Origin of the sequence: Lactobacillus sp. B4015, from assembly GCF_026536055.1 — a bacterium.
GTDB lineage: Bacteria > Bacillota > Bacilli > Lactobacillales > Lactobacillaceae > Lactobacillus > Lactobacillus panisapium.
In genome coordinates, this window is sequence record NZ_JAFNOY010000009.1 from 57,672 (window position 1) to 106,200 (window position 48,529).

Sequence of the window (48,529 nt, forward strand, 5' to 3'; positions counted from 1 at the left end):
GTTGGTTTTTGCCAAACGATGGTTACGGTGCAGGGTATGGTCAAACGGATACTTTAAAGGGAAATATTGCGAACTTGCATGACTTTATTAAATACGCTAATTCCAAGGGAATTCAGGTCGGTTTATGGACTCAACAAAACCTTTCTCCCGCAGATCCGGCTAACCCTAAGCCAGATGACCGTGATTTTGAGCAAGAAATTGCTGCTGGAGTGACCGCTCTTAAGACGGACGTAGCTTGGGTCGGCAATGGCTATTCCTTTGGTCTTAACGGTACGCAAACAGCCGCCAAAATGATCAAAAAAATTAAAGGCGACAGCTTGCGCCCATTTATTGTGACAGTTGATGGCTGGGCTGGCACCCAGAACACAGCCGCAGTTTGGACTGGTGATGAAACCGGTGGAGAATGGGAATATATTCGCTTCCAAATTCCAACCTATATCGGTGAGGGTCTGTCTGGGCAACCTAATGCAGCTTCAGATATGGACGGTATATTTGGTGGTAAAAATGCAATCATTAACACTAGAGACTATCAATGGAAAGCTTTTACACCAATTCAATTAAATATGGATGGCTGGGGCAGCAATCCGAAGAATCCGTTTGCATTTGATGATGCCACCACAGCAATTAATCGCGCTTATCTAAAGCAAAAATCAATGTTAATGCCTTACATTTATAGTATTGCGTCTGAAGCGACTTTTGCTGGAAAGCCAATGGTACGGGCGATGTTCCTTGATTATCCTACCGAACCTGCCGCATACACTGATTTGGTTAAGTACCAGTATTTGTGGGGAGACAATTTCTTAATTGCCCCAATTTATCAAAATACTGCTAGTGATCAAGCCGGAAATGATATTCGCAATGGAATTTATTTACCAGACAAGAACCAGGTTTGGATTGACTACTACACCGGTAAGCAATATCAAGGAGGTCAGGTTATTAATAATTTTGCCGCTCCAATCTGGAAACTTCCAGTCTTTGTTAAAGCAGGTGCAATTATACCGGTTGCCCCAGCGACTAATACCCCGCAAGAATATCAGTCACTAAAGAATCAGCGCCAGTTTGAAATTTATCCTAGTGGACATAGCAGTTTTACTGTGTACGAAGATGACGGCATTTCGGCCCAATATCAATCTGGTCAGCACGCCGAAACTACCATTACCAGCAACTTACAAAATACTACTTTAACTATTAATGTTGCTAAGACGAAGGGACAATATGCTGGCTTTGAACCAAATAGGACGACTGAATTTGCTGTGAAAACCACGCAAGAGCCAGCAACAATTAAGGTGAAAGCTGGCAATAAGAATATTTCTTTACGACAGGCACATGATCTGGCTGACTTTAATAAATCTAATAACGTTTATTTCCTTGATCAGAATTACAGCACTAACTCATACCTAGATAAGATGGCTGGTGCAGTGAAGCAAACTTTCTTAAGAATTAAGTTGGCTGCAACTGATGTAACTCGCAATTCACTTACAGTTTCAATTACCGGGTTTAACAAAGATACTGCTATTGTTAACCAGTTACCGGCTGAGAATGCAAATATTGCTCAACCAACTGCTTTAAAGCAAGACAATGAGGGAACAACTGAAAATGCAATCACAGTTACTTGGAATCCTGTAGTAGACAGTACAAGTTACAATTTAAAGGTAGATGGAGTTTTACATACCAATATTAAAGAAACCAAATTTACCTTACCAAATATTAGGCCAGAGTCTGCACACACATTCCAGGTTCAGGCGGTTACACCTAACGGAGCTTCCAAATGGAGCACTATTCAAACCTTCTCAGCGAAAGAAAGTATTTTGAAAAACACCGTAAAAATAACGTCAGTTAAGACTAGTTCCAACATTAAAGACACCAATATTTGGGAAGACGATCAGCCGGTTGAAAATCTTTTTGACCATGACTTAAGCACAATTGCACATTCTAATTGGTTCTCTGATGGCAACAAACAGGCGGCTACGCCAATGACGATAACCGCACAATTAGCTGAGCCGACAGATCTTGATCGTTTTGTTTATCTTCCGCGTAATGATGGTGGAACTAATGGGATTATTACGACAATTAAGATTGAAGTAAGTTTAGACGGAACTAATTGGCAAGAGGTTGGTAGTGCTTCGAATTGGGCAAAAGATAGTTCAACTAAGGAAATTAAGTTTGCGCCGGGAACCAAAGCAGCTTGGATAAGATTTATTATTCCAACTGGAGGTTCAGTTAATGAGTTTGTTTCGGGAACCGAATTCTTAATCTATAAAAAAGCCTAAAATAAATGGTTAAATGTGGAAAAATAGTTTTTACCTTTAATTTTCTAATAAAGGCTGTTAGGGAGCTGTAAACTTTTTCAAAATTGATCTCAAAGCTGAAAAGTTTTTCGTAAATCCGACCGCTTCTTTAAATGCGCTTACAATGAGTATATAATAACCGTGTGCGATTAAAGAGAATGTTAAAGGAGATTTATAATGAGATCAATATCTTCCGCAGTTGCAAAACATCTGGAAAATTTGTCAACTAAAGATGGCGTAATTAGTGCGTTAGCAATCGATCAGCGTGGTTCTTTAAAGAAAATGCTGGCTGATGCTGCTAATAAACCTGCTGATGAAACAACAATTGTTGATTTTAAAAAGGCAGTTTCAAGTGAATTGACACCTTATGCCTCGTCAATTTTGACAGATCCAGAGTATGGCTTACCAGCAACTAAAGTCCGAGACAAGAATTGTGGTTTGCTTCTTTCTTACGAAAAGACTGGTTATGATACTACTGAGCCTGGCAGAATGCCAGATCTGATTGCTAACCAATCTGGGTTGCGCATTAAGAATGAAGGCGGGGATGCGATTAAGTTTTTGCTTTACTATGATCCGGATGAAGGCCAAGAAATCAATGATAAGAAGAAGGCCTTTGTAGAGCGGGTTGGCGCTGAAGCAAAAGCTAACGAATTACCATTTTTCCTTGAGCTATTGACTTATGATAGCAAGATTGAAGATACAAAAAGTGCAGAATTTGCCAAAGTTAAAGCTAATAAGGTTTTACAAGCGATGAAAGAATTCTCCGCACCGCAATATGAAGTTACCGTTTTGAAGGTGGAAATTCCATTTAATATCAAGTTTGTAGAAGGCTTTAATGGAAATAATGAGGTGGTTTACACACAAGAACAAGCTAAAGACTTGCTTAAACAGCAATCTGATATTACTGACCTGCCATTTATATTCCTATCTGCTGGCGTAACGAGTGAAGAATTTATTGCTGAAATCAAAATGGCCGAAGAAGCTGGAGCTGACTTTAACGGAGTCTTATGTGGACGTGCAACTTGGAAGCCTGCTATTAAGCCTTTTGCAAGTGAAAGTGAAGCAGCTGGGCGCAAATGGTTATCAACTAAAGGTAAAGAAAACATTGAAAACTTAAACCAAGCGCTCAAAGGAGCAAAATCTTGGCGTGATAAATTGACGGTTCAATAATCGCGAATAAGTTAATAAGACTATTACAAAGCACGATTCAGTGATTAATAACGGAATCGTGCTTTTGTCTGCGCTTATTTAATTATGACAAGAATTTACTTATAAAACTCAATAAGCTGGCTGACTAGTAGAAAAACTAGCAGCCTTTTTTAGTTGGTCTTGAAAAAGTTGGTTCTGACTGAATATGCATCGCAAAAAATTCTCGTCATAATCTGCAATGGCAGGCGTGAGCGTACTTCATATTCGGGAAAGTAATTTGTTTTTGACTTGTAGCCAATGAAAGAAAGCGTTGAGAAAGCTAAAATGCTGCCAGCTGGGTTAGTAGTAAAAGTTAAAATAGGAATATCATTTTTTCGCAATGTTTTGGCTGCCTTGACCAATTCTTTTGTTTCGCCATTCAGCGTAATAAAAATAGCAAGAGCATCATGGTTTAATTTATTAGCAATTGTCATAATGATATTAGGATCGGAATGGAACTCACAGTATTTGCCAGTTAGCTGCAATTTAACCATCATTTCATGTGCAATCGATTCTGAAAGTCCCCGAGCAAATAAATAAACGATCTTAGCTTGTTTAGTCATGGAGATGCTATCTTCAATCGTACTGTAATTAAGGTTGTGCAGAGTATTATTCATTTCAATCTCGTTTTTAGTAATAACGCTCCTAATCTTGTCATCTGCATCATTCAAAACCGTAAAAGTAGAATTGGATTTACTTTTTAGTTTTAGTGCTTCGCGATAAGAAGTATAGCCACTGTAACCCATCTTTTGCATTGTGCGAACAATTGTGGCAGTAGAAACATTAGCAAATTGGCTTAACTTAACGATTGACATTTTAGCAATTTTATCCGGATTATTTTCGACAATATTCCAAAGATGCAATTCAGCGGAACTTAGTTCTTTTGTCGGCATGATTATACCTCTTTTGTAAATAGTTTTCTGTTATTTTTAGTAAACGCTATCATTTATGAAAATCGTTACACTTTATTCTCTTTATAATAGTACAAAAGGCAAGGAAAAGGAGAAAAAGCATTGATTTATACAATAACTTTAAATCCAGCAATCGATTTAGTAATTGTGACGAAAAAATTAGAACCAAAAGTTGTTAATCGAACGGAAAGTTTTGAATTGCAGCCTAATGGCAAAGGCGTCAATGTATCATTTATTTTAAAAAAGCTTGGCATTAAAAGTGTTGCGACCGGTATTGGTGGCGGGTTCACGCTTGACTACGTTACTAATGGATTGGCGGCAAAGGGAATCAAAACTAAATTTTTGAAGGTGAATGGTTTAACTAGAGTGAATGTTTTCACTAATGTCATTGACCAGAATACTGAATATAAAGAGGTTAATCCTGGACCAGAAATTAGCACAGAAGTGCAGCAGCAATTTTTGGCTTATTTTGAGGAAACACTTACTGAAGAAGATTTAGTGGTAATTTCTGGTAGCTTTGCCCAGGGGATCGAACCAAGTTATTTGGTGCAAATTGCCCGGATTGTCGCTGCCAAAAAAGCGAAGCTGGTAATTGATAGTAGCTATTTGGCGGTGATTGATACCCTACCGTACCATCCGTTTTTACTTAAGCCTAACGAAACCGAACTGGCCAGTTTTTACCATTATCAAGGTGAAATGACTAGTGCCAAAACGGTTGAATTAGCGCAGAAATTGGTGCAGGCGGGCTGTCAAAATGTCCTAGTTTCGCTTGGTGCAAGAGGAGCAGCACTAATTAATGAAAAAGAAGTTTTATTTGCCAATGCTCCTAAAATCAAAGTGGTCAATTCAGCGTGTGCTGGTGACACGATGTTGGGTACTTTTCTTGCCTTCATAGAAAAAGGTCAGTCAATTAGTGAAGCACTAAAAGTAGCAGTAGCTGCTGGCAGTGATACGGCAAGCAGAACGGGCTTGACGGATTTTAAATTAGATAAATTATTGCCGCAAATTACGGTTAAAGAAGGGATGAAATAAAATGGCTAAATATGATTTAGTGGGTGCGACTGGGTGTGCAACCGGCGTTGCCCATACTTTTATGGCACAAGAGGCTTTGGAAAAAGCCGCCCAAAAATTAGGCTATACAATTAAAATTGAGACTCACGGACAAACTGGGGTCGAAAATCGCTTGACTAGTGACGAAATTGGAGCAGCACAAGCAGTAATTGTCGCTTCAGATATTGATGTTGGTACAGAGAGATTTGCAGGTAAAAAACTAGTAGTTGTCCCAGTTGCCAAGGGATTAAAAGAGCCAGAAGAATTAATTAACAAGGCTCTGAATGCACCAGTTTATCGCCAAGATAAAAAACTGCAGTCAACGGAAACTGTGGCAAATAATCAAACTATTGGTAATAAGCTTTATACTTCATTAATGAATGGGGTATCCCACATGTTGCCGTTTGTAGTTGCTGGTGGGGTATTGATTGCCATCTCCTTTTTTTGGGGAATAAACTCGGCTGATCCGAAAAATAGTGAATACAACCAATTTGCTGCAATGTTAAATACAGTTGGTAGCACGACGATGAACCTAATGGCGCCAGTTTTAGGAGCTTATATTGCAGAGGCATTAGCTCAAAGGACTGGCTTTGTAGTCGGACTAGCGGCTGGTTTTATAACTTTTAACGGCGGTGGTGGCTTTTTAGGCGCAATTGTTGGTGGTTATCTGGCTGTTATCGTTGTCTGGCTTCTGCAGAAATTATTTCAGCCTTTACCAGATGATAAATTTAGGGGACTAAAATCAATTTTTCTATTTCCAGTCTTAGGCGTATTAATTACCGGTGCAATTATGTACTGGTTAAATACACCGATAAAAGCAATTAATCTGGGATTGATGTCATGGCTAAAAGGCTTTGAAAATACTAGTCCAGTATTACTTGGAATTATCGTCGGGATGATGTGTGCTGCTGACTTTGGTGGTCCGATTAATAAGGCTGCTTATGTAACGGGCACGGTTTTACTAGCCCAAGGCAATTATTACTTTATGGCTGGCGTTTCTGCCGCATGTATTGCACCACCACTAGCTACGGGATTTGCTGTTTTAATGAATCCAAAAGCATATACTAAGAGTGAAAAAACGGCGGGCTATGTCAACTTCTTATTAGGCTCGACACATATCACAGAAGGAGCAATTCCGTTTGCTGCCAAACACCCATTATGGAACATTCCTGCTTTTATGGTTGGTTCAGCTGTTGCATCAGTTTTAACTTACCTGACACGGATCACAGTTCCTGCTCCCCATGGTGGTTTCATTGTTTTACCATTGGTCAATAAGCCATTTTTATGGGTACTTTGGATTGTCATTGGAGCGATAATTTCTGGTGCATTACTGGCTTTAATTGCCGGCAGATTTGCTAAAAAAGAAGCTGTAGTTCCAAGTAATGAAAGTTCAACCATTACGGAAACTGCTCAAGATAATCCCGAAGACCATGATCCAAGTAAAATTTTGGCATTAAATAATATTCAAGTTGATGTTGATGTAAAAGATCGTGATGATGCCCTTAAGTATTTAGCTGATTTTGCAGTACAAAATAACTTGGCAACCGATGCCGCTAAGGTTTTGGCCAGTTACAAACAGCGAGAACAAGAGGGCAGCACGGGAATGACTGAAGGTTTTGCAATTCCGCATGCTCAATCAGCAGCAATTAATAAATCGGCGATGATAATCTTGAAATTGAAGAAACCAATTGATTGGCAGTCGCTAGATGGACAGAAAATCGATACTGTAATTTCATTCTTAATTCCAGAAGTAGATAGTAACTCACATTTAAAATATCTTTCCAATACGGCAAAATTATTAACTCATGAGGATTTCATTGCTAGTCTAAAAAAGGCTAATACACCGGAAGAAATCTATCACTTATTTAAAAATGAATAGCATATAAAAAAGGCAAGGCTTCGAAGAGACCTTGCCTTTTATTTAAAACGATAGTTGGCAATATAGTTTAAGTATTTTTGGCGTTTTGACAATTTAGCAAACGTGATGCCGCCAAAATGAAGCCAATGACGCCTCTTCATTCCAAGTTGCTTTAAAGTATGATTGATGAATACTCGTTTAATGGCGTTGCCACAGAAGAATTGAAGATAAAATTTGGGCGAGGTGGAAGTTGTTAGAACATAGGTATGCTTTATGTTGGTCAGTTCACCATGAATGCCAAGAGAAGAAACGGTATGTGAAAGACCAGCTCCTTCCTTCATCACCTTGTCGATAAAGCCTTTAAGCATTCCTGGTATGCTGTTCCACCAAAGAGGTGTAATAAAAATAATACTAGATGAATTTTGTAACATGGTTAAATACTTTGTTACTAATGGATCATGTGTTTCGCCTTCATGGTATAACCGTAATTCTTCCTTATCGTAGACCGGATTAAAATGTTCAGCATAAAGGTCAATTATCTGGAAATGTTGCTTTTGCTTGTTTAAGTTAGTTTTTACCATGCTCAAAATGGCGTGATTAAAGCTTTTTTCATAAGGGTGACAATAGACTATTAACGTGCTCAAGTTAGTTCGCCCCTTTCATTATTTCTGTTAAAGTTTTGCGTACTAGGTCGGGTTGATAAGTAGTAACTTTATTTTTAATTAAAAAGGTATATCCCTGGATAAATGACCAAATTTGAATAAAAAAATCTTGATTATTCATATTAGAGTTAGTGTTAATTTGATCAATTAATTGTAGTAATTTATGTAAAAAAGGATAAGTAAGATCTTTTTGCTTTAGAGCAATAATAGATTGGTCATTAAAAAACAGAAATTCCATCTTATTTGGGTGTTTTTGCATTTGATTGACAAAATAATCAGCAATTTGTAACAGCTGTTCAGTAGGTGAACTGCTGTTAAAGTCAATTGCTTCAATAAACTCCTGTGATAATTCTTGGGCTACTGCTTTAAATAAATCGTCTTTATCTTTAAAGTGTTTATAAAAGGCTCCTGTCGTTAGATTAAGCGCAGCCGTAAGTTTACGCAAAGACAAATTTTGATAGCCATTCTTATCAATTACTTGTATAGCCCGTAAAATTAATTGGTCTTTAGTATGTTTCATAGCAATTTTCTCCTAATAACAGTGTTACCTTTTAACTTATGATAACACTGTTACCCAATTCGAACGAATAAAATTGTTAATGCTAAAAAATTCAGCATTGAAGATACTGAAGATGCTATTGCTGATTACTTTAATCCTTTTTGCATGGTTGGCGTTCTGAACCGTGATCAGCACATGACACACATTTCAGACAATATTTGGGTAAAGAAAAAAGCTTCTTTATATGAGAAGCTTTACTGCATCAAATTAAGAGAACTTAATCTGCAATTTTTTTAGCATTTGCTAATGCCTTCATGATTGATGGGTTCTTTAAGTGACAATCCTTAATCATTTGAATGTCTTTTTCGTCTAATTCAACAGTATATTTACTCATAATTAGTTTCCTTTCTCCAAAATATAATTTAACTATAGCATTTTGGATCAAGGAATGAAAAGCCGGACTAGAAGTTTTTCATTTTTGTTGCAAATTACTAATTCGTCTAGACCATTTGCTTGGTACAAACGGACGTTCTTGTATTTAGCAAAGTTAGTGTAATTAGTTGCTATGATAGGGAATTATTAAATGCTGTTTGTTGTAATAAATATGTTACAAATATGACAAGCAATTTTTACTAAGTAACTTTTTCTTAAAAATCGAGTGATCACTTTGTTATGGTTCTGAAATTTTTACGCTGTAGTATGTATACAGTCAAATTGATTAGTAAGGACTTTACTTGTTAGTTTGATATAGAAAAAAAGATAGGGTTTTTTTATTAAGGAGAGATATTTTTTGAAGGTAAAATCTATCTTAGCTAAAACGGCGGCAGTAGCAGCTGTATCCATTACTGGTGTAGTTGCAATGAACAGTGAAAATCAGGAAACTGTTCACGCTGCAACAGTAGAAAATGATGCAGAAGTCGTGACTGTTAACTATGTTGATGGTAACTCAATCCGCGTTTGGAACAGCTATAAGACTCCTGAAGCTACTGGGCAAATTTTACCAAGTAATTCTTCATGGAAAGTTATTAAAACTGCTTATGATAAAAATGGTCACAAGTGGTATGACTTGGGTAAGAATCAATGGGTAAAAGCTGAGTATGTTAACAAAGGTTATTACCCAGAAAACGCTTCTAACCAAGAAGCAGTAGTTGCTGATAACAGTGCTGCAAATACAGCTAGCACAAATGTTTCTTACAATGCTACTACTCAAAATTATGCTGGTGGTTCTGATTCTGAATCTTCTGCTAAGGCATGGATTGCAAATCGTGAATCAGGCGGCTCATACAGTGCTCAAAACGGCCAATACATTGGTAAATACCAACTTTCAGCTTCATACCTTAACGGTGACTACTCTGCTGCAAACCAAGAACGTGTTGCCAACAGTTACGTTGCTAACCGGTATGGTTCATGGTCAGCTGCTAAGGCCTTTTGGCAAGCAAATGGCTGGTACTAATCGCCTGAAATAGATAATAAATATAAATAACAACTTAATAAGTAAAAAGGGTCTAGTCAATTCGACTAGGCCCTTTTTTGGTAGTTAATTTTAATGATCAATGGCGTAAGTGAACTTGTCACTGCGCAAAACTTGTTGCGAAATGTGCATTGGCAAGTTGTGGTTATCATACACAAAGTCTTTAATTTGCATTAAGGCTGTTTTTTCGTCTACGTTTAATAAGAAAGATTCTTCTCTAGTAGCAAAAGTAATTTTAAAAGTTTTTTTGCCTGTGCTTGGAGATACCATGAAGTTCTTTTTCAATAGTTGGTATAACGGCGAATCAAGATCAGCCTTTTCAATCCCGGCAAATTTAGGTGGTAGCCAAATCCACTCAACGCAGAAAGGCACCTCATCAATGTATCTTAACCGTTTAATTTCAATTAATTGCTCATCGTCTTGTAGTTGTAAAAAACTTCTTTGCTCAGGTTGACCTGGGACTTCCTGAACGCTAATTAGCCGAGTAGACATCGTCTTTCCGGCTTTTTTTACGCTATCAGTGAGACTAGAAAAATGATGATTCTGTGTTTTGACCTCGTTACCCTGATCTGAAACATAAGTTCCTTTTCCCGGTAATTTAATCAAAATATTTTGATCAGACAATAGTTTTAAAGCCTTACGCACAGTAGTCCTGCTTAATTTGAATTCCTCTTGCAAAGTCATTTCTGAGGGGATGGCGTGACCTTCTCGATACTTTTTGTCATCAATGCGTTTTTTGATAATATCCGCTAAATGAATATAAAGGGGCGTATGTCCTTCTTCTTTTTCTAACATAAATCTGCCTATACCTTAATTAGTTTATTAATATTATAGCAAAAGATGTTTACTTAAGCACAGGTGTTAGTTTTTATTTGTTAAAAATAAATACATGTATTATATTTTTGGCCTTTACTTTTTAAATAAAGCGCTTTATTATGATAATTAAAAGATACAGGTATCATTTGAAGGGAGGAAAAGATGAAAATAGAAGAAGAAGTGAAAAAGGTAGTCAAGCAAGCGATAGCAAAGATAGCAAAGCACGGCAAGATTAAACAAATTTTGTGGGTAGGAGCTGGTGGCTCATTTGGTGGCTTTTATGCAGCTAATTATTTTTTGCAACAAGAAGCAAAAAACATTTTTACCGCAATGTATACCAGTGGTGAATTTATTTATGCAGCCCCGAAAAATCTGGACCAAAACACCTTAGTAGTTTTGTGTTCAATGAGAGGTACTAAGGAAACAATTGCTGCTTCCCAAATTGCACAAAATGCGGGCGCAACCACAATCTCCTTATATGTTGAAAAATCAGCACTATTAGACTACTCTGACTACCAAATTAAGTATGAGAGTTTGGCACTTGATGAAAGTAGGATTGAACGAGTTAATAGCAGTATTGGTCTATGTATTGCTATGAATGTATTAAATGAAATTGAAGGCTATGATAATTATGCAGCTGCGATGGCGGCTTTTGCCGATTTAGATCCAATTTACCGCAGGGCGGTCGAATACACGACTCCTTTAGCCAAAAAATGGGCAGAATTAAATAAAAAGCAAAGGACAATCTACGTTATTGCTAGCGGGCCCGCCTATGGAGCTGCTTATATCTTCTCGATTTGTAATTTAGAAGAAATGCTGCAGTTGAATTCACCCACCATTCACAGCTACGAGTACTTCAACGGACCATTTGAAGTGACCGATAAGAGAAAATCAATTTTTCAATTGCTCGCTACTGGAAAAACGCGTCCAGAGGATGAACGTGCTTTAAGATTTGAACAAAGATTTGCTGGGGAGAAATTATACGTATTAGATGGTAAAGAAATTGGCCTAGATGATCTCCCAGAAGAGATTGCCCCATATTTTAACCATTCAATTTTTTCTTCTATCTTAAATAACGTTTATATGAGGGAACTATCATATACAACACATGAAAGTTATCTGACTCGGCGCTATATGTGGAAAGAAGAGTATAAGTAATGCTGCTAATTGCTGTAGCCCTTAACAAGAGCGCAGCTTTTGGCAGAATACCCTTAAGATTGATCAATAATTAAAAATCTCATTAAAAAGCAATGACACCGCTTTAAAATGATAATAATGCAAAAATAATTTAATTATTTTCAAAGAAAAGCTTTACAGAATTTAGGCATTATAATATTATTTAGATATACGTGTTAATACATCATACTTTTAGAAAAGACGTTTTAGAATATTTGATTTTTGATTAGGGGTGAAAAGAAGTGAAAATAATTTTAGTTAGTCACGGCAAACTTGCAAAAGGCATGAAGGATACAGTTGAGATGATTGCTGGTAAGCAAGACAATCTTGAGGCGTATGAAGCTTATGGCAGTGGTTCCGATGACGAAGGTTTTATTACCGAAGTCAAGCAATCTGTTGCTGCAAGTAAAGAGGACAAAGTTATTGTTGTGACGGATGTATTGGGTGGATCTGTTAATAATGAAATGATCCAGTTATTAAAAGATCACCATAACTTAACGCTTTTGACTGGCATGAATTTACCTCTGATTATTACTTTAGTTACCACAGTGAATGCGCAGGATAGTGAAGATGCTATTTTGGAGGCAATTGCCGAAGGACAGAAGGGAGTTTTATCAGTTAATAAGTTAATGAGCGAAGATGATGATGAAGGAGATTTATTATGATAAAGGTAATTAGGGTTGATCACCGTTTATTGCATGGACAGGTAATATTTTCGTGGACCAAGTTTGCAAATATTGAGCGTGTAATCGTAATTGACACAGCCACTGCTAAAGATGATTTTAAGAAAATGTCGTTAAAGTTAGCTAAACCAGAAGATGTTCGCTTAAACGTTTTTAGTGTCGATGCTGCAATTGCTAAAATCGATCAAATCAAGGCCTTGAAAGATAACATTATGTTGATCTTTGAAAATGTCACTGAATTGAGTAAATTTATTGATCAATTCGGACCAGTTGAAGAAATTAACTATGGCTTAATTCCAGCAAAGCCTGATGCCAAGCGCTTTAGCAATGCTGTTTACTTGACGCCTGAAGAGGTTAAATTATCAAAAAAGATGTGTGATCAAGGAATAAAGATTTCAATGCAACAGGTTCCTTCATCTAATAAAGAGCTTCTAAATAATGTTATTTAGAAAGAAAGGCTAGAAAAATGTTTTGGAAAGCATTAATCGTCGGACTAATTGGTGTTTTTGCCATGTTCGACTCAAGACTTCTTGGACGTGAAAATTTTGAACAACCATTAATTGTCAGTACCCTAGTGGGCTTGGCATTAGGAGATCCTGCCAAAGGACTAATGGTTGGTGCCACACTGCAATTAGTATCAATGGGGATTGTGGCAGTTGGTGCTGCTACACCACCCGATATGGTTCTGGGCTCAGTTGTAGCCTCAGCTTTTGCGATTTTATCGCATACAAGCGCTCAAGCGGCATTAACTGTGGCTTTGCCAGTTGCGGTTTTAGGTCAATTGGTTGCTATTGTCGTCAGAATGCTGTTTTCTTCATTTAACTCGTTAGTTGAAAAAGCAATTGATGATGGCAAATTTAGAAAGGCTCGTAGTTACCATATCGTCTATGGTCCAATTATTTATGGCTTGCTTTATTTTGTTCCAATCTTTTTTGCAATCTTCTTGGGAACAGATGCAGTTACCGCATTGGTAAAAATGATTCCTGCTTGGTTGACAAACGGCTTGACCTTAGCAAGTAAAATTTTGCCAGCATACGGATTTGCATTACTAATGTCAACCATGATTGATAAGAAAAACGCTGTTTACTTATTCTTAGGATTCTTTATTGCGGCATACGGCAAGATGTCGGTAATCAGTGTTGCCATTTTTGCAGTAATTTTAGTAATTATCCTGAATAAGTTTATGAATAATAACGGTAATAACGATTCTGGCTCTTCTGCCAAAGATGACAGCCTAGATGATTTGGAAGAATTATAGGAGTAAAAATTATGGCTGAACAAAAACACACAAATAAGCAATTACGTCATAAATTTTGGCAATTCTTCTGGCGGTCATGGGCTATTCAAACTTCGTGGAACTATGAGCGGCAGATGAACATGGGTTTTATGTATGGCATGGCGCCAACAATTGATGAGATTTACGGTGAAAAACCAGACAGCCCAGAAAAATTACAAAAGAAGAAAGAGGCCTATCACCGGCATATGGCTTTCTTTAACTGTACTCCGCAGTTAACCTCATTTGTTTTAGGTTTATCTTCGGCGATGGAAGAAGAATATGCAGAAAATCCTGATACCTTTGATCCAGAGTCAATTAATAGTGTAAAGACTTCATTGATGGGGCCATTGTCAGGAATTGGTGATTCCTTTTTCCAAGGGACAGTGAAGATTATTGCCTTTGGGTTAGGAATTAACTTGGCTCAACAAGGCAATATCTTTGGTCCAATCCTGGCGATGATAATTTCCATCATTCCGTCCGCTGCTGTTACCTATTGGGGCGGCAAATGGGGCTATCTGCAAGGAAAGAAGAATATCCAAAAGCTGATTAGCAACGGAACGATTAACCGCATTATGTCATTGATGAATGTGGTTGGTTTGATGGTAATTGGGGCCATGATTGCCACAATGATTGGGATTACGACGCCAATTAAATTTGGTAAGACTTTTGTTTTACAAACGACGTTGGATTCGATTTTCCCACAGATGCTGTCCTTGGCCTTTACCTTTGGCATGTTTTACCTTATCAAGAAAAAGGTTAATACCGCTTGGATTATGGTGATCTGTATTGTCGGCGGTATCTTGCTGAGTGTATTAGGAATTTTTAACTAAATATTGGTAACCAGTTATTTAAAATTTGATTTTATTGATAGGAGAAAAAATTATTATGGATTTTGAAAAAGTTAAGGCAATTGTTAGTGATATCAAGTCAAAGCAACCTAACATTGACCGGGTTTTGTTTGTTGGCTGTGGTGCTTCAATGGCTGATTTGTATCCAGGCTACTACTTTATTTCTCATGAAAGCACTAAGTTGTTGTCTGCGATTTATACTGCCAATGAATTTAACTATGATACGCCAAAGGGTGTTGGTGAAAATACCATTGTCATTACAGCATCACTTGGTGGTACTACACCGGAATCAGTTGCTGCTACTAAGAAGGCCAGAGAGCTTGGTACCCATGTCGTAACTTTATCAATGGCAGAAGATTCACCTATTATTAAGGAAACTGAATATAAGGTAGTTCACGGTTTCCACGAAAACTATGCTGCTAAAACTGAAAAGATGACCTATTGCTTGGCTTTGGCAGTCGAGATTGTGCAAGAATTTGAAGGATATGAATTCTACGATGAAGCTTTGGACGCATTCAAAGGGATGCCAGATTTGATTGAAAATGCAGTTAAGTCAGTTGGACCAATGGCAAAAGAATTTGGTGAAAAATACCGGGACGAAAAAACAATTTATGTTTTGAGTAGCGGTGCTTCACTTGGTGTAGCATACTCAACCGCTTCGTTCTTATTCATGGAAATGCAGTGGATTGCTGCCCCAACAGTTCATACTGGTGAATATTTCCACGGACCATTTGAACTTACAGAAAAAGACGCACCATACTTGTTGTTCATGAATGATGGCAAAACTCGTCATTTAGACGCCCGCGCATTGACCTTCTTGCAAAGATTTGATGCACAAATCACTAATATTGATGCCAAAGATTATGGCTTAAATGAAGTGGCTAGTGAGAATGTGATTGACTACTTCAACCCAATGATTCATACCGGCGTAATGCGTGTCTTTGCTGAAGAATTAGCTAAGGCAAGAAAGCATCCATTAACTAAGCGTCGCTATATGTGGAAGTTGACTTATTAATTAAGTTAATTGAGCAATTTTAAGTGATTAGAAAAGGATCCTATGAAAAGTAGAATCCTTTTTTATTACAAATTTTATTTTAACTGATATAGTAAAATGACTTTAACTAGTAGGACAAATTTTGATTATCGGCGATTAAAAGCATACCGCCTTCTAATTTTGCTGGAACAAGCTGTTAAAATGAAAGAATGGCTTGTTAGTTTAATAGCTGAATTGTTAGTTTCTATGCTATTAAGGCTAATATGAAAGCTATTTGCGCATAAAGTTGTAGCGTACTTTAATCTGATTTTGTTTTATACTGTTCATAATAAAAAGAAACAATTTAACTGGATAGATAGAAAAGTTTTTGGATAACTAATGCCGTTGGGGCAAAGTAAAGAACGATATAGGTAGTGGTGACTTTTGAAAGAGACAGGTTCGTTATATTCTCAGGTAATGGAGAAAATCAGACAAAAAATTATTACTGGTGAATACCCCGTTAACAGTAAACTGCCAAATGAGTTTGAGCTAAGTGAACAATTTGCAGTTAGCCGGGTTACTTTGCGTAAAGCAATTAAGGGACTAGCTGAAGACGGCTTAGTCGAAAAAATTCAGGGAGTTGGGACGTTTGTCCGCAAACCGCAAAAAGTAAAAAGAATTATTAGTTCACCGGCAGCTGAAAGTTTTTCTCAGATTGCCAAAAAAGAGGGTTTTAAGGCAAGCGTTGAGGTAATCAAGGTTAAGGAAGTAGAAACGCCACCTAAATTACGCAAAATTCTGGAAACTAAGCATTCGTTGTTTATTGAAAGAGTTCACTCTGTCAATGACGAACCAATTATGTTGGAATGCAATTATTTCCCATTACCACGTTTTGCTGGGTTAGCAAAAGAAGACCTAAGTCAGTCTTTGTACCAAATTTTGCAAGATAACTACCAAATTGCCAAGTTGAATTCTCGCGACTTGATTATTAGTGTTGCACTAGCTAGTTTAAGCGAAGCCAAATTTTTAAAGAAATCGATTGGCTTCCCGCTACTTCTTTTGCAAGTCTGTATTGAAGATGAGCATAATAATGTTGTTCATGCTGGGGAACAGTATATTATCTCCGACAGATATGAATTTCACGTATAATTAGTTTGTTAATCGACCAATATGGTTAAAGGGTGTATTGTAAGTAATGATTAAATTCCAATAAATGCTTCTGGCACTACACCTAATTTATTTGCTTTAACGGTTGAATTGTCTAATTTTGTTATTTTGAGTGGAAAAATTAATTGGCATTAAATTCTAAATAGATTTAGAATGACATATAAAGCCATCAGAGCCAATCAGTAAATACTCTTGAGGGAAGATAAATGAAAAAAAGCAAATTAGCTATTGCCATTATTAATGTTATTTTTTTGACAACTATTCCTGCACTTGTACTGCATGAACCTACACCAGTTTCCGCTGCTACAGTTAAAGGTTTTGTCAAAACAAAGAAAAATAAAAAAGTCCGGCTTTATAAGCTTTCTGGAAAGCATTCCAATTATTATGCCAGTCCTAAGTATCAATACCCATATAGCAGTAAAAAGAAGATTGGTAAAAAGAAGCTAACAGCTTATAAGATAGGTAATAATTCACATTGGCTTTTAGCTAAGGATGCTAAAGTTATTAAAACGATTAAGCCAAATGTCAATGTTCAAGCTACAATGAAATTGCCAGCGGGTTATACCAGAGCTGAATTGCTTCAGGCTTATCAAGGGAATCCGTCTAAGGAGTTTATTGATGCCTCAATGAGCGGGATGGATACTAATGATTTTAGTCGGATTAAAAACGGTGAAACCAAGGCCGATGATCAAACTATCGTTGATTTAAGTCAGCTTACGCCGGAACAAACCGATACTTTAACGACCTTTTCTCTGCGTCTGATCAATCAGGCTCGCAATGACTTGGGATTAGATCCTTGGCGCGATAGTATTGGTGCGCGCAAATTGGCTCAAGATATTGCGACTGAATATGCGGTAAATAAGAAGACCATTCGCGATAGTCATTATGTCCCAGGCATCGTTCGTGCATGTAAAGCTAACGGCCTAAATTTAAATGATAATTACGTTGAAGACATGGCCGGCTTTTATAATCAAAATAATACGATGACAATGACTGAACTTAAAAAGAGTGTCTATTTTGGCTTAAAGCAAATGATGTTCGGCTATACTGGCAGTGGCGAGCAAGGACGAAAGCAGCGCAGTAATTACCAGGAATGGGAACATGCCGGCGACTTGTTTAATACGCAAGGCTCGCTTCACGATGGCGATTATAATTACTATGGTTTCAGTATCTCGCATACTGATGACATTTGTTCAATGCATTTTATTAGCGTACCGACTTATATTGCTAAGAATAAAAAGTATAATACTGGTTTTAAACCTTAAATAAATAATTTTTAGTTTTGAGACAGCTGCAAGAGGCTGTCTTTTTTTGTCTATTTTTTACTGCTAAAAAGAAACAATTGCGCTAAAATTAACCTTATTATTAAAGTGAGGATTTATGCATGGCAATTTATATTCGATTAGCGCAAGAAAGTGATTTAACGCAAATAATGGCAATTATTAATGAAGCAAAGCAATTGCTGAAAAGCGATGGTATCCCGCAATGGCAAAATGGTCGCCCGAATGAACAAATTTTACTGGATGACATTGTCAAAAAGCGGGCATATTGTTTAATGGTTGATCAAGCAGTTGCCGGTATTGCTGTTTTGCAAACTAGTATTGAGCCTAGCTATGCTGCGATAGACGGCGAGTGGCAAAATGAAACCGATCAATATGCCACTATCCACCGGATTGCGATTTCGGCTAAATTTCGCGGACAGCATTTAGGACAAATATTTATTTCTAACTTAATTTCTCGTGGCCTGTTTTTAGGAATATCAAATTTCCGCATTGACACTCACGCAGTTAATCTCCGGATGCAGGCGCTGATTAAATCTGCCGGCTTTAAATATCGCGGCGTCATTCGCATTGATCAAACAAAAGATGGGCTCAGAAATGCCTATGAACTAAACTTAGTTTAAAAGTTTTAGTTACTGTGCCACGTAAAAATTTGCGCTAATTAATTAGGGCAAAATAGGACTTTGTTTTAACTAATTAAGGAAATGCAATATTTGCTTATGCGACCGCATGTGAGCTCAAATCAGAAAAAATAAATTTTTCTCTTGACTTGCGCACGACATTTTTCTATACTATTAAATGTTGAGCGGCCAAGTAAAAGCTCAATTGCATTGGGTTATAGCCAAGCGGTAAGGCACTAGTTTTTGGTACTAGTATGCGCTGGTTCGAATCCAGCTAACCCAATTGTTCTTACGAACACCCAACCCAAGAAAGACAGTTCATTAAGTTGAGCTGTCTTTTTTTGCTGTAAATTATTACTGGGTGCCGGGAGTAATTGGCTTGATTAGCCTTTGTAAATAAGTACATGATTAATTAAAGTGACTAAAATGAATTAGATATTAAAAAAATATGGTAGAAAATAGTTTTTATTAAATGTATAATTAACAAAAATGAAAAGGAAAGTTTGGTGAAAAAATGGTTGATTTAATAAAGTACACGAGAAAGGGCTTAGCAGACGCACCCTCGAATCCAATTTTGAAGTTTTCGGATTATGCCAGTAAGATTCCTGATGTAGTCAAGTTTACCTTAGGCGAACCTGATTTTAATACACCGGATCATATTAAAAATGCTGCCAAGAAAGGGATTGATGAAAATCACTCCCATTATGCACCGTCAAACGGAACAATAGGCTTACGCAAAGCGGCGGCAGACTTTTTGGCGCAAAAATATGGGCAAAAGTATGACCCAGAAACTGAAGTGCTGGTTACAAATGGCGTAACGGAATCGATTTTTGATACGGTTTGCGCTTGCCTGAATTCGGGAGACATTATGGTGGTTCCGACTCCAATATTTCCGCTCTATATGTCTGATGTCAATATTTTAAATGATGGTGCTAAAATCGTTACGATTGATACTTCAAAAGATGGTTTTAAGTTAACGCCAGCTAAGTTGCAAGCAATTCTTGATGAATACGGTGACAAAGTACGGATGTTGGTCATGAATTATCCGACAAATCCGACTGGGGTAATGTATAGCCAAGAAGAGCTTGACGCCATCGCAGATGTGATTCGGGACAAACCAATCTTTGCCTTATGTGATGAAATATATAGTGAACTGAATTATGATCAGCCTCATGCTTCAATGGAAAAATCTCTGCATGACCAGGTAGTTCTGATGAACGGTGTGTCCAAAGCTTGGGCAATGACCGGGTATCGAATCGGAATTGTTTGTGCACCGCAGGCTATTTTGGAGCAAATTGCTAAGGTTCACCAAACCATCGTGACTACTGAGCCAACGCCAATGCAGGACGCTGCTGAGGAAGCCTTCAAAAATGGTATGAATGATTCTGAACCAATGAAGCGTGAATTTCAAAAACGGCGAGATGTTTTGTACCAGGGCTTAACCGATATTGGCTTCGAATGTGCAAAACCGCAAGGGGCTTTCTATATTTTTGCTAAAATTCCGGCAGGATTAGAACAAGACGATTCTAAATTTATCTATGATTTGGTTGATAAAGCACACGTTGCTGTGACTGCGGGCTCAAGCTTTGCTTTGGGCGGCCAAGGCTATATTCGCTTTTCTTATGCTGTCAGCATGGATCAGATCAATGAAGGCTTGCGCCGAATTAAAAAATACGTTGAAGAAAATAAGTAAATAATTTCGCAAATTTTTGCTTGCAATTACGCATGTTTTTAGTTAAGATAATTAACGTGCGTAACGGAGGAGTAGCGAAGTGGCTAAACGCGGCGGTCTGTAAAACCGCTCTCTCTGAGTTCGGCGGTTCGAATCCACCCTCCTCCATTATCACTGGGTTATAGCCAAGCGGTAAGGCACTAGTTTTTGGTACTAGTATGCGCTGGTTCGAATCCAGCTAACCCAATAAAAATTATCGAAAAAAGGCAGCTTTTGGGTTGTCTTTTTATTTTTCTAAAGTTTTTCCTGTGAATTGCGTTAATTAAACTTACCATTTAACTAATTAGTCTAAAAAATAGTACAATAAAGGCTAGTTTACTTTTATAAGAAGGGAATTTTATGTCGAGACTAGTTAACGTTGGTGCTGGAGGCGGCGAAATCAGTTGGCATGAAGCCCTCAAGGACTTACGTGCAGATGACGTTTTATTGCTGGAGCCAGGTTTTTATGAATTACCTGCAAAAACCTTGTTTTCCAACATTACGATTAAAGGCACTGGCAGTTTGCCAGAAGACACCACAATTCTAGGTTGTGTCAACTTAGCCACCGACAGTCAATTTGTTAATTTAGAAAATTTATGTATTAACACTAACAATGATTCTAATAGTTTATATGTACCGACAGAAGCTAATACATATTTAACGCTGCGAAATTGCGTTATTAAAGGCTTTGGCACGGATACGGCGGCAGTAGCTATTAATGGCAAGGCCACCTTGGAGTTATATTCAACGGTAATTTTAAATGGCGCTGTTTCAATTTATGCTGATGCTGATTTTCGGTTAGAAATGAATGATTCCTCAATTGAGCATGTTTCTGAAGAATTTGGTGCTCTAGCAATTGAGGGCCACGGGACGGCAATTATCAATAACTCGCGTGTTTACGGCAGTATTGATACCTTTACTAAAACAAATGCAGAGGTCGATTTAAACAATTCAATTGCTGATTCAATGCTCTTGCAAGGGCAGGTTTGGTTAAATATGCTTAACAGCAAGCTTTTGTCTACTGATGATACCTGCATGTATATTACGGAAGAAACATGGGTTAACATTGTTGGCAGTAATTTTAATGGGGGCATTTATCTTGATCAAAAACCGCACGTAATTGTGCAAAACTGTCAGATTAATCGCTTAATTGCTGTCAATGACGCAGTCATTACGCTTAGTAATTCAGTTATTATTAATCACGCCGATTTTCAAGACCACGTTAAATGTACTGCGCGACGCACTACTTTTAATGGTGGTGCTGATTACCAATATTTCTTGGCATTAGGTGATTATGCACTTCTTGAAGGGCACGATTTAATTTTAAATTCTAACGGTGCTGATCTAGCCGTTAAAGACCAAGCTCAAATGCGTGCTAGTGTGATTGCTAGCAGTGATTCTTCGATTACAGTTGAATGCGGTCAAAAAGCTGATATTCGTCTTTTAGGAATGAAGTGGACCACTAAGAAAAAATAAGCTAAAAAAATAAATTTAATAAAGCTTGTGCAAGGTAGACCAATTTGGATTATAATAAGAATTATCGTTGGAGGTGTACTAATGGAAGAGCCGATGTATATAAAAATTCATAATCAGATTAAACGTGAAATTGAAAATCACGTTTATCAAGTTGGTAGCCGGATACCGGCTGAACGACAACTTGCACTAAAGTTTGGGGTTTCAAGAATGACCTTGCGCCAGGCTATTAAAACGCTGGAAGATGAGGGCATTTTGGAACAACGTCTTGGCAGCGGCACTTACGTGGCGAATCAAAAAGTCCAAGAGAAAATGTCGGGGATTATGTCTTTTACTGATATTACTCATGCTAACGGTCAGACACCTTCAAGTAAGTTGATTTCTTATCGTTTTGGTAAGCCATCTTTATCAGAAACTGAACGGTTAAATTTAAAAAACGACCAGGAGGTTCTGCGGATGGAGCGAATTCGCTATGCTGATAACGTTCCAATCTGCTATGAAGTGGTTACCATCCCGCAAGACTTGATTAGTAAAATTTCTAAGGCTGACATTTCTTCACACTTGTATCAGGCCCTTGAAAAGAATGGTTATCAAATTGGTCGTGTTACTGAATATATTTCGGCAGCTGTAGCCAACGAAAATTCTGCGCGGCTGCTTGATGCCAAAAAGGGCGAAGCCCTAATAACGCGCTTGCAGGTAACCGAGCTGTCAACAGGGCAGCCATTTGAATATACGCGTGCAAGTTATGTGGCCGACCGCTTTGAATTCACTTTTTCCAAATAAAAAACTCTGAACTGGTTAATATCAACTAGTTCAGAGTTTTTTTATTTCAGGTCCTTTTTGATTTTAGTGGTTGAAATTCCCGGAGTGCGGGGCAGGTAGACGACATCGCAAACTGATTTTAGAAAATCGAATTTACCTTGCCAGTCACTACCCATAACAAAAGTATCAATATGATACTTAGTGATATCCGTCACCTTTTGGTCCCAATCTTCTTCGGGAATCACTTCGTCCACATAGCGAATAGCCTCAAGAATAAACTTGCGTTCAGCATAATTATTATATGATTCTTTGTGTTTTTGAAATTCATTAAATTCATCGGTTGAAAGGCCAACGATTAGGTAATCACCTAATTCACGTGCACGCTTAAGTAAACGAACATGACCATAATGCAATAAATCAAATGTGCCGTAAGTAATAACTTTTTTCATATTTGGTGCTCCTATTGCTTTGACGATTTAATATTATCATATTTGTAGAAAAGGTAAAACATATCCCGTATTAACTAATAGTCTGCTAAAATAAAGTTAATTAACCACGAGAGGAGATTATCATGGATAAAATAGATGTTTTAGGTGTTGATTTTGATAACAAAAGTTTTCATCAATTTCAAAACGAATTTATCGGGCGAATCAATGTTCACCAGTCAACATTTGTGGTTACTGCTAATCCTGAGATTGTGCTGGCAGCCAACGAAAATCCTGAATTCATGAAAATTTTAAACTATGATGCGGACTATATTACTCCTGATGGAATAGGAATTATTAAAGCTGCTAATATATTGGGTACACCGTTAAAGGAACGAGTAACTGGCTATGATTTATTTACTTGGTTAATGAAACTAGCCAATGACCGTAGCCTTCGCGTCTACTTAATCGGAGCAAAGCCAAACGTTATCCATGCAATTCAAGCTAAAATAGCCCATGAATATTCTGATATTCAACTAGTAGGAGCTGAGGATGGTTATTTTAAAGAAGATTTGGAAGTAATAGCCTATCAAATTGAGCGCGCTGAGCCTGACTTAGTATTTGCTGCGTTAGGATCACCACGCCAAGAGCAGTTATTAGCACTTTTACGCCGTAATCTGCTTCCAGCCTTAATGATGGGAGTTGGCGGTAGTTTCGATGTCTTTTCGGGTATGGCTAAACGTGCGCCACAATTATGGCAAAGAGCTCATCTTGAATGGTTTTACCGTTTGCTTAAAGAGCCATCGCGGTTTAAGCGTGTGAGCAAGTTGCCAAGATTTATGCTTGATGTTCATCAAGCTAAAAAGGAAAAGAAATAAAACATGAAAGTTCTGCATGTCAATGCTGGTCTTGAATCTGGCGGTGGGTTGACCCATATTATCAATTTACTAAAAGAAGCCAAAATCGAAAAAAAGGATTTTACATTGTTATGCTTAGCGGATGGACCAGTTGCTAAGGCCGCTCAAGAAACAAAAATAAATTATCATGTTTTGGGGGTAAAGAGTCGCTATGATTTTACCAGTCTTCGCCGCTTATCCGACTTTATCAACCATGGTAATTTTGACATTGTGCATACTCATGGACCGCGAGCTAACCTCTATTTAGCTTTAATTAAGGGAAAAATCACGGCGAAGTGGTGCGTTACCGTCCATTCTGATCCCTATTTAGACTTCAAGGGGCGAGGTTTTTTAGGCAAAGTCTTTACCCGCCAAAATATTCGTGCGCTCAAAAAAGCTGATTGTATTTTTGCGATAACCAAAAGATTTGCCGACTTAATCACTACCAAAGCTGGCATTTCGGCCGCTAAAGTGCATGTAATTTATAACGGTACTTTTTTCCATGATGATTCAGCCATTCCGGCTAAATATGAGCACCCGCATTTTAACATTGTTAATGTTGCTCGCTTAGAAAAAGTAAAGGGGCAAGAATTGCTTTTGCAGGCACTAAAGAAGCTCGACAATGGCAATGTTCACTTGTATATCGCAGGTGATGGAACCCAAAAACGGTCTTTGCAAGAGTTAACGCAAAAATTGGAGTTGGGTCCACAGGTAACTTTTCAGGGCTTTATGACTCATAAGCAGTTGAAGCATCTCTACCGGCGAATGGATCTTGCGGTTCTAACTTCTTATTCTGAAAGTTTCCCCTTAGTCCTTTTGGAAGCAAGTGATAATCTCTTACCTATTTTATCGACTGATGTGGGTGACATTGAAATGATGATACCTGACAAACGCCATGGCTTCATCGCTAACACGGGCGATGTGGCATCGATTACGGCGGCACTGCAAGCAGCAGTTAATACTCCTAAAGAAGAACTTAAGCAGATGGCATTTTGTGAAAAAGCTTATGTTGCGGATAACTTCTCTTTGAATAAACAATTGTCTAGTATTCTTACCGTCTATCAGTCCTTATTAAAAGGTAACTAAATTGTTTAAACTTGCTTAAATGTTTATAATTAAACCAAAACTATTATAGATAAGTTAAGAGGACATAATGTTTTACCAAGAATTAGATCAAGATGATTCCTTGACCTTACATACAGATTTGTATGAAATTAATATGATGTATACCTACTTTAAAAAAGGGATTTCCGAACGTAATGCCGTTTTTGAAGCTTATTATCGCAAAGAGCCATTTGGCAACGGCTACTCGGTTTTTGCCGGTCTTGAGCACGTGATTTTATATCTCCAAAACCTGCATTTTAAGGAAAGCGATTTGAAGTATCTTAAAGATGAAGTAGGTTATGATGATGACTTCATCGATTATTTACGTAATTTCAAATTGCAACTAACTGTTCGCTCAATGAGTGAAGGCGAAATTGTTTTTGCTAATGAACCACTTATTCAAGTGGAAGGCCCGTTAGCACAATGTCAATTGGTTGAAACAGCAATTTTAAATATTATTAATTACCAAATTCTTTTAGCAACTAAGGCAGCGCGGGTGAAGCTGGCTGTTCAGGGCGATGGCGTCATGGAATTTGGAACGAGAAGAGCCCAGGAAACAGATGCTGCATTATGGGGAACAAGAGCGGCTTATATCGGCGGTTTTGATTCAACAAGCAATGTTCGTGCCGGTAAGTTATTTGGAATCCCTGTTTCTGGAACCCATGCGCACTCTTTAGTTGAGGCTTTTGGCAGCGAATACGAAGCCTTTAAGGCCTATGCCGAAACTCATCATGATTGTGTCTTTTTGGTCGACACCTATGACACAGTCAGAAGCGGCGTTCCAAATGCAATTCGGGTAGCCGATGAAATGGGGGATAAAATCAATTTCCAAGGTGTCAGGATTGATTCGGGTGACATGGCTTATATCTCTAAGCAGGTAAGACATGAACTAGATAACGCTGGTTATCCTGATGCCAAGATTTATGCGTCTAATGACTTGGATGAAACGACAATTACTAGTTTAAAAATGCAGGGAGCTAAAATCGACGTTTGGGGAATTGGTACTAAGTATATAACAGCTTACGACCAGCCGGCTTTGGGTGCAGTTTATAAATTGGTTTCAATTGAGAATGATCAGCACCAAATGCGTGACACATTAAAGATTTCTTCTAATGCGGTTAAGGTTTCCACCCCAGGTAAAAAACAGGTTTGGCGGATATCTGCTAATACTGAAAAGAAAAATGAGGGTGACTGGATTGCCCGTGCTGGTGTCGACCCGCGGAAATTTGATTCGCTCTATATGTTTCATCCGCAATATAACTACATTAATAAGATAGTGACAGATTACACGGCTCAGCCGCTGCTTCACGATATTTTTGTAAATGGTAAATTAGTATACGAAAAACCAAAACTTATTGATATTAAGAAGTTCTGTGCTGCTAACTTAGATGGTCTATGGGATGAATACAAGCGAAGTCTGAATCCGCAAGAATACCCAGTGGATCTTTCTCAGGATTTATATGACAGTAAGATGAATATGATTCAGGACATTCGTAGTCAAATCAATAAAGGAGAAACTACTCGATGAGACCATTACAAAAAGAAATTATTGCTTATGAACACGTCTTGCCTAAAATAGATCCACAAAAGGAAATTAGACGGTCAGTTGATTTTTTGAAAAACTATTTAAAGGCTAACCCATTTTTAAAAACCTACGTATTGGGGATTTCTGGTGGTCAGGACTCGACTTTAACTGGTAAACTGTGTCAAATGGCCATTACCGAAATGCGGAAGGAAACCGGAGATCAGTCTTATCAATTTATTGCGGTTCGCTTACCCTATGGCGTGCAAGCCGATGCTGCTGATGCCGCCGATGCGGTTGCTTTTCAACAGCCTGATCAAGATTTAATTGTCAACATTAAGCCTGCTGTTGATGCTATGGTTGCTAGTTTAACCGCTGCTGGCGAAAAAATTTCGGATTTTAACAAGGGCAATATCAAGGCCCGTGAAAGAATGGTTATACAATACGCAATCGCTGGCGCCAACAACGGTGCAGTCGTTGGCACTGACCATGCTGCAGAGAATTTTAGCGGCTTTTATACTAAGTACGGTGATGGTGCAGCTGATTTAACCCCATTGTTCCGTCTGGATAAACGGCAAGGCAAACAGATGCTGCAAGAATTAAATTGCCCTGAGCATTTGTATTTGAAGGCACCAACTGCTGATTTGGAAGAAGAACAACCTGCTCTTCCAGATGAAACGGCTCTGGGCGTTCGTTACCAAGATGTTGATGACTATCTTGAAGGGCGTGAAGTTTCGGAAGAAGCTGCAGAACGAATTGAAGACTTGTGGCGTAAAAGTGAACATAAAAGACGGCTGCCAATAACTGTTTTTGACGATTTTTATCTTAAGTAAAGAAACAAAGAAGCTTATTAAAGCTTCTTTTCTTTTTCCTTAATGTTATTGACAGTTTGCTGATGCCAGACGTAAATTGGGTGTAATGATATTGGTAATTAAAAATAAGCTTAGGAGGAAAACAAGATGATTCGATCTGCACAAGAAAGTGACGCAGAACAAATTCAAAAAATTAATCAAGAGCAGCTTGGGTACGATTATCCTGTGGTCAAAACGGCTGCCAATCTCAAACGGCTACTTGCTGATCAAGAGCACCACCTTATTCTCGTTTATGTTGACGATACATCTAAGAAGGTAATTGGCTATATTCATGTCGAACTATTTGAGGAACTTTATTTTGCCCCAATGTATAATATTTTGGCGCTAGCTGTTAGCCCGCTGGCACAGCATCAAGGAATTGGTTCCAAGTTAATGACTGAGGTTGAGCACATTGCACAAAAAGCTGGTATTACTGAAATTAGGCTAAGTTCAGGGGAGGAACGAACCGGTGCGCACAAATTCTATGAGCATTTGGGTTACACCTACCTTAAAAAGCAAAAACGCTTTGGGAAAAAGTTGGGATAAATTATTTAAATAAATATGCATACAGCCGTAATCAAACTTAACTGCTTATTGACAAAGATAAGCCAAGTAGTACAATTGTTTTTGACTTAAGATATATTTTTTAGGCTAATCAATCAAAGAGAGAATCGGTTGCTGAGAAAGGTTTATTGATTACTTAAAAAATGCTCCTTACGTTTTTATATAATAAAGATTATTAAGAGGTAACAAGCACTGTTGCAATTGAGGTGGTACCGCGTTTTAGGCGTCCTTAAAGATAGCAATGGTGTTTTTTATTTTGACAAAAGGGAGAAAATTAATGAAGAAACTGACAAGTTCTGAATTTAGACAAATGTTTTTAGACTTCTTTAAACAGCATGGTCACATGGTCTTGCCTAGTCAGTCACTAATTCCACAAGATGATCCAACTCTTCTTTGGATTAACTCTGGTGTGGCGACAATGAAGAAATATTTTGACGGTTCCGTTGTGCCGAAGAATCACAGAATCACAAGTTCGCAAAAATCAATCCGGACTAATGATATTGAAAATGTCGGTAAAACGGCGCGACACCAAACTTTCTTTGAAATGCTTGGCAACTTTTCTGTAGGTGATTACTTTAAAAAAGAAGCAATTACTTGGGCTTGGGAATTTTTGACCAGTCCTGATTGGCTTGATTTTGATCCGCAAAAATTATACTGTACCGTTTATCCTAAGGATACCGAGGCCCAAAAGATTTGGCTTGAAGTCGGAATGCCGGAAGATCACATTGTCAAACTTGAAGAAAACTTTTGGGATATTGGGGAAGGTCCTTGTGGTCCCGATTCCGAAATTTTTTATGATCGTGGGCAAGAAAATAATGATGTGGCCGAAGATGATCCTGAAAACTTCCCTGGTGGGGAAAACGCGCGTTACCTTGAAATTTGGAACATTGTTTTCTCACAATACAACCACTTGGCAAATGGTCAATATGTTGATCAGCCCCATAAGAATATTGATACCGGTATGGGATTAGAGCGTGTCTTGTCAATTTTGCAAGATGCTCCAACCAATTTTGAAACAGACCTCTTCTTACCAATTATCCATGAAACAGAAAAAATGACTGCCAATAAGAAGTATGGCGAAAATAAGGCAGATACAACTGCTTTTAAAATCATTGCTGATCACGTAAGAACAGTTAGTTTCGCAATTGCCGATGGCGCTTTGCCTTCCAACACAGGACGTGGCTACGTTTTACGGCGGTTAATCAGACGGGCAGATTTAAATGGTCAACGGTTAGGAATTAAAGGCGCATTTTTGTATAAATTGGTTCCAGTAGTCGGCAAGATTATGGAAAGCCATTACCCTGAAGTCACAGACCAGAAGAGCTTTATCGCTAAGGTAATCAAGAACGAGGAAGAAAGATTCCAATTGACGCTTGATTCCGGCTTGAGCTTATTAGACGATTTAATTCAAGCTGCGAAAAAAGATCATGATAAAACAATTGCGGGTAAGGATGCGTTCAAGCTCTTTGATACTTACGGCTTTCCGTATGAATTAACCTTTGAGACCGCTCAAGATGCAGGCTTAAAAGTTGATAAAAAGGGCTTTGATGCAGAAATGAAGGCACAAAAAGAGCGTGCCCGTAAGGCTCGTGGTAATCTGCAATCCATGGGTGCACAAGATGAAACCCTGATGAACTTAAAGGATAAGTCAGAGTTTGAATATGGTGTCTATGAAGAAATGCACGCTAAGCTAATCGACATTATTGTTGATGATAAGTTAGTTGATAAAGCCGATGGCGAGCAGGCTACGTTAATTTTTGACAAGACCCCATTTTACGCTGAACGCGGTGGCCAAGTAGCTGATCACGGTGATATCTACAACCATGATGGTGATTTGGTAGCTAAAGTAACAGACGTGCAACATGCACCAAACGACCAAAACATGCACTTTGTTGATGTTATTTTGCCACTGGAAAAAGGACAAGAATATACCTTAAAGATTGACCGCGTCCGTCGTGAAGGCCTGCGTCATTCACATACCGCAACGCACTTGCTACACGCTGCTTTACGGAGCGTGCTCGGTGAACATACCCACCAAGCGGGAAGCTTAGTTGAACCAGATTTTCTCCGCTTTGACTTTACTGCAGTTGAACCAATGACTCCTAAAGAACTTAAGTCAGTTGAAAACATGGTTAACCAAAAGATTTGGGAAGCAATTGATGTTAAGACGACTATTACTGATCCCGAAAGTGGAAAAGAAATGGGCGCTTTGGCTTTATTTGATGGCAAATATGGCGATCAGGTTCGGGTAGTTCAAGTTAGTGATTTCTCCATTGAATTTTGTGGGGGAACGCATTGTGCTAATACCAACCAAATCGGTATTTTTAAGATTACCTCGGAATCAGCTATCGGAGCCGGCTTAAGAAGAATTGAAGCCGTAATGTCGAAGAAGGCTTATGAATACTTAGCTAACCGTTCAGAATTACTTGATGAGATTCAAACTGAAGTAAAATCGACTAAACCGCAAGATATTTTGGATAAGGTTGACAGTCTAGAACAAGACTTGCATGATAGTCAAAAGCAAGTAGAAGAACTTAATTCTAAGATTAATCAGATTAAAGCCGGAGCAATTTTTAATAACGTTGAACAAGCCGGTGACTTAACGGTTATCGCTCAAAAAGCCGATGTTAACGGCATGAATGACTTACGTGAACTTGCAGATACGTGGAAGAGCGGTAATAAGTCAGATGTCTTAGTTTTAGCTGCTGGAAAAGATGGCAAAGCAAACATGATTATTAGCTTGAATCAAAAAGCTCTTGATCACGGTTTTAAGGCTGGCGATTTAATTAAACAAGTTGCCCCAATCTTCGGTGGTGGCGGCGGTGGCCGTCCAAACATGGCTCAAGCTGGTGGTAAAAAACCTGAGTGTCTTGACGAGGCGATTAAGCAAGTTCTCACACTAGTTTCAAATAATAAATAATTGAGTTTATCCTGCTTTTCAAGTAAAATTAAGCAAGGAGGAATAATTATGAGTTCGCTAGATAAGACAATGCATTTTGACTTTAATGAAAATAAGGGCAAAAATGTTTATGATACTCTGCAAGATGTTTACAATGCCCTTGAAGAAAAAGGGTATAATCCCGTTAATCAGATTGTTGGTTACTTATTGTCTGGTGATCCGGCTTATATTCCACGGCATAATGACGCTCGTAATTTGATTTTAAAGCACGAACGTGATGAAATTATTGAAGAGCTTGTTAAAAGTTATCTTGGAAAAAACAAATAGATGAGACTGCTTGGTTTAGATGTTGGATCAAAAACTGTTGGTGTAGCTGTTAGCGATGAGCTAGGCATAACCGCCCAAAAGGTCACAACAATTCCAATTGATGAAACACGGTTTAATTTTGGCATGCGCCCACTGAAAAAAATTGTCCGTGAATACGATCCAGATGGTTTTGTCTTGGGTTTGCCCAAAAATATGGATGGCTCATCTGGAGCATCTGTTGCTCGCAGTAAGGCATACGGTAAAAGGCTGAAAGATAAATTCGGATTGCCCGTTTATTATTCTGATGAACGATTAACGACAGTTGAATCAAGTCGGGTTTTGGTCGAAGAAGCCGGAATTCATGATCGGCACAAGCGTAAGAAAGTAATCGACCAAATGGCCGCGGTTTTGATTTTGCAGAATTATTTAGACTTAAACCGAAAGGATTAATATGACACAAGAAGTTCACGGTGATGACCGTCAAATTACCTTAGTTGATGATCAAGGTAATGAAGAATTATACGAAATTTTATTCACATTTCATTCAGATGACTATGATAAGTCGTACGTTTTGCTTTATCCTGCTTCAGCTGGTGAGGATGAAGAAATTGAGGTTCTTGCTTTTAGTTATGATGCAGACGATGCAGGCGATGTAACCAGCAGTGATTTGCACGAAATTGAGGCAGACGATGAATGGAACATGGTTCAAGGAGTTCTAAATACCTTCTTGGATGATGATCGCTTAAGTGGTGAATAAACAAAAAAGACTGGCTTAGCCAGCCTTTTTTATTAATAGAAATTTTTTGAAGAAAATGAATGACAAAATATTAGAAACATTAGAATTTGCAAAGATTACGGATCGCTTGCAGGAAATGGCAATTACCGCCCCGGCAAAAAGGCAGGCGGCTAATTTAGTACCTAGTAGCAAATTTTCGTGGGTACAACAAGCTTTAAAGCAGACATTAACTGGCGCCAATATGCTGCGCATCAAAGGGCAACTACCCTTAACGGACTTTATGGATGTGAAGCCAAGTACGAAACGACTGCGGATTAATGCTAATTTAAATGCGGCTGAGCTTGGTAATTTACTGCTGGTTTTAACTTTGGCTAATGATGTCAATGGCTTTTTAGAAGACGTTGATGATGAAGAGCTTGATCTGACTGCAATTGAAACTATTCTGGAAGATTTAAACGTTCCAGAAGACTTTTTTAATCAGTTAGAAAAGTCGCTAACTTTTGATGGTGATGTACTCGATACTGCGTCAAGCGAGTTAGCACAATTACGGCGAGAATTAAAAGCAAACGATGAAGAAATCAAAAAGCGCATGGACGGCTATCTTAAGGGAAATAGCAGTAAATATTTGTCTGAACAAATTGTTACCATTAGGGATGAACGTTACGTTATTCCGGTTAGACAAGAATACCGCAATAAATTTGGCGGTGTAGTCCATGATCAGAGTGCCAGCGGGCAAACCCTGTTTATCGAGCCTAGCAGCGTCCTTAATTTAAATAATCGGGTGCAAAACCTGTTAGCTCAGGAACGCAGGGAAATTCAGCGGATTTTACATTCTCTTTCTTCGCAGGCACGGCAAGAAGTTGATTCGATTGAGCAGATTGCTGCTGCATTAACTGCGTTAGACTTTATTCAGGCTAAAGCAAAATTAGCACGTGAACTGAAGGCGACAGAGCCTCAACTAACTGAAGATCATTCGCTTGTTTTTTTGCAGGCGCGACATCCGTTAATTGATCCCAAAAAAGTAGTTGCTAATGATATTCGTTTGGGTGAAGATTTTGACACAATGCTGATTACTGGTCCGAATACCGGTGGTAAGACAATTACGTTAAAGACCGTGGGCATTTTGCAATTAATGGTGCAAGCAGGACTATTCATTCCTGTTGCTGAAAATAGTAAGGCTGGCGTTTTCAAGGATATTTGTGCCGATATTGGTGATGAACAGTCAATCGAACAATCGCTTAGTACTTTTTCTTCGCATATTAATGGCATCATTAAAATAATGAAAAATGTTGATGAGCAAACTTTAGTGCTAATCGATGAGATTGGAGCTGGAACTGATCCCGAGGAAGGGGCAAGTTTGGCAATTAGTATCTTGGATTTCTTGCGAAAAAAGCAAGCTAAGATAATTGTTACCACTCATTACCCTGAGTTAAAACTATATGGCTACAACCGTCCCAAAGCAATAAATGCTTCAATGGAATTTGATTTAAAAACTTTATCACCAACTTATCGCCTGCAAATCGGTATTCCTGGACACAGTAACGCCTTTGCAATTGCACGGCGCTTAGGAATGCGTGAAGATGTTGTAAAAAATGCGGAAGGTTTAATGTCTGATGATAATGCAGATATTAACCAAATGATTGCCGAACTAGCCAAACAGACTAAAAAGGCGTCAACTGCACGCCGGCATTTAGAAACCAGCCTTGATCGGAGTAGAAAACTTGAAGTAAAATTGCAGCAAGCACTTGATTGGTATAACCAGCGTGTGCAAAAGCAGTTAGAATTTGCCCAAGAACGGGCCAATGAAGTTGTCGCCAAAAGCCGAAAGAAAGCCGAAAAAATCATTGAACAGCTGCAAAAGCAGCCGAATAATGTTAAGCAAAACGAACTGATTGATGCAAAGGGAAAGTTAACGCAGCTTGAAAAGCAAAATGAAAACCTAGCTCATAATCGCGTCTTGCAAAAAGAAAAAAGACGGCATCACGTCAAGGTGGGCGACCAGGTTAAAGTTTTATCTTACAATCAAACAGGAACAATCACTAAAAAACTATCTGAGCATCAATATGAAGTCCAGATGGGCATTATTAAAGTAAAAGTAAGTGATCGTGATGTTGAAAAGATAAATCAGCAGAAGCAGCAAACCAAGAAAACCGTCCGTGCTGTTAGTTCTAACCGGCGAAGTAACGCCCGTAGCGAACTTGATTTGCGTGGACAGCGTTATGATGAGGCAATGACCAACCTTGATCGGTATATTGATTCTGTTTTGCTTGCTGGCCTTGATGTTGTCACAATCATTCACGGAATTGGAACAGGTGCAATCAGAAAAGGTGTGTGGCAATATTTGCGTTCGAGTAGTCACGTAAAAAGTTTTAATTATGCTCCTGCTAACGAGGGTGGTAACGGTGCAACTATTGTCCATTTGAAATAAAACAGCTTACTTGTAAAAAGTAAGTCGGCTTGCTATAATGAATTTTATAAGATAAGAAATATTGCATTATATATAGGGAGGTATATTCATGGTTGATGAACTAACAGATCAGAACTTTGAAGAAGAAACAAAAGATGGCGTTGTGCTAACAGATTTTTGGGCAACTTGGTGTGGTCCTTGCAAGATGCAATCACCTGTTGTCGATGAATTGGCTGAAGAACGGCAAGATGTTAAGTTTACGAAGATGGATATTGATGAAAATAAAGAAACGCCAAGTTCTCTTGGCATTATGGCTATCCCAACTTTACTCATTAAGAAAAATGGGGAAATTGTTGATCGGATAACTGGCTATACCCCAAAGGCCAAGCTTGATCAAATTCTCAATCAATATACTGATTAAACGCAAAAAAAGAGGCTTTCTCAGAAGAGAGAGCCTTATTTTTTTAGTTATTTTTTGCTTGGAGCAAATCCCGAATATCTTTTAAGTAATCTTCAGCAGATGGCTGAGCTGGAGCCGGTTGCGGTTTGGTTACTTTATTGACAGCCTTCACAAGTAAGAAAACAATGAATGCAATAATTAAAAAGTTAATCACAGTGTTAATAAATGAACCATATCTAAAGGTTGCGCCGCCAACCTTGACTACTAAATTTGATAAATCAATTTTGCCAATAAATAGACCAATTAATGGGTTAATTAAGTTTGTTACCAATGAATTTACAATATTAGTAAAAGCTCCGCCGATGATAACACCAACAGCCAAGTCGATTACATTTCCACGTTCAATAAATTGTTTAAACTCTTTTAGCATCTTTATTTCCTCCATTCTCACTTTAATCATATTGCAAAAATGGGCAAAAACTCAATTAAAAAGCTTTTAAACTTAGTCAAATTTGGCTGCTATTTGAACGATTTTTCTTTTATCATCAATCTTTAGTTCGCATTCTGTAGTCCGACCAGTTTCTTTTTGGACTGCTTCTGCTAAAATTCCGGCTTCTAGAGAAAACTCATGACTATCGCTGTTCAAGCGATCGGTTACACTTTGGCCGCTTAATTCAAAAACGGTCTCAGTTCGCCGCTGCTTTACTCTTGTTAAATCGCCAAATTCAGTGGTAGCAAAAAAACTGACTACGTCGTCAAAAGACGACAAATCATATTTGCGGGCAATTTTTTTGCCACCCCAATATAAGATTGCATCATTGTCTTCACCTAAAATGGTGGGTAAAAGAAAGTCGCGGTATAACTGATTAACAAAATACACGTGTTCGCTTTGTTGCTTGTTGTCTTGCATAAAGAATTTCATCCCTTTTATTTTCTTTTATTTTACCGTAAAATTGAGAGAAATAGAAAAAATTGAGGGGATTTATATTATGGATAATCGGCCAATCGGCCTGTTAGATTCTGGCGTTGGTGGTTTAACTGTTGTCAAAAAAATCATTCAAAAGATGCCAGGCGAATCAACTGTTTTTATCGGTGATAATGCCCATATCCCATATGGTGATAAGACGAAAGAAGAAATAGTCGAACTGACTAGAAATAGTGTCAATTTTTTATTAAGTAAAAATGTTAAGTTGATTATTTTTGCTTGCAATACTGCCACGGCAGTCGCGATGGATATCATCCAAAAAGAAATAACCGTTCCAATTATCGGCGTGATTCAATCTGGAAGCAGTGCGGCAATTCGCGCAACTCAAACTAATCGGGTTGCAGTAGTTGCCACGCAAATTACAGTGGCACTCCATGCTTACCAAACAGAAATTAATGCGCGCGATCCTAAAGTTCAGGTGACAGAGCTTGCGGCACCACAATTAGTGCCTTTGATTGAAAAAAATGCTGGCAGATCAAACTATTTGTCAGCCTTGCAGCAAACCCTAAAGCCACTTGAAAATAGCACATTTGATACCTTGATTTTAGGTTGCACGCATTATCCAATTATTCGTGATGAGTTCGTTCAGTGTCTGCCGACTGGGGTTCAGGTAGTCGATCCTGCAGATCAGGTAGCGGAAAGTACCTTTGAATTGATGAAGCAAAAAGGGCTGTTGGGTGCCAGTACCCAAGCTGCTCAACATGAATATTACACAACTGGTGAAGTTGAGTTAGTAGAAAAATTGGGCAAAATAGTGCTCAATGACGCTAATTTTACCGCTCATCATTTATAAAAAAGAAAAGGCAAGTTATGAAAGAAATTTTGTTTGCTACGACCAATTATGGCAAGGTTAAGGAATTAAAAGAGGCTTTTAAAAAAGCCAAAATAGATGTTGCTATCAAAACTAACAAAGATTTGGCCCATGCGCCAATTGTTGAAGAATATGGAACAACCTTTGAGCAAAATGCTAAATTAAAGGCGCATGCTCTGGCTGATTACAGTCAAATGGTGACTATTGCTGATGATTCAGGATTAATGGTGGATGCTCTTGATGGGGCGCCCGGAGTTCGGTCCGCTCGGTTTGCCGGAGAGGAGCATAATGACAGCAAAAATAATGCTAAATTGTTGGTAGAACTTGGTGGGGTAAAACCTGAAAAAAGGACAGCACGTTTTAATACCACGATTGTGGCTTCGATGCCGGGCAATTTTGCTCAGGATCTAGTCGTTTCGGGTCAGTGTAGTGGCCTTATTCTGGCGGCTCCTCGAGGAGAAGATGGCTTTGGCTATGATCCTTTGTTTTATGTTCCGGAAAAAGGCAAAACCTTTGCTGAAATGACGGTTGAAGAAAAAAATAGTTTGTCACACCGTGGCAGGGCAATTCAAAGATTATTGGCTGCTTTTCCTGCCTGGCTAGCGCAATTTTAAAAAAAGGTTAATCCTAATATGGGATTAACCTTTTTCATTATTGTGCTAATAAAATGCCATTTGCTTGCAGCGTTTTTAAGTAATGCGTCAAATATTGATCTTGAACAGCTTTTTCATGCCCTGGTTCGACTTGAAAATGAATGACATATGTAGCTGTTTGAGCTGTCTGTGCGGTAATCCCGATAATATTGGGACCTTGGACAAGGACATTTTTACCTAAGTTTATGTCATTATTTACTTGTTCAATGAGTTGATGAACCTTGTTAAAGTCGTTGGAAACTTTTAATTGCAATTCAATATCAAGACCAATACCGCCGTGGGCGAGATTTTGGACGATTGAGATATTGCGGTTAGGGATGTAGATAATCGAACCATCTGTTCCTTTTAGTCTGGTTGTCCGTAATCCTAGCTGAACAACCACTCCAGTTTGATTATTAATCTGGACAATGTCACCAACATCAAATTGATCTTCACTTAAAATGAAAAAGCCGTTAACTAAATCACTGACAAAGCCCTGAGCTCCCATGCCTAAAGCAAGAGAAAAGATACCGGCACTAGCTAGCAAAGTCCCAATTGGAATACCCAATATTGATAAAACAGCAAATAAATAAAAGAAGATAACTGTATAAGAAAAAATACTATTAATTAAAGCCGCAACTGTTTTCGATCGCTTGGTTTGTGGGCGCTTGCTATGGTTTAAATAATGATTAATAATTTTTTTGCCAAATTGATTAATTAAATAGAATATCAAAGATGATATTGTTAATTGCCACACAACTGAGATTAATTGCTCGCCAATTTGATCCCAATTGATTTTTAAAACTTTTTGGTTGATTTGAAACGCTTGTTTCATGGTTCCCGCCTTTCTTATATGCATATTAACTATAGCAAAATATTACATATAGATTGAGATTGAAGCATTTTCATGCTAGACTTTTTTTAGGTATAGAATTGGAGGTTGAAGATGATAATGTCTTATGGTGCATTAGCAGGTATAATTGCTGCGGTTGCATTATTAATTTTAGTACTTTTTGCCATTCCTGTGCTTATTCGTGCCACAAAGGCGACAAAACAAGCAGAAGAAATGATTAGGAGTACCAATGAATCAATACAGCAGATTTCAAAAGAAGCTGATGTCTTGCTTCAGCAAACAGGTGATTTACTTGATAAAACCAATGTGTTATTGGCTGACGTGAACGTTAAAATGAAAACCCTAGATCCGGTGGTTCAGGCAGCCGCAGATTTAGGAGTTAGCGTTTCGGATGTTAACGCGTCCTCCCGTAAGATGGCAAAACGCGTCAGCAACTTCCGTCTGAAAGGCAATAACGGAATAATGTCTTCTGCTTTATCGTCGATGTTTGCACGTCGTAGGCGTCGTAAAGGTAAGGATTAGTAAAAAGGAGTTACTACGATGAGAAAATTTACTGATTTTGTATTAGGTGCTATTGTAGGTGGAGCAGCAGGTTTCTTGGCTGGCTCATTGCTTGTTAGTGATAATCAAATTGATGAATTAAAGAGAAAAGTTAAGAATAACGATACCGTTCAAAATTTGAAGAAAAAATATGATAACGGTACAGAAGTAGTTAAAAATCAATTGGCATCATTCCCTAAGAATGTTGAGGATGATTCTGAATTAAAGGATTTTGATGACATTGTCATTGATAATTCAGAAGATGATGACCCAATTCAAAAAGACAATGCAGAAAAATCAGTTGATGATCTGCATAATGCTGAAAGCCAAGAAGATCCAGGTGTTTTGCCAAAAGATGATACTCTACCAAGACCTTAACAATTAAATTAACAAAAAATGCACTAGCAGGAACAATCTTCCGCCAGTGCATTTTTTATTATAGAGAAATTAATCGTTGAGCGGAATGTACTTGAGCTCTTTGTCAGTATGTGTAAATGGTTGGTAACCGTCTTTAGTGACAACGCCGCAGTCTTCGATTCTTACACCTGCAACACCAGGGATGTAAATGCCAGGTTCAATCGAAAAGCACATGCCTTCCTCAATAATTAAGTCGTTGCCTTGAACAATTGAAGGGTACTCGTGTACATCCTTGCCAATTCCGTGACCTAAGCGGTGAATGAAGTATTTGCCGTAGCCGGCCTTAGTAATCACGTCACGGGCAACGCCATCAAGTTCAGAAGCTGTCATCCCTGGTTTAACAGCATCGATTGCGGCTTGTTGTGCCTCACGGTCGATCTCGTAGATTTCTTTTTCCTTTGCGCTTGGTTTGCCATAAGCAACTGTCCGACTAGAATCGGATGCATAGCCGTTATGCATAGTTCCAAGATCAAATAGCACTAATTCATTAGGCACTATTTTGTTCATTGTTGGGCCTAAATGAGGATTAGCAGCATTTGCACCAGCTTGCACGATTGTTTCAAAACTTTCGTGCATAACACCTTTTTGCAGTTTTAACTGGTAATCAATTTGACCAGCAATGTATCTTTCGGTTACGCCAGTCTTAATGGCGTTAAAACCGATTTGGAAAGCAAAGTCAGCTTCTTCACCGGCAGCTTGTAATTGCTTAATTTCTTCAGGCGTCTTATACAAACGAATTTTAGCGATAAAGTTAGACACATCGGCATCAAAGTTTGCATCAGGGAATTGTTGATGGAGCAATTGGTAGTGAGAAACAGACAAATTATTTTTCTCAAGCGCCCATTTTTGGTATGCTGTAGTTCTGTGCTTAACTTTGTCAGCAATTACAGCCCAAGGATCTTCTGAATCAAGGTAGCCATAAACATTGCCATTCCAAGCAGAATTTTTGGCTTCTTCTACATTTAGGGCAGGAACAAAGACGAATGGGTCTTGGTCCTTGAAAGCTAGAAGAGCGAAAATTCGTTCATGCGGCTCCATATCATAACCTGTAAAATAGGCTATTGTGGTTGGATTTGAAATATAAGCTACGTCGTTATTAGAACTCTGTAGCCATTCTTGCAATTTGGTTAAATTCATAAACTTTTCCTTTCGTATCAAGCGGTAATTAAGAAAAGTATATCATGTTCTTGAGTTGAAAAAATGAAAGAATAGCTGTAAACGCTTGCATTTTTTACAAAAGCATGATAAATTTTATATTAGTACATAAGATAGGGGAAATAAGATGCGTAAACAAGATATTACAATTTATGATGTTGCTCGCGAGGCCAAGGTATCAATGGCTACAGTTTCACGGGTTGTTAATGGTAACACCAACGTGCGTAAAGATACGCGTGACCGGGTAATGAAAGTGATTAATCGTCTGCACTACCAACCGAATGCTGTGGCGCAGGGTCTAGCCTCTAAGAGAACAACAACTGTCGGGTTGATTGTACCGGACTTAACCAATCTTTATTTTGCTGAACTTTCAAAAGGAATCGACGATATTGCCCTTTTGTATAAGTATAATATTATTATTACAAGCATTGAGAATCGTTTAATGCGTGAAGACCAGGCAATCCAGGGCCTATTGAATAAGCAGGTTGATGGGGTTATTTACATGTCTGATAGTTTGCCAGAAGAAGCTGTCGAGGCTTTTAAACGGACTGATACACCCGTTGTCTTGGCAGGAACAAAAGACAACCACAAAGAATTTCCTTCCGTTGCAATTGACTACAAGAAAGCCGATACTGAAGCTTTGAACTTGCTTTATAACGATGGTAAAAAGAACTTAGCACTTGTATTGGATGATCCAGATACGGTTGTTAATGCCGAAAACCGCATTCCAGCCTATAAAAAATTCTTAGAAGAACATAATTTAGGTGCAGGTCATATTTATAGCAACATTAAGGATCATTCCGATGGCTATAACCTCTTCTCACAACTAAGTCAAGATGGTATTGATGGTGTAATCGTAACTAGCGATGTTACTGCTGTCGGTATTTTAAATTCAGCAATTGATGGCGGAAAGAAAGTTCCAGATGACTTGGAAATTATTACGGCTAGTGCAACTCAAATTGCTTCTGTCGTTCGTCCGGCTCTAACAGCTATTCGTCAACCCCTTTATGATATTGGCGCTGTAGCTATGAGAATGCTGACCAAATTGATGAGTAATGAAAAAGTAGACAATATGCAAATTGAATTGCCATATGAATTATTGAAAAAGCAGAGTACTTCAAATAACTAAATGATTTAACTAAAAACCCGTTACATATTTGTGTAACGGGTTTTTGCTACGTTAATTTAATTGCGCTGCTAATTTTATTTTTTGGGTAAAAGTAAGTTCTCTTGGCGCTTGTAGCGGTTGATATTGCGTCAAGGCAATATTAGGATAACGGCTCATTCGCGGTAAATTATGATAATTTTTCCAACTGGTTTCGTCGAAAAAGCCGTAAAAGAGAATATCACGGGCCTTGACCCAGCCTAGCGATGTTTTGAGCCACATGCTCTTAGGGCTACCGTTGAAATTATAGATGCGATAAAGCTGGTTAAGGGGCAATTTCTTCTTAGTTTTTGCCTGGTTTTCTGGATAACGGTAAAGCGCAACTTCTTCTTGCGGTCGTGCGATGACTTGCTTATCTTGGTACGGGGCAACATCTTGCGGCTTTAAATCCAGGGTAACAAATTCGGCGGAAATAAAGGTTTGGTTATCTATTTGATAATAAAGCTGGTTATGTGCCCGCACACCATACGATACCTCTAATTTCTGTCCAGGATAAACAAACTTTTTACGCTTAATTCGAACATAGGGGTTCATCATTGTGGCAGCTTTTTTATTGCCAAAATATAATCCCTTGCGATGGATATCGTATTTATGCGTTCCTTCTTTTGCCAATTTGTACTTGAAACCGGTACTTGGAAAGTTGGTCACAACACCATCAATGTTTTTGTTAATTAACCAATGCCATAATTTAGGCGATTCGTCCATTTCTGTCCAAACAAAAACCTGCTTGTTTAGCTGGTGCAACCAATGTATTAGCCAAGAGTGATTTAAAATTAGATCAGATGACACGTTGACTGCATTAACTTGCGGAAGATTACTGAAGTTCATTCGTTTTAAACTGCCGACGATTAAAATTAAATAAGCATCAGGCAAAATTTCCCGAAAATGAAATAAACTGGCGGCGGAAAATGAATGAATCATGACCCGTTTTTCCATGTGATATTTTTTAATTGTTGCCGCAATTTTATCTTCAAGTTCATAAGAAGAATCAATTGAGTGATCTATTTTTGTTTCTAAAATAAATTTTGTATCTGGCTTTTTTTGATAATGTTCAAATAGCTCCGCTAGACTTAGCACATGTTCACCGTTATCATATGTTAATTGACTAAGTGCTCGCCAAGTATTTTGTGATACAATTGCATGTGTATGGGTAACTCGAAACAAATCATCATCATGCGAAACAACCAATTCTCCATCCGATGATAGATGAAGGTCGAGTTCAACGTAATCGGCGCCGGAGTTGAAAGCTGAATCATCACTCTGAATAGTTTCTTCAGGGTATTTAGTGGGATCCCCGCGGTGCCCAACAACAGTGAAACCAGTTGTTGTCAAAAAGATTAAGCTAAAAAAGAGAGCCGTAATTAGATGGCTTTTACGTTTCATGTGTACACCTCTATCGTTTATTACAATAGCATGGTTGCACATTTTTTGCTATATGTAACAGTTTTAATTTCATAGGTATAATTAATGAATCAACAATATGAAGAATTAGATTTAATTGAAGAAATCACTCGTAATGATAATAGCAAGTATTTTGAAATTTCGAATATAGATCAGAATGGGATTGCTGAATTAGCGGTTGATCGGGGCAAAATCAAGAATGTGCGCATTTTGCAGTTGAACATCCCACGAACGAAGGCATTAGTTACTTATGAAAAGTACATCAATAAAACTTATCAGCTTGAAACGTTGACTAATGAGGAAGATTGGAAAAATCCTGACTGGGTGGAATGGCAAAAGCCTAGGGGTAAAATCTTGGACGCTTATAAGATGATTTTAAAATCCAATCAGATTGGATAGAAAGTGGGAGAAATGGAAAAACTACGCATTTTACATACTAATGATTTGCATTCACACTTTGAACACTTTCCCAAAATTGGTCGGTATCTTCATGAGGCTCAAAAAGATCAATCAGTTGATCAAGTTTTCACGTTTGATGCTGGTGATTTTATGGACCGTTCCCACCCTTTAACGGATGCAACTTACGGGAAAGCTAACATTAAATTAATGAATTCTTTTCATTATGATGCAATTACGATTGGTAATAATGAGGGAATTTCCAACTCACATGAGGTGGTTGAGCATTTATTTGATCATGCTAAATTTTCCGTCATTTTGGCCAACCTCCGTGAGGAAGATGAGTCAATGCCGCATTGGGCCGTTCAAAATAAGATTATCACTACCAAAAAGGGTACCCGAATTGCCTTAATCGGTCTAACTGCCGCATATCCGCTTTCTTATGAACCTAACCACTGGCACGTTAGAATGCTAAAAGAAACAATGGATGAGGTGTTACCTAAAATTGCTGGACAGTATGATGTGCTCATTTTATTAACACATGTTGGTCTTAACATGGATATGTTTTTGGCCAAAAATTACCCCCAGATTGACTTAATTGTCGGCGGTCATACACACGATTTATTAAAGCATGGCAGAAGAGTAAATGGTGTCTGGATTACGCAAACCGGTAAGTGGGGTAATTACGTTGGTAACACTTACATGGAGATTGATGATCAGCACCATGTGACTAAAATAATGCCGCATGTAGAGCCAACTAGCTTAATGAAAGAGCATAATGGCGATATTGAGACAGTTCTAGGCTATTATGAATGCGGTAAGGAAATATTAAACCGTGAGCAAGTGGCAAATTTACCGGAAAAATACAATGATGATTATGAGGCAACAATTAATGTTTCAATGGATGCCATTGCTGATTTTGCTAAAACCGACTTGGCAATGCTAAGTACTGGACTCTTTCTGCAACCTTTTAAACGCGGCATCTTAACCAAATATGATTTACAAGTGGCTTTACCGCACTCCATGCATGTTGTTAGATCAAAATTAAAGGGCAAGGATTTGTGGCGCTTGGTCATGGAGATTGAGAAGAATCGTCATTATCTCGATCATTTTCACTTGCAGGGGATGAGTTTTCGCGGCAAAATTTTTGGTCAAATGCATTACCGTGGAATCAAATTTGACCCGATAAGCAGAATAGTTTACGTTAAAGGCAAAGAAATTGATCCTGCTAAGGAATATGAAATTGCGGTGTTAGATCACTATGTTCTAGTGCCGTTTTTCCCTACTTTAGCTATAGTCGGTGATAATAAGTTTTTATTCCCACAATTTTTACGTGAAGTAATTGGGGATTATTTGGCCAAAAAATATCCTATTAACAGGAAGTGAACCTAATGACGGAAAAAGCCGTTGAAGTAGTTAAGATAAAAACTGACAAGGAAAATAAGTTTGAGAAAAAGCAGCCTCTTCGGCATCCATTGGCTGCTGTTTCGTTAGAAAACGATCGTTTAAAGATTAATAAACAGTTATACCAGGTCATGGTGAATAAGGAAGATGCCCTTGATCTTGAGGTATTAAGCCAGAAATATGACCCATATCTTGATCAATATGATTTTTTGGTTGGGGATGTTTCCAGCGAACATTTACGTCTCAAAGGCTTTTATAAAGATAACGTACAGACAGCAATTGATCGAAAAGAACAGACGATTGCTGACTACTTAATGGAGTATTGCAATCCTGGTGGTCCTTATTTTATCTTGCAATTGCTGAGTCCAGTGCACCATTATCGCAATAATAACCGGAAAAAATGGGGCAGTTCATATCGTAAGCGTAAGAAGGGCCAACCTAATAAAAAGAATGGTGTTGCTTTCAAGCGTTACAAGGTCCGACCTGCACATTATAAAAAGCCGGAAACAGTAGCGGTTAAAAAAGAACAGAAAAATAATCATACTTTTGTAATTAAAAAAAGAAAGGGCAGCAAGTAAGTGAAAGATTACCATTTATTTTTAGTGGACCTCGATGGCACTATTTATCGTGGAAAAGACACTATTGCGTCCGGAGTGCGTTTTATTCACCGAATTAAAGAAGCAGGCAAAGAGTGTCTTTTTTTAACCAATAACACTACCAGAACGCCTCAAATGGTTGTTGACAAGCTGGCTCGTCATGGCGTTAAAACGGACGTTTCTCATATTTATACGCCGAACATGGCAACAGTTAGTTATATTTTGGAGCAAGAAGATCGGCAAGCCAAGAAAATTGGCGTCTATTTAATTGGCCAAATTGGCTTGTTACAAGAATTTTTAAAGCATTCAGAATTCGAATTAAATGAGTCCAATCCGGATTATGTAGTCGTTGGACTGGATACTGATTTTACTTATCATAAAGTTCAAGTTGCAGCTACTGCAATTCAAAATGGAGCCAAGTTTATTGGTACTAATGCTGATGTTAACTTGCCCAGTGATCAGGGGTTAATGCCCGGAAATGGCTCTTTGTGTGCAATGGTTGCTGTTGCTAGTGGTCAAGAACCGCTATATATTGGTAAACCATCTGCAATCATTATTGAAAAAGTGTTGGCTAAATTTCATTGTTCTAAAAAAGACGCTCTTTTAGTAGGTGATAATTATGAAACCGACATAAAAGCTGGCTTTAACAGTGGGGTTGACCAATTACTGGTAACCACGGGAATTACCCAAGCTGCTGATCTAATTGGCAAAAAGCAGCCAACGATTTTGGTCGATAGCCTGGATAAGGTAAAATTATGAGCAAAAAAAGTAACATTTTGACAATCATTTATCACTTTATTTTTGGCGTTACTAGTAGTGTTGTGGGCGCTATTATTGCCAGCTGGCCATTATTGCTAGTTTTTGTAATTGTGCAAAAAACTAATAAGACTGTTAATTTGTCAATCGGGCAGGTTATGCACAACTACAATCAGTTAATGTGGTATTTAATCTGGCCGTTTAAGCACAAACTGAAGATGAGTAATTTACCAACTTCGCCATTAGCTGCACAGCATTTTGCGGATGTGAAGAAGCTGCTTGTTCTGGCTGTTTTAGCCTTTTTATGTTGTCTGCTTATTTTTTTGTGGAACAGGAGTCAAAAAAATAAAGTACTGAAACTAAATAAAGTTTGGGCGCTTTTATTTTTACTATTGCCAATTGCTGTTTTACCATTTGCACTAACAAATTTTGATAACTTTTTTGTTGTATTTCATCATTTGCTATTTGCTGGTAGCAGTACTTGGCTGTTTGATCCGGGTACTGATCCAATTATTAATGTGCTGACTGAAGGCTTTTTTGCCTCATGTTTTGCAGTCGCAGGAATTATTTACGAGTTATATTTTGCTAATCAGCTTTTAGAGCGCTAAAAAAGGAGTTCCTTAGTGGAACTCCTTTTTTTGTGTTAGCCGTTTTTTGAGGGCAACAATTAAAATCGGCAATACTGAAATTAGAATAATTGCAAGAATTAACATGGAAAAGTGCTCTTTGACGAATGGAATGTTACCAAATAAGGCACCGATTATTGTAAAAAGACCACTCCAGATAATTCCGCCGATTACGTTATAAATTGCAAATTTACCATAATGCATTTTGCTTCCGCCAGAAATGAAGGGAACAAAGGTCCGAATGAATGGAATGAAACGACCAATAACAATTGTGATCGGACCATGGCGCTCAAAGAATTTTTCGGCTGCCATTCGATTTTTCTGATTAATCATTTTATTAAACCAAGAATGTTTTTCTCCTGCATTAACTGAGCGTGCCCCAATTTCATAATTACATGCATCACCTAAAATGGCGGCTAATAAAACTGCTAAATAAACTAACCAGATATTAATATGATATTTGGGGTTTACTGCCATTGAACTTGCTGCAAAAATCAGCGAATCTCCTGGTAAAAAGGGGAAAATAACAAGTCCGGTTTCGATAAAAATAATGCCAAAAATAATCAGGTAGGTCCAGTTGCCAAACTGGTTGACTATTTCAATCAGATGGTGATCAATGTGAAGAATAAAATTGATTATTGTCATAAATCGCTCCTAAATACTGGTTGAATGAATTGTTAAGGTTTTTTCTGGGAAAAGCGAGCGCATAATTGCGGTAATTGCAATTTGAGCTTCGCCAAAGCCGAGTCCGATTACAGGAACGCGACCAGGGTAAGTGGCACTATCACCAATCGCATAAATACCTGGTATATTAGTTGCCATTTCCCGCGTGACATCAATTTGGCCGTTGGTCAGATTAATGCCCCACTTACGGGCAATACTGTTATCTGCTCTAAAGCCATAGGCAACAATGATTTGATCAAAGTGGCGCTTAATGATGTCTGTTTCTCCCATTTGTTTGAGACCAACCTTAAGTTGATTATTCCTTAATGTAATTGTTTTAGGAAGATAAGGAGTTAGAATTTCAACATTTTTTAAACTTTTCAGTTGCTGTATTGAAGATTCTAAACCGCGAAATTCATTTCGGCGATGAATTAATTTGACCTGCGTGTTGCTTTGCTCCGCAAGTTCAAGTGCCCAATCAAGAGCTGAATCACCGCCACCAAAAACGGCAACTGTTTGACCAGCGTATTTAGCTAAATCTTGAACAAAATAATGCACGCGTTTTTCAATTGCCTCATCCATTTTTAGAGGCAATTTCTTTGGTTTAAATGAACCAGTTCCGGTAGCAATAATGACGCTTTTTACCTCAAAATCACCATCAATAAGAAATTTATCTTCTTCTTGCTCAATAGAAGTAACGCGATGGTTTAATGAAAAAGTGGTCTTGCCAGTAGCGGATTTCTTTAAGCGACTAATTAAATCAAAGCCAGTAATTTGATCAAAAACAGGAATATCAGAAATTTTTTTATTCGGATATAAAAATTGTGGTTGTCCACCAACCTCCTTTAAAGAATCAAATGTAATTGATGTTAAACCATGTAGGTGGGCAAAATTTGCACAAAATAGACCGACTGGGCCAGCACCGATGATTGCTATATCAAATTTTTTTATTTTTAAAACTCCCCTCTAAACGTTGATATAACAACTTTAGCATGAAAAAATTTCTAAGTCACTTTAATAAATCGTAAAAAAGACTTGCAAAAGTAAAAAAGAGTTGCTAATATTAATAACTGTCGTCGGGCGCAAGGCAAGAGCCAAGCGGAAGAGGGCAAAAAAAATCCGAAAAAACTAGTTGACAAAGAAGAGCTAGTTTAGTAAGATAATAAACGCTGTTGTAAAAAAAGCAACAGCGGGGTCAGAAAAAAGTTCTTGACAAGAGGACAAAGATCTGGCAAAATAAAACAGCGGCGTTTACGAGCGTCGCAGGTAGTACCTTGAAAACTGAACAATGTTTTCGCAAAAATGTG

Annotated in this window: 49 protein-coding genes, 3 tRNA genes and 2 pseudogenes (1 of these 54 running past the window's edge); 42 read left to right on the forward strand and 12 right to left on the reverse strand. The window is 38.1% G+C overall.

The window, feature by feature from the left end; translation table 11 throughout:
* A protein-coding gene (locus tag J3U71_RS09395; protein WP_267393909.1) for a TIM-barrel domain-containing protein crosses the window boundary here: on the forward strand, nt 1-2,270 show its 3' portion. 1,276 nt of this gene lie to the left of the window's left edge; the window shows 2,270 of its 3,546 coding nt (coding positions 1,277-3,546); its start codon lies off the left edge, out of view; the stop codon is at nt 2,268-2,270.
* Nucleotides 2,271-2,465: 195 nt separating this feature from the next.
* A complete protein-coding gene (locus J3U71_RS09400) occupies nt 2,466-3,458 on the forward strand; it encodes a tagatose 1,6-diphosphate aldolase (RefSeq protein ID WP_220269207.1) in 993 nt (330 codons plus the stop codon).
* 149 nt (nt 3,459-3,607) lie between these two features.
* Here J3U71_RS09400 and J3U71_RS09405 read toward each other — a convergent pair whose 3' ends face one another.
* Nucleotides 3,608-4,369, reverse strand: coding sequence for a MurR/RpiR family transcriptional regulator (locus tag J3U71_RS09405; RefSeq protein WP_220269208.1), 762 nt, complete (start codon nt 4,367-4,369; stop codon nt 3,608-3,610).
* 120 nt (nt 4,370-4,489) lie between these two features.
* Here J3U71_RS09405 and pfkB point away from each other — a divergent pair, with 120 nt between their 5' ends.
* The 3 genes and pseudogenes from pfkB to J3U71_RS09415 all read left to right on the forward strand — a co-directional run.
* Nucleotides 4,490-5,419: a 1-phosphofructokinase gene (gene pfkB, locus J3U71_RS09410; RefSeq protein ID WP_267393908.1), complete on the forward strand. Its 930-nt coding sequence runs from the start codon at nt 4,490-4,492 to the stop codon at nt 5,417-5,419.
* A gap of 1 nt (nt 5,420) precedes the next feature.
* Nucleotides 5,421-5,721: pseudogene (locus J3U71_RS11650) on the forward strand (PTS fructose transporter subunit IIB); the annotation flags it as partial.
* A 62-nt stretch (nt 5,722-5,783) separates the two neighbouring features.
* A pseudogene (locus tag J3U71_RS09415) lies at nt 5,784-7,316 on the forward strand (fructose-specific PTS transporter subunit EIIC); the annotation flags it as partial.
* Between the two features lie 38 nt (nt 7,317-7,354).
* Here the strand turns inward: J3U71_RS09415 and J3U71_RS09420 are convergent.
* On the reverse strand, nt 7,355-7,939 hold the full coding sequence (locus J3U71_RS09420) for an NAD(P)H-dependent oxidoreductase (RefSeq protein ID WP_220269211.1): 585 nt from the start codon (nt 7,937-7,939) through the stop codon (nt 7,355-7,357).
* Nucleotide 7,940: 1 nt separating this feature from the next.
* Nucleotides 7,941-8,477: a TetR/AcrR family transcriptional regulator gene (locus tag J3U71_RS09425; RefSeq protein ID WP_103753088.1), complete on the reverse strand. Its 537-nt coding sequence runs from the start codon at nt 8,475-8,477 to the stop codon at nt 7,941-7,943.
* Nucleotides 8,478-9,246: 769 nt separating this feature from the next.
* Between J3U71_RS09425 and J3U71_RS09430 the strand changes: the two genes are divergently transcribed.
* The gene (locus J3U71_RS09430; RefSeq protein WP_220269213.1) at nt 9,247-9,909 is read left to right on the forward strand and encodes an SLAP domain-containing protein; all 663 of its coding nucleotides are present in this window, start codon (nt 9,247-9,249) and stop codon (nt 9,907-9,909) included.
* Nucleotides 9,910-9,999: 90 nt separating this feature from the next.
* Here the strand turns inward: J3U71_RS09430 and J3U71_RS09435 are convergent, their stop codons facing one another.
* A complete protein-coding gene (locus J3U71_RS09435) occupies nt 10,000-10,722 on the reverse strand; it encodes a GntR family transcriptional regulator (RefSeq protein WP_220269214.1) in 723 nt (240 codons plus the stop codon).
* Nucleotides 10,723-10,905: 183 nt separating this feature from the next.
* Between J3U71_RS09435 and J3U71_RS09440 the strand changes: the two genes are divergently transcribed.
* The 15 genes from J3U71_RS09440 to J3U71_RS09510 all read left to right on the forward strand — a co-directional run bounded on the left by J3U71_RS09440 (nt 10,906) and on the right by J3U71_RS09510 (nt 22,733).
* The gene (locus J3U71_RS09440) at nt 10,906-11,901 is read left to right on the forward strand and encodes a sugar isomerase (protein ID WP_267393906.1); all 996 of its coding nucleotides are present in this window, start codon (nt 10,906-10,908) and stop codon (nt 11,899-11,901) included.
* Nucleotides 11,902-12,161: 260 nt separating this feature from the next.
* The gene (locus J3U71_RS09445; protein WP_103753084.1) at nt 12,162-12,584 is read left to right on the forward strand and encodes a PTS sugar transporter subunit IIA; all 423 of its coding nucleotides are present in this window, start codon (nt 12,162-12,164) and stop codon (nt 12,582-12,584) included.
* Nucleotides 12,581-13,051 carry a PTS sugar transporter subunit IIB gene (locus J3U71_RS09450; protein ID WP_103753083.1) on the forward strand — a complete coding sequence of 157 codons (471 nt, stop codon included), beginning with the start codon at nt 12,581-12,583 and terminating at the stop codon, nt 13,049-13,051. Before J3U71_RS09445 ends, J3U71_RS09450 begins: the two co-directional genes overlap by 4 nt.
* A 17-nt stretch (nt 13,052-13,068) precedes the next feature.
* A complete protein-coding gene (locus tag J3U71_RS09455; RefSeq protein WP_267393905.1) occupies nt 13,069-13,860 on the forward strand; it encodes a PTS mannose/fructose/sorbose/N-acetylgalactosamine transporter subunit IIC in 792 nt (263 codons plus the stop codon).
* Between the two features lie 11 nt (nt 13,861-13,871).
* Nucleotides 13,872-14,708 carry a PTS system mannose/fructose/sorbose family transporter subunit IID gene (locus J3U71_RS09460; RefSeq protein ID WP_267393903.1) on the forward strand — a complete coding sequence of 279 codons (837 nt, stop codon included), beginning with the start codon at nt 13,872-13,874 and terminating at the stop codon, nt 14,706-14,708.
* A gap of 55 nt (nt 14,709-14,763) precedes the next feature.
* Nucleotides 14,764-15,741, forward strand: coding sequence for an SIS domain-containing protein (locus tag J3U71_RS09465; protein WP_220220787.1), 978 nt, complete (start codon nt 14,764-14,766; stop codon nt 15,739-15,741).
* A gap of 402 nt (nt 15,742-16,143) precedes the next feature.
* Nucleotides 16,144-16,848, forward strand: a complete 705-nt coding sequence (locus tag J3U71_RS09470) for a GntR family transcriptional regulator (protein WP_220232803.1) — start codon at nt 16,144-16,146, stop codon at nt 16,846-16,848.
* 224 nt (nt 16,849-17,072) lie between these two features.
* Nucleotides 17,073-18,131 carry an SEC10/PgrA surface exclusion domain-containing protein gene (locus tag J3U71_RS09475; RefSeq protein WP_267393900.1) on the forward strand — a complete coding sequence of 353 codons (1,059 nt, stop codon included), beginning with the start codon at nt 17,073-17,075 and terminating at the stop codon, nt 18,129-18,131.
* A 119-nt stretch (nt 18,132-18,250) separates the two neighbouring features.
* A complete protein-coding gene (locus J3U71_RS09480) occupies nt 18,251-18,769 on the forward strand; it encodes a GNAT family N-acetyltransferase (protein ID WP_267393898.1) in 519 nt (172 codons plus the stop codon).
* 208 nt (nt 18,770-18,977) lie between these two features.
* Nucleotides 18,978-19,049, forward strand: a tRNA-Gln gene (locus J3U71_RS09485).
* Nucleotides 19,050-19,280: 231 nt separating this feature from the next.
* On the forward strand, nt 19,281-20,459 hold the full coding sequence (locus J3U71_RS09490; protein WP_267393896.1) for an aminotransferase class I/II-fold pyridoxal phosphate-dependent enzyme: 1,179 nt from the start codon (nt 19,281-19,283) through the stop codon (nt 20,457-20,459).
* Nucleotides 20,460-20,524: 65 nt separating this feature from the next.
* Nucleotides 20,525-20,606 (forward strand) — tRNA-Tyr (locus J3U71_RS09495).
* 7 nt (nt 20,607-20,613) lie between these two features.
* Nucleotides 20,614-20,685, forward strand: a tRNA-Gln gene (locus J3U71_RS09500).
* A 152-nt stretch (nt 20,686-20,837) separates the two neighbouring features.
* A complete protein-coding gene (locus J3U71_RS09505) occupies nt 20,838-21,953 on the forward strand; it encodes a hypothetical protein (protein WP_267393894.1) in 1,116 nt (371 codons plus the stop codon).
* An 81-nt stretch (nt 21,954-22,034) separates the two neighbouring features.
* Nucleotides 22,035-22,733: a GntR family transcriptional regulator gene (locus J3U71_RS09510; RefSeq protein WP_267393892.1), complete on the forward strand. Its 699-nt coding sequence runs from the start codon at nt 22,035-22,037 to the stop codon at nt 22,731-22,733.
* Between the two features lie 41 nt (nt 22,734-22,774).
* Here the strand turns inward: J3U71_RS09510 and tagD are convergent, their stop codons facing one another.
* Complete coding sequence (tagD, locus tag J3U71_RS09515; protein WP_103753073.1) at nt 22,775-23,161, reverse strand: glycerol-3-phosphate cytidylyltransferase; 387 nt, start codon at nt 23,159-23,161, stop codon at nt 22,775-22,777.
* 122 nt (nt 23,162-23,283) lie between these two features.
* On the opposite strand from tagD, the gene J3U71_RS09520 reads away from it, so the two are divergent.
* The 11 genes from J3U71_RS09520 (at nt 23,284) to trxA (ending at nt 34,843) form a co-directional block, all read left to right on the forward strand.
* Nucleotides 23,284-24,015 carry a WecB/TagA/CpsF family glycosyltransferase gene (locus J3U71_RS09520; RefSeq protein WP_267393889.1) on the forward strand — a complete coding sequence of 244 codons (732 nt, stop codon included), beginning with the start codon at nt 23,284-23,286 and terminating at the stop codon, nt 24,013-24,015.
* A 3-nt stretch (nt 24,016-24,018) separates the two neighbouring features.
* A complete protein-coding gene (locus J3U71_RS09525; RefSeq protein ID WP_267393887.1) occupies nt 24,019-25,119 on the forward strand; it encodes a glycosyltransferase in 1,101 nt (366 codons plus the stop codon).
* A gap of 67 nt (nt 25,120-25,186) precedes the next feature.
* On the forward strand, nt 25,187-26,665 hold the full coding sequence (locus tag J3U71_RS09530; protein WP_220269224.1) for a nicotinate phosphoribosyltransferase: 1,479 nt from the start codon (nt 25,187-25,189) through the stop codon (nt 26,663-26,665).
* The gene (nadE, locus tag J3U71_RS09535; RefSeq protein WP_267393883.1) at nt 26,662-27,492 is read left to right on the forward strand and encodes an ammonia-dependent NAD(+) synthetase; all 831 of its coding nucleotides are present in this window, start codon (nt 26,662-26,664) and stop codon (nt 27,490-27,492) included. Before J3U71_RS09530 ends, nadE begins: the two co-directional genes overlap by 4 nt.
* 126 nt (nt 27,493-27,618) lie before the next feature.
* Nucleotides 27,619-28,056 carry a GNAT family N-acetyltransferase gene (locus J3U71_RS09540; RefSeq protein ID WP_267393881.1) on the forward strand — a complete coding sequence of 146 codons (438 nt, stop codon included), beginning with the start codon at nt 27,619-27,621 and terminating at the stop codon, nt 28,054-28,056.
* 295 nt (nt 28,057-28,351) lie between these two features.
* Nucleotides 28,352-30,994, forward strand: coding sequence for an alanine--tRNA ligase (alaS, locus tag J3U71_RS09545; RefSeq protein WP_267393879.1), 2,643 nt, complete (start codon nt 28,352-28,354; stop codon nt 30,992-30,994).
* A gap of 48 nt (nt 30,995-31,042) precedes the next feature.
* Nucleotides 31,043-31,300 (forward strand): IreB family regulatory phosphoprotein, encoded by a 258-nt coding sequence (locus J3U71_RS09550; protein ID WP_103753066.1) that lies wholly within the window; start codon nt 31,043-31,045, stop codon nt 31,298-31,300.
* The gene (gene ruvX / locus J3U71_RS09555; protein ID WP_103753065.1) at nt 31,301-31,729 is read left to right on the forward strand and encodes a Holliday junction resolvase RuvX; all 429 of its coding nucleotides are present in this window, start codon (nt 31,301-31,303) and stop codon (nt 31,727-31,729) included.
* 1 nt (nt 31,730) lies between these two features.
* Nucleotides 31,731-32,036 carry a DUF1292 domain-containing protein gene (locus J3U71_RS09560; RefSeq protein ID WP_103753064.1) on the forward strand — a complete coding sequence of 102 codons (306 nt, stop codon included), beginning with the start codon at nt 31,731-31,733 and terminating at the stop codon, nt 32,034-32,036.
* A gap of 55 nt (nt 32,037-32,091) precedes the next feature.
* On the forward strand, nt 32,092-34,443 hold the full coding sequence (locus J3U71_RS09565) for an endonuclease MutS2 (RefSeq protein ID WP_267393877.1): 2,352 nt from the start codon (nt 32,092-32,094) through the stop codon (nt 34,441-34,443).
* A gap of 88 nt (nt 34,444-34,531) precedes the next feature.
* Entirely contained in the window at nt 34,532-34,843 is a 312-nt protein-coding gene (gene trxA / locus J3U71_RS09570) for a thioredoxin (protein ID WP_220269230.1), read from the forward strand.
* A 43-nt stretch (nt 34,844-34,886) separates the two neighbouring features.
* On the opposite strand, the gene mscL is transcribed toward trxA, so the two are convergent.
* Nucleotides 34,887-35,252, reverse strand: a complete 366-nt coding sequence (mscL, locus tag J3U71_RS09575) for a large-conductance mechanosensitive channel protein MscL (protein ID WP_103753061.1) — start codon at nt 35,250-35,252, stop codon at nt 34,887-34,889.
* A 72-nt stretch (nt 35,253-35,324) separates the two neighbouring features.
* Nucleotides 35,325-35,744: a YslB family protein gene (locus J3U71_RS09580; protein WP_220269232.1), complete on the reverse strand. Its 420-nt coding sequence runs from the start codon at nt 35,742-35,744 to the stop codon at nt 35,325-35,327.
* Nucleotides 35,745-35,811: 67 nt separating this feature from the next.
* Between J3U71_RS09580 and murI the strand changes: the two genes are divergently transcribed.
* Both murI and J3U71_RS09590 read left to right on the forward strand, forming a co-directional pair.
* Nucleotides 35,812-36,600: a glutamate racemase gene (gene murI, locus J3U71_RS09585; protein ID WP_267393875.1), complete on the forward strand. Its 789-nt coding sequence runs from the start codon at nt 35,812-35,814 to the stop codon at nt 36,598-36,600.
* 17 nt (nt 36,601-36,617) lie between these two features.
* On the forward strand, nt 36,618-37,232 hold the full coding sequence (locus J3U71_RS09590; protein WP_267393873.1) for an XTP/dITP diphosphatase: 615 nt from the start codon (nt 36,618-36,620) through the stop codon (nt 37,230-37,232).
* Nucleotides 37,233-37,269: 37 nt separating this feature from the next.
* Here the strand turns inward: J3U71_RS09590 and J3U71_RS09595 are convergent, their stop codons facing one another.
* Nucleotides 37,270-38,085 (reverse strand): mechanosensitive ion channel family protein, encoded by an 816-nt coding sequence (locus J3U71_RS09595; RefSeq protein WP_267393871.1) that lies wholly within the window; start codon nt 38,083-38,085, stop codon nt 37,270-37,272.
* 111 nt (nt 38,086-38,196) lie between these two features.
* Here J3U71_RS09595 and J3U71_RS09600 point away from each other — a divergent pair, with 111 nt between their 5' ends.
* Both J3U71_RS09600 and J3U71_RS09605 read left to right on the forward strand, forming a co-directional pair.
* The gene (locus J3U71_RS09600; RefSeq protein WP_220269236.1) at nt 38,197-38,625 is read left to right on the forward strand and encodes a DUF948 domain-containing protein; all 429 of its coding nucleotides are present in this window, start codon (nt 38,197-38,199) and stop codon (nt 38,623-38,625) included.
* An 18-nt stretch (nt 38,626-38,643) separates the two neighbouring features.
* Nucleotides 38,644-39,021 carry a DUF1269 domain-containing protein gene (locus J3U71_RS09605; protein ID WP_220269237.1) on the forward strand — a complete coding sequence of 126 codons (378 nt, stop codon included), beginning with the start codon at nt 38,644-38,646 and terminating at the stop codon, nt 39,019-39,021.
* A 69-nt stretch (nt 39,022-39,090) separates the two neighbouring features.
* On the opposite strand, the gene J3U71_RS09610 is transcribed toward J3U71_RS09605, so the two are convergent.
* On the reverse strand, nt 39,091-40,197 hold the full coding sequence (locus tag J3U71_RS09610) for an aminopeptidase P family protein (RefSeq protein WP_267393868.1): 1,107 nt from the start codon (nt 40,195-40,197) through the stop codon (nt 39,091-39,093).
* Nucleotides 40,198-40,342: 145 nt separating this feature from the next.
* Between J3U71_RS09610 and J3U71_RS09615 the strand changes: the two genes are divergently transcribed.
* Nucleotides 40,343-41,344 carry a substrate-binding domain-containing protein gene (locus tag J3U71_RS09615; RefSeq protein WP_220269239.1) on the forward strand — a complete coding sequence of 334 codons (1,002 nt, stop codon included), beginning with the start codon at nt 40,343-40,345 and terminating at the stop codon, nt 41,342-41,344.
* Between the two features lie 51 nt (nt 41,345-41,395).
* Here J3U71_RS09615 and J3U71_RS09620 read toward each other — a convergent pair whose 3' ends face one another.
* On the reverse strand, nt 41,396-42,763 hold the full coding sequence (locus J3U71_RS09620) for a glycerophosphodiester phosphodiesterase (RefSeq protein ID WP_267393866.1): 1,368 nt from the start codon (nt 42,761-42,763) through the stop codon (nt 41,396-41,398).
* A gap of 84 nt (nt 42,764-42,847) precedes the next feature.
* Between J3U71_RS09620 and J3U71_RS09625 the strand changes: the two genes are divergently transcribed.
* The 5 genes from J3U71_RS09625 to J3U71_RS09645 are packed head-to-tail and all read left to right on the forward strand — an operon-like array spanning nt 42,848 to nt 46,541.
* Entirely contained in the window at nt 42,848-43,180 is a 333-nt protein-coding gene (locus J3U71_RS09625) for a hypothetical protein (protein ID WP_220269241.1), read from the forward strand.
* A gap of 12 nt (nt 43,181-43,192) precedes the next feature.
* A complete protein-coding gene (locus tag J3U71_RS09630) occupies nt 43,193-44,563 on the forward strand; it encodes a bifunctional metallophosphatase/5'-nucleotidase (RefSeq protein ID WP_267393864.1) in 1,371 nt (456 codons plus the stop codon).
* A 5-nt stretch (nt 44,564-44,568) separates the two neighbouring features.
* Entirely contained in the window at nt 44,569-45,159 is a 591-nt protein-coding gene (locus tag J3U71_RS09635) for a YutD family protein (RefSeq protein ID WP_220235185.1), read from the forward strand.
* Entirely contained in the window at nt 45,160-45,936 is a 777-nt protein-coding gene (locus J3U71_RS09640) for a TIGR01457 family HAD-type hydrolase (RefSeq protein ID WP_220269244.1), read from the forward strand.
* A complete protein-coding gene (locus tag J3U71_RS09645) occupies nt 45,933-46,541 on the forward strand; it encodes a TIGR01906 family membrane protein (protein ID WP_267393860.1) in 609 nt (202 codons plus the stop codon). The genes J3U71_RS09640 and J3U71_RS09645 overlap by 4 nt, the downstream gene beginning before the upstream one ends.
* Before the next feature lie 12 nt (nt 46,542-46,553).
* Here J3U71_RS09645 and J3U71_RS09650 read toward each other — a convergent pair whose 3' ends face one another.
* Together J3U71_RS09650 and J3U71_RS09655 are read right to left on the reverse strand one after the other, a co-directional pair.
* A complete protein-coding gene (locus J3U71_RS09650; protein WP_267393858.1) occupies nt 46,554-47,204 on the reverse strand; it encodes a VTT domain-containing protein in 651 nt (216 codons plus the stop codon).
* Nucleotides 47,205-47,213: 9 nt separating this feature from the next.
* On the reverse strand, nt 47,214-48,173 hold the full coding sequence (locus J3U71_RS09655; RefSeq protein WP_267393956.1) for an NAD(P)/FAD-dependent oxidoreductase: 960 nt from the start codon (nt 48,171-48,173) through the stop codon (nt 47,214-47,216).
* Between the last annotated feature and the right edge of the window lie 356 nt (nt 48,174-48,529).

Bases quoted from the DNA above. Each gene is read 5' to 3' on its own strand.
- J3U71_RS09505 (WP_267393894.1), top strand. From the start codon at position 20,838: ATGTCGAGACTAGTTAACGTTGGTGCTGGAGGCGGCGAAATCAGTTGG.
- tagD (WP_103753073.1), bottom strand. From the start codon at position 23,161: ATGAAAAAAGTTATTACTTACGGCACATTTGATTTATTGCATTATGGT.
- J3U71_RS09560 (WP_103753064.1), top strand. From the start codon at position 31,731: ATGACACAAGAAGTTCACGGTGATGACCGTCAAATTACCTTAGTTGAT.
- J3U71_RS09490 (WP_267393896.1), top strand. From the start codon at position 19,281: ATGGTTGATTTAATAAAGTACACGAGAAAGGGCTTAGCAGACGCACCC.
- nadE (WP_267393883.1), top strand. From the start codon at position 26,662: ATGAGACCATTACAAAAAGAAATTATTGCTTATGAACACGTCTTGCCT.
- J3U71_RS09465 (WP_220220787.1), top strand. From the start codon at position 14,764: ATGGATTTTGAAAAAGTTAAGGCAATTGTTAGTGATATCAAGTCAAAG.
- J3U71_RS09635 (WP_220235185.1), top strand. From the start codon at position 44,569: ATGACGGAAAAAGCCGTTGAAGTAGTTAAGATAAAAACTGACAAGGAA.
- J3U71_RS09520 (WP_267393889.1), top strand. From the start codon at position 23,284: ATGGATAAAATAGATGTTTTAGGTGTTGATTTTGATAACAAAAGTTTT.
- J3U71_RS09400 (WP_220269207.1), top strand. From the start codon at position 2,466: ATGAGATCAATATCTTCCGCAGTTGCAAAACATCTGGAAAATTTGTCA.
- J3U71_RS09460 (WP_267393903.1), top strand. From the start codon at position 13,872: ATGGCTGAACAAAAACACACAAATAAGCAATTACGTCATAAATTTTGG.
- J3U71_RS09455 (WP_267393905.1), top strand. From the start codon at position 13,069: ATGTTTTGGAAAGCATTAATCGTCGGACTAATTGGTGTTTTTGCCATG.
- J3U71_RS09440 (WP_267393906.1), top strand. From the start codon at position 10,906: ATGAAAATAGAAGAAGAAGTGAAAAAGGTAGTCAAGCAAGCGATAGCA.
- J3U71_RS09595 (WP_267393871.1), bottom strand. From the start codon at position 38,085: ATGAAACAAGCGTTTCAAATCAACCAAAAAGTTTTAAAAATCAATTGG.
- J3U71_RS09620 (WP_267393866.1), bottom strand. From the start codon at position 42,763: ATGAAACGTAAAAGCCATCTAATTACGGCTCTCTTTTTTAGCTTAATC.
- ruvX (WP_103753065.1), top strand. From the start codon at position 31,301: ATGAGACTGCTTGGTTTAGATGTTGGATCAAAAACTGTTGGTGTAGCT.
- J3U71_RS09480 (WP_267393898.1), top strand. From the start codon at position 18,251: ATGGCAATTTATATTCGATTAGCGCAAGAAAGTGATTTAACGCAAATA.
- J3U71_RS09565 (WP_267393877.1), top strand. From the start codon at position 32,092: ATGAATGACAAAATATTAGAAACATTAGAATTTGCAAAGATTACGGAT.
- J3U71_RS09405 (WP_220269208.1), bottom strand. From the start codon at position 4,369: ATGCCGACAAAAGAACTAAGTTCCGCTGAATTGCATCTTTGGAATATT.
- J3U71_RS09510 (WP_267393892.1), top strand. From the start codon at position 22,035: ATGGAAGAGCCGATGTATATAAAAATTCATAATCAGATTAAACGTGAA.
- murI (WP_267393875.1), top strand. From the start codon at position 35,812: ATGGATAATCGGCCAATCGGCCTGTTAGATTCTGGCGTTGGTGGTTTA.
- J3U71_RS09530 (WP_220269224.1), top strand. From the start codon at position 25,187: ATGTTTTACCAAGAATTAGATCAAGATGATTCCTTGACCTTACATACA.
- J3U71_RS09425 (WP_103753088.1), bottom strand. From the start codon at position 8,477: ATGAAACATACTAAAGACCAATTAATTTTACGGGCTATACAAGTAATT.
- J3U71_RS09615 (WP_220269239.1), top strand. From the start codon at position 40,343: ATGCGTAAACAAGATATTACAATTTATGATGTTGCTCGCGAGGCCAAG.
- J3U71_RS09450 (WP_103753083.1), top strand. From the start codon at position 12,581: ATGATAAAGGTAATTAGGGTTGATCACCGTTTATTGCATGGACAGGTA.
- J3U71_RS09600 (WP_220269236.1), top strand. From the start codon at position 38,197: ATGATAATGTCTTATGGTGCATTAGCAGGTATAATTGCTGCGGTTGCA.
- J3U71_RS09475 (WP_267393900.1), top strand. From the start codon at position 17,073: ATGAAAAAAAGCAAATTAGCTATTGCCATTATTAATGTTATTTTTTTG.
- mscL (WP_103753061.1), bottom strand. From the start codon at position 35,252: ATGCTAAAAGAGTTTAAACAATTTATTGAACGTGGAAATGTAATCGAC.
- alaS (WP_267393879.1), top strand. From the start codon at position 28,352: ATGAAGAAACTGACAAGTTCTGAATTTAGACAAATGTTTTTAGACTTC.
- J3U71_RS09610 (WP_267393868.1), bottom strand. From the start codon at position 40,197: ATGAATTTAACCAAATTGCAAGAATGGCTACAGAGTTCTAATAACGAC.
- J3U71_RS09435 (WP_220269214.1), bottom strand. From the start codon at position 10,722: ATGTTAGAAAAAGAAGAAGGACATACGCCCCTTTATATTCATTTAGCG.
- J3U71_RS09630 (WP_267393864.1), top strand. From the start codon at position 43,193: ATGGAAAAACTACGCATTTTACATACTAATGATTTGCATTCACACTTT.
- trxA (WP_220269230.1), top strand. From the start codon at position 34,532: ATGGTTGATGAACTAACAGATCAGAACTTTGAAGAAGAAACAAAAGAT.
- J3U71_RS09645 (WP_267393860.1), top strand. From the start codon at position 45,933: ATGAGCAAAAAAAGTAACATTTTGACAATCATTTATCACTTTATTTTT.
- J3U71_RS09525 (WP_267393887.1), top strand. From the start codon at position 24,019: ATGAAAGTTCTGCATGTCAATGCTGGTCTTGAATCTGGCGGTGGGTTG.
- J3U71_RS09650 (WP_267393858.1), bottom strand. From the start codon at position 47,204: ATGACAATAATCAATTTTATTCTTCACATTGATCACCATCTGATTGAA.
- J3U71_RS09550 (WP_103753066.1), top strand. From the start codon at position 31,043: ATGAGTTCGCTAGATAAGACAATGCATTTTGACTTTAATGAAAATAAG.
- J3U71_RS09625 (WP_220269241.1), top strand. From the start codon at position 42,848: ATGAATCAACAATATGAAGAATTAGATTTAATTGAAGAAATCACTCGT.
- J3U71_RS09580 (WP_220269232.1), bottom strand. From the start codon at position 35,744: ATGAAATTCTTTATGCAAGACAACAAGCAACAAAGCGAACACGTGTAT.
- J3U71_RS09540 (WP_267393881.1), top strand. From the start codon at position 27,619: ATGATTCGATCTGCACAAGAAAGTGACGCAGAACAAATTCAAAAAATT.
- J3U71_RS09605 (WP_220269237.1), top strand. From the start codon at position 38,644: ATGAGAAAATTTACTGATTTTGTATTAGGTGCTATTGTAGGTGGAGCA.
- J3U71_RS09590 (WP_267393873.1), top strand. From the start codon at position 36,618: ATGAAAGAAATTTTGTTTGCTACGACCAATTATGGCAAGGTTAAGGAA.